Genomic DNA, 57,671 nt, shown 5'->3' on the forward strand with positions numbered 1-57,671 from the left:
TCCAATATCCGTAAACCCGATTCATAGACTCCCCGTCCTCTCCCATCCATTCTGTTCATTGTACCTTACGGGACGCCAGTATTCCATTCATTGGATTACGGGCTGCAAACAACAATGATATAATCGTGAGTAAATAGCAGCACAGACCGGCTGGCAATGAGCGCGGACCAGGAGGAACCATGGATAAAATCGAGTATTTGTCGCAATTTAATTTGCTGCGTTCGCTATCAACGGAAGATCTGACCGAAATGGACGAGCTCACTTCCATCACTACGGTTCCAAAACATACCTTTATTCAAACGCCCGAAACGTTTACCGAACGGTTATACTTCGTGAAAAAAGGGAAAGTCCGGTTGTACCGGCTGAGTCCCGACGGGAAGCAGTTCACGCTCGATCTATTAGGCGAAGGAAATGTATTTGGCGAAATGAAGGGCATCTCACTGGGAACTCGCGGGTTGTTCATTGAAACGGTCGAGGAAAGCGATATTTGTATGATGGATACGGAGCGTTTCGAGAGCTATTTGTTGCAGCGTCCGCGCTTTATGATGAACATGATCCAAGTGTTGAGCGATCGCCTGGCTCATTTGAGCAGCCTCGCTTTCAATCTGGCTCTCGGCAATCTGCACCAGAAAATTTTGCATACGGTCGTAAAGCTGTCCGAGCAGTTCGGTTATCAAAGCGAAGGAGAGTATTGCAGGATCGATATCCCCTTGTCCCATCAGGACCTTGCGAATAGGGTAGGTGCGAGCCGGGAAGCGGTGACGGTAGCTTTGCGCGAGCTGTCGGAACAAAAGGTGATCAAGACCGGCTTCAAAACAATCTCCATCCAACGTGAGAAGTTGTTTGCTTTGAACAAACACAAGGAGTTGTAACCTGCCTTACATCTTTCCTTGCGAAAATGAGTTATCGTAGGTACAGCTGCACGATGAGATAGGGAGAATAAGAAGGTGCCGCGTGATCATGAAGAACAGGAGACTGGCCGGTTTGAACAATGCAGATACTAAGCTTGAAAGCGCAACGCTTCTGGAGCGTAAAGGAGCCCGTAAAGCCGGAGACATTCCGGAGCAGGTGATCGAGCTGCTGAATCGGGGCCGGCTGGAGACGGTAAACTTGACCGAATGGCTCGCCGTCAACCATGTGGTCCTGCTTCAACATGTTCTTGCCGAGCTCGGATTAGAGCGCTATCTGGATATGATGAGGAATGGGCTGAAACAAGTCGCGGACAGGAAGATTATGAAGCTTATTCCTGCACTTGCGAAGGAATGGCTTGGTTTGTTGGAGCGTCTGCCGGAGGAGGAAGCCGGCCGAATCTTCGGTCTACTGTCTACGCATCGCTCGGATAGTGTACGATGCTGGGCTGCGTATATGATCGGACTAGATCGGAAGCTTTCGCTCGAACATCAATTGTCCGGTATTCGCCCGTTTGCCGCCGATCATCACTTTGGCGTACGCGAGATCGCCTGGATGGCCGTCAGGGAGCCGATTACCAGGGATTTATCGCAGGCGCTTTACCTATTAACCGGCTGGGTGCATGACGAGAATGCCCATATCCGGCGATTCGCAATCGAAGCGACCCGTCCTCAAGGCGTTTGGGCCAAACATATTTCCGAGTTGAAGGTCAATCCCGGGATCGCGCTGCCGCTGCTGGAAGCGGTCCAATCCGATCCGGTCAAGTATGTGCAGGATTCCGTAAGCAATTGGCTGAATGACGCCGGTAAATCGAATCCGGATTGGGTCATCGGCATCTGCCGTAACTGGCTGGAAGCTTCGGATACGAAAGCAACGAAACGAATCGTGGCTCGGGCGCAAAGAAGTTTTGCGGGCAACCAGAAGAAAAGGTCCGAGTGAGGATGGCGATGGCGGTTTCCGATTATTAGAATGCATCGCTGCGACTTCGGCCGGACGAATAAGCACTTTGTCGAGCTCCCAATGGCACTATTAGAGCCCTTGCTCGATCGCCTTTAGAAGGAAGAAAAAAAGCTGGCGACCGTTCCTGTACGGTGTCAGCTTTTTCCTGTAACATGCACAATTTTCAAATTATCACCTGCAAAGACTCGAAGTCCGGTATATTAACGCGCGTCCCCTACTTCCGGGCACGATCCACATACTCATACCAGATCTCGCTCTCCTCGTCCGTCATATTTCCGCTCATCGAGGAGAAATCGATCATTCGGTCAAAACGGTCCTTCAGCAGGGCAAATTGTTGAAAAGAGGCCATAATCTTTTTCAATGACTTGGATCGGGCAACCTCCTCCAGCTTCCCGACGTCGGGACATCCGCTCATCTTTAAGGTGTGGAGGCTTTTCAGTTCAGCCACATCCGACATATCCCCGACCGCCGTATGATTCAATACGAGCTCCTGCAGCTTGCCGCAGCCTCGCACGAATTCCAGATTCGACAGTGTAACGCCATCCAGCTCCAGCTTCCGCAAATGAACAAGCTGCCCGATTGCGGCCAAATCCTCCTCCGTAACGTGTCCCAGCCCGGAAATCGCCAGCTCGCGCAGCTGACTCAGCTCCGACAAACAACGAAGCATCTCCGCATCCGGCTCGGAGATTTTCAGAGTACGCAAGCTTTTGATCGGTTTTAATGGAGACAGATCGCGAACCGGCGTTTGCTGGACATCCAATTCCTTTAGTTTAGGAAGCGCGCTGAGCGGCGATAGATCGGCAACGGACGTACCGGTAAGGATCAGCTCCTGCAAAAACTCGAGATGCTGCAGCGGACGAAGGTCCGTAATCGGATTTTTCCCGAGATACAGCTGTTTCACTTGCTTGCAGCCGCTCAGAGCTTCTATGGAACGAATCTCGTTCACGCTCAGAACGAGCTCGCGCACGTCTTCGCAGCGTCCCAGCGGGGTTATGTCCGTCAGTCCCTCACGAATAAAGCGAAGCTGCTTCGCCCGGAATAATTGTTCTGGTGAACCGGCGGCCGACCGGACCCGCTCTTGCCATTCGTGATCCAGCCCCTCAAACCAAGCATGCACATCCGCCACAGCCGGGTGCGGTTTGACCGGCTGAAGCACAGGGAGTTCTATAGTACGAATGGCATCGAGGAAGTGAACGGCCCCTTCGCGGCCATAGCTCCATGAACGGTAATCCTCTTCTTGAACGATGGTGTAGTTGCCGGCCTTCACCGTATCCCGGATAAATTGCAGGAAATGACGGACTTGCCGGGCGATCACATACTTGACCTCCTCGTCTCGGCCGAAATTGATCACCTGTCCCACCAGACCGTACTCGTCCGGGTCCAGATCGACGCCGATGTTGTTGCCGCCCCAATCTTTGCTGATCGGCAGCCAGCGCCGGTTGATGTATCTCTCTTTAATCCATCCGGGAGGAACGGAATGATGCCCGCCCTCCAACGCAAACTCCTCTTCCAGTTCCGCCCAGACTCTCCATTCGGATAACATCCCGTCCAGCGATAGAAACGGCAGACCGAAAAACAAGCCTGTCCCCTCTTCCTTCTCACCGTTATGGATCTGGTACAGCTCGCGCATCTCCGGCGGCAGAGGGAAACCAATCTCCTCCTCCGCTTGACGCAGCTCCGCTTCGGTTGCAGGTGGGTTAAGCGATTCGGCCAGCCCGGGAAGTTCCTCCCGGAGCAGCTCTATGATTTCTAGAATCGATTCTCTCATTCTCTATCCGTCCTCCTTGCAGCTCTGTTACTGCAAATCTGTATATACGTATGAAAGTAACTAACTTGTCCGACCAGCCCGTTGCTTGATCAGCTGCTGAGCGAGGTTCATTTCCGTATCCAGCATATCGTCGTCTGGCTGCACCATTTCGTACCGATCCAGGGCCCGTTTCAGCCAGTGCACTGCTTCTCCGGCCCGTTCCGTCTGCGCCAACAGATTGCCGTAACAGACAGCCGCTTTTATGTACGTTGTAAAATCCTCCTTCGCTTCGGCCGTCTCGATGGCCCGGCTCAGGCATGGTTCTCCATGCTCCAGCTTGCCGTAGTCCAAATAGTAGCAGGTTTTCATCAATTCCTTCTGTGCTTGATGCATAGAAACCTCCTTGACCGCAGCAGCCAGCCTCAATGAACAGGCGCCACAAGTACTTTTTATTATAAATTCTGAAGTCCGTGCGGGCAGCGGTCTTTATACCCATTTCCTCCGGGTACATATCCGGATTGAACTTGGTCAAGGTTACTACGCAAGGCGGATCATCGTACCATTCGACCTGAATGAACAGGTTACGGATGCGCGGCTGCCCGAATTGGGGGATGCCCCGTGTAATGGGCAGTATTGCTGTGAGCCGAACATGCTCCGTTACACGGAAATCGTCATACGTGCGTGCTAGCTTGGCCGGCTATCGATACGATAAGAGCGATTTATACCCTCTATTAGGCGCCGCTGGTTCTACTTATGCAACTTAAGAGCGGTTCGCACCTTTTATTTCCCCCGTTTCTGCCGCTCACGTAGCCTTTCGCGCCAAGTAGCAGCTTCAGACCGGACTTATTTCCTCTCAAAGCTGGTTTTGAACAAAACAAGGGGTGCAAACCCGCTCTTATTCAGCTTCCACTCGCTTTTCCCTGCTCATGAGCAAACGATGCATAACGGTTTTCCCGGGTGAGCTGCTGTGCGAGTCCTCCCGCCATGGACGCCCCTTGGCGGTTAAGAGAAGTTCACCGATGCTGGATACAATCGCGAAAAAGACACGGCCATATCGCCGTGTCCCAAGAAACGTTTCTGATAAATCGTGCCGATGGATGAAACCATCGTACCGAATGTTTACTTCAAATGAAGCTCGATTACCGTATCCCGCTCATCCGGCAGCTTGGCTCCCGCCAGCGTGATGAAAGCGCCGCTGTCGATGTCCGAATACTCCTCGGCCATCCAAGGCGTCTCCACTTTCAGCTCGGTACCGTCGCGAAGCAATCTCGCTTTCGCGATTTTGCCTTTTAAGCCTTCGAAATAAATCGGCCCGATGCCGCGATCATAAACGTGAGCGTACAGCTTGTTGCCATTTTGGGTATAACGCCCCCACTCCGGCTTCGGCTTGTCGGCCGTGCCGCAACCGTAGATGCTGTCGCCGTTCAGATGCAGCCATTCTCCGACTTCGCGCAGCACGTCCAGCGATTCCTTGTTGATTTCGCCTTTGGCGTCCGGTCCGACATTCAACAGCAGATTGCCGTTTTTGCTTACGCATTCTACCAGCGTCCGGATAACCTGCTGGGCCGACTTGTAGTTTTTGTCCGTAGACACGTAACCCCAATGATCGTTCAGCGTAATGCACGCTTCCCAGGGGACGGACTTGCCGTTCACGTCGACGATGCCTCCGGGCGGAATGATCTGCTCGGGCGAGAAGAAGTCTCCCGCATATTCCTCCGGCTCCGCCGCCCGGATATTGCCGCCCAGTCGGTTATCGATAATAATATCCGGCTGGATGGAGCGGATCATGCGGACAAGCTCCGTCGCTTTCCACTTCTCGCCGGTCATGTTGTCGTAAGAGAAATCGAACCACATGATGTCGATCTTTCCGTAGTTCGTCAGCAGCTCTTTCACCTGACCGTGCATGTAGGTCAAGTAACGGTCGAAATCGATCGGCTTGTCCTTCGCCGCCACGTTGTCCCGGTCCGGATGAGCCTTGTCCCCGTAACCCGGATAATCGTCATGATGCCAGTCGATGATCGAATAATACAGCCCAACCGCGATCCCTTCCTCACGGAAGGCGTCGACAAATTCACGGACAAGATCGCGGCCGGCCGGCGTGTTGGTCGCCTTGAAGTCGGTCAGCTTGCTGTCGAACAGGCAGAAGCCGTCATGATGCTTCGTCGTCAGCACCGCATATTTTTGTCCGGCGGCTTTGGCCGCTTTCGCCCATTCCTTCGGATTATAACGCGATGCGTCGAATTCGTCGAAATACGTTTTGTACAACTCGTAGCTCATCCGCTCGTTGCCCCGAATCCATTCCCCTCTGGCGGGAATCGAATACAGTCCCCAATGGATGAACATGCCGAACCGTTCCTGCAAAAACCAGCGGGTTCTCTGCTCCCTCGTACTCATGCGGCCATCCTCCGTTTCCGTAGTTACCTACGCCGTTACGCCCGATGAAACAAGGCGGCTGCGCCGATCAGTCCGACATCGTCCTGAAGATCAGCCGGCACAATGTCATAGGTGCCGAGATACGGCTTCATAATATGTTTCTCCGTCTGGGCCCGTAGCGCCGGGAAAAGCATATCTCCCGCCTTGCTGACGCCGCCCCCGATGACGATCCGGTCGGGATTGAACGTATGCACCGCGTTCGCAAGGCCGATCGCCATATAGAATACCGCCCGCTCCACCACTTCGGCGGCGACCGGATCGCCCTGTCTGCTCGCCTCGAACACATGTTTGGCGGACACCGCTTCACCCCGTGCCGCAGCCAGCTCCGCAATCGCGGACGTTCTGCCGCGCATCAGCTCCACCGCCGAATCCCGGATCGCCGTGCCCGATGCGTACATTTCCCAGCAGCCTTTGTTGCCGCATATGCACTCCGGTCCGTGCGGCTCGATGATATTATGGCCCAGCTCGCCGGCGAAGGAAGTCGTCCCGAGCAGCAGCTTGCCGTCCAGTACGATCCCCGCTCCGATCCCCGTGCTGAATGTCACATAGACCATATTCTCGGACTGTTTACCCGCACCGTGCACATATTCGCCCCACGCCGCCGCATTCGCGTCGTTAACGACCTGCACATCGACGCCGAGCGCTTCGCCCATCCATTTCTTAAGGGGAACGTTTTCCCACTCCGGCAAATTCGTACCGTGGAGCACGATCCCTTCCTTGCTGTTCACCGCACCCGGAGAAGCGAGCCCTACACCGGACAACGGGTATCCTTCGGAGACGGAACGGATCATATCGATCATCCGCTGCACGACCTCCTCCGCCGTACGCGCATTTGCCGTCTCCATTCGTTCGCGGCTCAGAATCTCGCCCCTAGAATCGAACAAAGCGGCGGCAATTTTCGTACCGCCCAGATCGATCCCGACTACGTATTGTTCGTTGTTATGCAAATGATTCACCTTTTTTCAAATCTATGATCAGCCGAATCTAAGAAGGCTGTCGGATAAAGCCCTCAGCTGTACAGGATCGATCGGTGATAACGAAGAGCGGCCATAACGCACCGCCGACCCGAAATGCACCTCGCTCACCCCGGTTTGTTCAATAAACGTTTCAATTCCTTCCACCGTCAGTCCGCTGCCGGCCAGGATGCACAGTGTCGATCCTTCAGCCGCCCCGACCAGCTCGCAAATCGCCGGCACCGCTTCCGGAGCGGGCTTCGGTCCGCCCGACGTAAGTACGCGGGTAATCGCCGGATAACGAAGCAGCGTCTGCAATCCGGCCAACTGATCCTCCAGCTCGTCGAATGCCCGGTGAAAGGTGACCTGCATCCCGGCGGCCCATGGAAGTAACGCCTCAAGCGCCGCTTCGTCGATCACGCCTTCGGACGTCAAGGCGCCGACTACGATACCGGCCGCTCCCGCGGCGGCAATCGCCTGAATCTCTGCGATCATCGTATCCAGATCGTGCTTGCTGTATACAAAAGAGCGGCTGTGCGGCCGGACCATCACATGAACCGGTATGCCTACCCCGCGGACTACCTGCTGCACGAGACCGATGCCGGGTGTCAATCCGCCTTCGGTAACGGCCGTAATCAATTCCAGCCGGTCGGCGCCGTTCTGTTCGGCTGTAAGCGCATCTTCCATACAAGTGGCGATCACTTCTAATTTCATGACGAAATCTCCCGATTGTCCGATTTATGTTGACGGGCATAGTGAACGGCATAATCCGCAAGCAGTCTGGCCCCGTAACCGGTAGCTCCGGCTTCGGCATACCCGACGTCCTGCTTGTACTGCACCGTGCCGGCCATATCGATATGGACCCAGCTCATCGGCTCGGCGACGAACCGGCGGATGAACAGCGCTGCGACAATCGCTCCGGCGAGCGTGGAAGTGCCTACGTTGCGCAGATCGGCATAATGGCTTTTCAGCTCCGATTCATAGTCGTCCATCAAAGGCATCGGCCACAGCCGCTCGCCGTTGCGTTCGCCGATCTCGACCAACATCCGCGTCATCGCGGTATCGCCCCAGATCCCGGCGATCCCGAGACCGAGCGCGTCTCCAACGTTGCCGGTCAGCGTAGCGATGTCGATCGCCTGCGCCGCACCAAGTCCGGCTGCATGGATTAAGGCGTCGGCCAGCACGAGGCGGCCTTCTCCGTCGGTGTTCGCCACCTGAACGGTCAAGCCGTTCGGATACGTAATGACGGAAGAAGGCAGCGTAGAGCGGGCGTCCGGCAAATTGTCCGCTACGGCGATAAGAGCCGTGACGCGAGTCCCGGCGCGCTGCCGGACCAGGATGTCCATCGCTCCGATGACGGCCGCCGCTCCGCCCATATCCATCCGGGCGTCGCTAATATCGCGACCCGTCTTCGCATTCATGCCGCCCATGTCGAAGGTGATCGCTTTACCGACCAGCGCAAGCGTCGGCGCTTCGGTGGAGCCGGGCAGTCCATCGTACGTAAGCTCGATCAGCGCCGGCGCATACAAGCTTCCGGCTCCGACGGTCAGCAAGCCGTTCATGCCGCGATCGGCCAACTCTTGCCCCCGGTAGATGCGGATGCCGACCGGCTTGTCCCTGAACAGCTCCTCGGTCCATTGAACGAACGTATCCGGATTTAATGCCCCGGGCGTCTCGTTCACCCAATCCCGTGTCAGGTTGGCGCCTTCCGCGCGATGGGCGGCGATCCGGATCACCTCATCCAGTTCCGCCTGCGTAAGCCCGCTCCAATCTTCCGACCGGAGGTTGAGGCGGACTTCCCCGGCGAGTTTCGTAACGCCCCGGTACTTGTCGAACCGGTATAAGCCAAGCAGCCAGCCTTCGATCCACGCTTGCAGCCATTCCGCCGCCACTTCCTTGCTGCGGACGATCTCCCGCTCTGCGAGGGGCTCCAGGCTTCCAACAAGCGTTCCGGCATTGCGTCCTTCCAGCAGCAAAGAGCGGGCCGAGGCTCCGCCTGCACGGCGTACCCGCTCCAGCGTCGATCGGCTCCGCTCCCCCATTCCTGCGGAGAGCATATCCGCTTCGCCTTCCGTCCGCTTGTACAGCCACGTCATCGTTCCCGGCCGCTTCCGCGCTTCGCTGAGCGGATACGGGAATGTTTCTCCGGCATACGCCGGATACAGGAGGACGTCCGACGATCCGGCTTTATCGATTGTAATCAACATGGCAATCCCTTCTTCAACAGTGATGGTGGAATACCGGCTGTATCGGCAGCCTTACTTGGCCGTTCTCATGACCTCTTCGTCGTACAAATGACAAGCAACCTGATGACCCGGCTCCGCTTCCTTGAATACCGGCTCCTTCACCTTGCAGATCTCCATGCAGGACGGACATCGGGTGTGGAACCTGCAGCCGGACGGCGGATCTACCGGGCTTGGCAGATCGCCCTTCAGAATAATCCGTTCCTTCTTCAGGCTCGGATCGGGTACCGGCACGGATGAGAGCAGCGCCTGCGTATACGGATGAAGCGGACGATCGTACAGCACGTCCTTCTCGGCCGTCTCCACCAGCGTACCCAGATACATAACGCCGATCCGGTCGCTAATATGCTCGACTACGCTCAGATCGTGGGAGATGAACAAATACGTCAGTCCGTACTCTTCCTGAAGATCCTGCAGCAGATTCAGCACCTGCGACTGGATGGACACGTCGAGCGCCGATACGGGTTCATCCGCCACGATCAGGCTCGGACGGACGGACAGCGCCCGCGCGATGCCGATCCGCTGCCGCTGGCCCCCGCTGAACTCATGGGCGTAGCGCTCGGCGTGAAAGCTGCTAAGACCTACCGTCTCCAGCAGCTCATGCGCCAGCTTGTCCCGTTCTTTCGTGCCAAGCTTCGTATGAATAAGCAGTGGCTCGGCGACAAGCTCTTTCACTTTCATCCGGGGATTCAGCGAAGCGTACGGGTCCTGGAATACCATCTGCATATCTTTGCGCAGCGGCCGCATCTGATTATCGGTGTAATCGCTGATGTTGTGCCCGTTAAACCATACTTCGCCGCCGTTAGGCTTCAGCAGACGCGTGATCAGCCGGCCCGTCGTCGACTTGCCGCAGCCGCTCTCGCCGACCAGACTGAACGTCTCTCCTTTGCGGATCGCGAATGTGATGCCGTCCACCGCTTTCAGATGTTTGGTAACACCGAACCAGCCTTTTTTGATCGTAAACGACTTTTGCAGCCCTTTGACTTCGATAAGTGGCGTCTCTTTCATTCGCTTCTCCCTCCTTCCTGAACCGGCTCCGTCAGCCAGCAGCGGCTTTTGCGGTCCGCCGCTTCTGCGAGGGGCAGTAGCTGCGGCTCCTCCGTTAGGCAGTGATCCATTACATGCGGACAACGCGGTGCGAATTTGCAGCCTTTCGGCATCGCGCTCAGATCCGGGACGTTGCCCGGGATGGACTCGAGCCTCCGGACTTTTTGCCGCAGCTTCGGCACGGAATGAATCAAGCCTTTCGTATACGGGTGCTGAGGCCGCTCGAACAGGTCGGTCACCGACGCTTCTTCGACGACCCGCCCGGCGTACATGACGACGACGCGGTCGCACATCTCCGCAACGACGCCCAGGTCGTGCGTGATCAGCAGCATGCCCATCTCCTGCTCTTCCTTCAGCCGTTTCATCAGATCGAGAATTTGCGCCTGAATCGTCACATCGAGCGCCGTCGTCGGTTCGTCGGCGATCAGCAGCTTCGGACCGCACGCCATCGCCATTGCGATCATCACCCGCTGTCTCATTCCTCCGGACAACTGGTGCGGATAATCGTTCATCACCTCGTCGGCGCGCGGAATCCCGACCAGCTTTAACGTATGGATCGCATGCTCCCTCGCGCGCTTCCGGCTGTATCCGAGATGCAGCATAATCGGCTCTTCCAGTTGAAGGCCGATGCGCAACACCGGGTTCAGCGAAGTCATCGGCTCCTGGAAAATCATCGCGAGTTCGTTCCCGCGAAACCGCCGCATCTCCTTCTCGTTCAGCTGGGTCAGATCGGTGCCTTGAAAGCGGACTGCGCCTCCGGCGATCCGTCCCGGCGTATCCTTGAGCAGCCGCATGATCGATAAGGAGGTTACGCTTTTGCCGCAGCCGGATTCGCCGACCAGGCCCAATACTTCGCCTTTATTTATGTGAAAGTCAACGCCGGACACCGCCATTACGCTGCCGCCATCGCGTCTGAACTCCGTTTTCAATCCTTGCACTTCAAGCAATCTAGGCGTCACGGTCTGGCCCTCCCCTTATTTTTTCGCTTTGGGATCTAGAGCATCACGCAGTCCGTCCCCAACCAGGTTAAAAGCAAGTACGGTCAAAAAGATCGCCGCTCCGGGAATGTACACAATATGCGGAGCTATACTCAAGTAGTCCCGCCCCATGCTCAGCATGGCTCCCCAGTCCGGCTCGGTCGGCTTGGCGCCCATACCGAGAAAGCTGAGCGAAGATGCGGCCAATATCGCACCGCCGATTTTCATCGTCACATTCACAATAATGCTCGGGACAGTCTCCGGAAAAATATGCTTCCATATAATACGTCCGTTTTTGGCGCCCATCGACCGCGCCGCTTCCACGAACAACGTTTCTTTGGCCGATAACGTAACACTGCGAATGATTCTTGCAAAAGACGGCGTGCCGAACACCGCCACGGCAATTACCACGTTGGACAAGCCCGGACCCAGTATCGCGACGATTCCAATCGCGAGCAGCAGATCGGGAAACGAGAACAGCACGTCGCTGCCCCGCATAATGAGCCGGTCCAGCCATCCCCCGTAATAACCGCTAAGCAGCCCGAGCACAGTACCGAACACCGCCGCGATAAACACCGCGCTTAAGCTGACCGCAAGCGTCAACTGCGTCCCGTCGATAAGCCGGCTCATAATATCCCGGCCGTACTCATCCGTTCCCGCCCAATGAGCGGCCGACGGAGGAGTCATCAGCGCGTCGTAATCCGGTTCGTTCGGGTCGTAGGGAGTCAGATAAGGACCGAATAACGCGATGATCACCAGCAGTAGGATGAATACACCTGCCGCCAGCGATATTTTTTGTTTGCTGAAATTGCGAAAAAACTGGGCCAGCCGGCCTTTCGGTCGCTTTATCTGGATTGTTGCTCCAGACTCGGAGGAACCGGCCCCCACACTCGTCGAATTGTTGTTCATTCAGATCTCCTCCTAGTTCGACGCATACCGGATTTTCGGATTGAGTACCCCGTACAGCAAATCGACGATAAGATTAATTAAAATAAACTGGGTGGCAAACAATAACAGGAGAGCTTGAATAACGGTGTAATCGCGGAAAGCGATCGAGTCGACCAGCAGTCTGCCGAGACCCGGAATACTGAACACCGTCTCCACCATAACCGAACCGCCCAGCAAAAATCCGAACTGCAAACCGGCCACGGTTACGACCTGAATCAGCGAGTTGCGAAGCGCATGGCGTCCGACGACGACGAACTCCCGAAGTCCCTTCGCGCGCCCGGTCCGGATATAGTCCTCTCTCATCGTTTCCAGCATCGACGATCTCGAGAATCGGGCCAGCATGGACATAATGCCCGCTCCAAGCGTAAGCGACGGCAATACGTACGATTTCCACGAATCCACGCCGCCTGTCGGGAACCAGCCGAGCTGTACCGAGAAGATCTGGATCAGAACGAGACCCAGCCAGAAGCCCGGCACGGAAATGCCGGATATCGCCGTCAGCATCCCGGTATAATCAGGCCAGCGGTTGCGGTATACGGCCGAGATCGTTCCGATCAGCAAGCCGATCACCAGTGCCCAGCCGAGGCTTGTAAATGTAAGAATGACGGTCGGGGTCAATCTGCTTATCAGCATGTCCGATACCGGCAAGCCGGAGCGCAGCGAACTGCCCAGATCGCCCGACAACAGTTTCCCCATATAGTTCAAATATTGCTGCCACAGCGGCAAGTTCAGCCCAAGCTGCTCGCGTATGCCGTTAATTTCTTCCAGCGTAGCATCTTTCCCCGCTACGAGCCGCGCCGGGTCGCCGGGGATCAAATGGATGAACAAAAAGACGAGCACCGATACGACAAACAGCAGAGGAATGACTCCAAGAAGTCTTTGTAACGCGTATCTCCCCAACACGAGAGCCTCCCTTCAGTATGCTAAGTACATAACAGAGGCCGCTTCCGCAGCAACATATACAGAAACGGCCCCGTTATCCAATCCAACGTTAATTACTTCACTTCGGCATCGCGAACGCTGATAGAGCCGTCCGGGTATACTTTGACGCCGCTCAGGTAAGCGCGCTTGCCCGAGATGACCTGGTCAACACCCATGAACGCCCATGGCGCATCTTCCCAAATTTGCTTCTGGATGTCAGCGTAGATCGAACCGGCTTGCTTCGGATCGATTGCTTTGTTCGCGTCTGCAATCCATTTGTCGACGTTCGCGTTTTTGTAATAAGCGGTGTTCGCTCCGGCCGGAGGGAACATCTCGCTGCTGAACAAACCTCTTGTCGCGCCGTCGGCATCGCCGGACGACGGGGACCAGCTTACATACCACATTTGAATCTTCGCTTCTTCCGGCGTTTTGGCCGAGTTGATCTGCTGCGACAGCGTGCCGCCTTCCATCGATTTCACTTCCAGCTTGATGCCCACAAGCGCGAGCTGCTGCTGAATGAACTGCATGCCTTTCATCGTTTCGGAATCGTTCTCGCCCCAGATTTCGGCGGTGAATCCGTCTGCATAGCCGGCTTCGGCCAACAGCTTTTTCGCTTTCTCTACATCGTACTCGTAGCCGGATTGCTTGGAGTAGTACTGGGTTTTGGAAGACATCGTGGAATTCAGCTTCGCTCCCAGACCGGATTTAACGACTTTGATATACGCATCTTTGTTGATCGCGTAGTTGATCGCTTGACGCACTTTCACGTCGTTAAACGGCTTTTTCATCGTATTCAGTGTCACGTAACGGACAATGGTCGAATCGATTTTGTCTACGACGATATCTTTCTGTCCTTCCACTTCGGAAACTTGCTCGGTCGGCATCGGATAGATGAAGTCCGCTTCGCCGGTTTTCAGCATCGCGATCCGCGAGCCGTTCTCCGGTACCGGCTTGAACGTAATGCTATCGACTTTCGGAAGCTCTTTTTGACGGTAATCGGTGTTTTTCACGACTACGAGACGGTCGCCCTGCACCCATTCCTTGAATTTGAACGGACCGGTTCCTACCGGATTTTTACCGATATTCTCGCCTTGCTCTTTCAAAGCTTTCGGGCTGATCATCAGAGCCATCGCCATTTTGTTCAAGAAGGCGTTATACGGCTCGCTCAGCGTAATGACAACCGTTTTGGCGTCTTTAGCTTCTACATTTGTAACTTTTGCAAAGCTTTTGCGAAGTCTCAAGTTGTTTTTCTCGTCGCGAAGACGATCCAGATTGATCTTGACCGCTTCGGCGTTGAAATCAGTGCCGTCATGGAACTTGACGTTATCCTTCAGCGTAAACGTATATACGAGACCGTCTTCGCTGATTTTGTGCGATTCGGCCAATACCGGCACGACGTTCATGTTCTCGTCGAAGCCCATCAAACCTTCGTACATGGTTCTAGCGCCTGTAATCGAATGGGTATCGCTGGTATTGTGGGGATCAAGCGTAATAAAGTTGGCATTGATGGCAACTACGATGTCCTTGTTGTTTTTGGAAACCGTTTTGCTGCCTTCGCCTTGACCGGCGTTAGCGCCTTCTGTGCTTTTGTTGCCGGCTTTGCCACCACAACCTGCGGCCACTACCGCTACGATCAGCAGCAGCATCAGCATCGACCATGTTTTTCTTCCCATAGCCTTCATTTTTGTTTCACTCCCCAAGGTGTTTGTTTGTATAGAATCGCTCCTGCCCTGCGCCGCACGCGGAAGTTGGATCAGGCCCGTATGTGAATCGATCCGGACTGTCCCGCCCCCCGCCTTGGCGCAGATCAGGAAGTTATTCTCGATTAAGCTTGAGTTCGAATACCGCCCGGCGTTCGCCGACTTCCGTTCCCCCGTCGTTAACGATCGTATTGGGAACCAGCTTGTACAGCCGCTCGATCGTCTCCGGATTGTCATACCCGATCCGCTCCAGAATCGAGGCGATGATGCACGGCCATACTAACTCGGAGCCGTCGGATACTTTCAGGGAGATGCCCAGCCGTTCCTTCCGGAGACCGATGCCGTATACCCCCTTCGCCCCGCCCTTGGCCGTCAAATTCGGGTCCTTGAGCAGCTCGGAGCATACGAACCGTGTATCCGCTATCATGTCGGGATATTCATTCATGAGCTTGGCCATCCTTGCAGCGGCATCGCGCGTCTCTTCATCTTCGATCAGATCCGGGCAAGCGAGCTTCAAGAAAGAGTAGCCGATTTTGTGCAGCGGAAGCGCGAAGATCGGCAAGCCGCAGCCGTCGACACCGTGCGGAATCGACTCTTCCGGCACTTCGGCGAAATAAGCTAGTGTCCGAACGATTTCCTTCTGAACCGGATGTTCCGGATCGTAGTACGTCCGCTCGTCCCAGCCCATATGTTTGCACAGGGCGATAAGACCGGTATGCTTGCCCGAGCAGTTGTGGAAAATTCTCCGCTTCGGCTCATGGGTCTGATGCCGGAGCGCCTTCGCGTCTTCGTTCAGCGGGTACGTCGCGCAGCAGTGAAGCGCGTCTTCCGAAATGCCGGTTTTGCGAAGCATCGATTCGAGCGCGTCGATATGGAACGCTTCACCCCGGTGGGATGCCGCAAACAGTGCGGCTTCACGGCCTTCAAGGCCATATACGGTTTCGACCCGCCGCTTCATCGCGGGAATCGCCTGAAACGGCTTGGCCGCCGATCTCAAAAACGTAAGATGCTCCGGATTGCCCGCCGAGTACAGGACCTTGCCTTTCTCGTCGACAACGGCAACGGCTCCATAGTTTACATTCTCCAGCACGCCGCCCCGGTATTCTTCTACTAAAGGTATGAACCTCATCTTGTTCCCTCCCAAATTCAACCATTTGCGGTCCCGTCTACTCCAAGGCAAAAAAACAATTTTGCGACATCAATCCGGAACCGATGACGACGCCTTGCTCGCTTAGCTCCGAACGCAGAATCGTGAACGTTCCGCGCAGCGGCTCCCAGACGAATCTGGTGATACACAGCTCCACAACTTCCTGGTAAATTTCCGGGAACTTGTCCGCCAGCTCTCCGCTTAATATAACGCTGTCCGGGTTATACATGCATACGACGTTATTAATCGTAATCGCCATGTACATAAGCGCCCGGTCGATCAAATAAACGGCCCAGCGTTCCCCCGCCCGCCTCGCTTCAAACAACTCTTCAATCGTGCGGACCGGATGCGTCTTGTTCGCTTCGACCAGCAGCGAGTGAATGTTGATATACGTTTGCAGGCAGCCCGCTTTCCCGCAGTCGCACATCATCCCGTTCGGGTCGATCGTCGTATGGCCGATTTCACCGGCACTGTTCGTTTTACCGCGGTAAATCTCCCCTTCGACGATAAGCGCAGAACCTACGCCGTTGCCGAAGCCGAGCAGCGCGGTACGGTTCGAGCCGATGGCGGCGCCCTTCAAATGTTCAGCAAGCGCTTTCACTTTGAGCTCATTGTCCACCGCCACGTCGTATCCGGTAATTTCCTTCAACCTTTCGGCGAGACGGACATTTTTCCAGCCAAGCTGGACGGAGAAAATGACGACTCCGTTGTCGTTGTCTACGATCCCGGGAAGGCCGATACCGATTCCGATCAGGCGGGCGCAGTCGATCTCATTTTCATGGGTCAGGCGATTGATCTCGGCTCCGATCCTCTCCAGCGTAATCTCAGCGCTTTCATCCGCCGCACGCGGATACGTGCCGCTGGCTACCACCTTACCCTGAATGTCCACGATGCCGATATGGATGCGATGACGGTCCAGCTCGACGCCGACAGACAACACGGCAGCATCGACCATCGCTAGCAGCGTCGATTTGCGGCCCAAGCCGGCGGATACTTGTTCGGTTTCGAGCAGGTACCCTTCTTCCGTCAGCTCGCCGACGATGCGGCTTACCGTAGTGGGACTCATGCCGGTCTGCTTGGCGATGGAAGCACGGGAGATCGGCTGCTGGTTTTTGATGATTTCAAAAACAGTGAGCCGGTTTTGCCTTTTCATAAAATCCTGATCGTGCTTTTTCACTATCCATCTCTCCATTATTTTCACCAGTGAACAAATTAATGAAAATTATAACGTTTTCACAGTGAAAAAACTGATGTTTTTTAAGATTTTATGTTTTTTTCGATTTATATTCTCCAGTGGTATTAATATTAAAGGATGAATTCGACCGCTGTCAATATCAAATAAACCTATTCTTTAAGGAAAAAAATAGCATTGCTTCGTTTGAGCGGGAATAACGGTCTGACATGAGAAAGCGGCTAAACCATTTGGCATCGCCCATGGTCTAACCGCACCAGAAGTAATATTCGTATCGTTGTCACTCTTGCTTGATTTTAGATATTCCGCCGCTCAGGATGCTCGCTTTTACTTCGATTGAAACGAGCGAGTCCGGCTCCAGAGGCAGTTTGCCGTTTCGGGCGAGCTCGTGCCATTGCTTCGGCTTGGAGCGAAATAAGGCTTCGGATAAACCCAGAAGATCCGAATCAAGTCGCAGCCCTTCCATATAGGTTTGTTCGATTTCAGCTTTAATCTTTGCGGCTGCAAGTTTTTCCAGTTTTTGCTGTGACAATGGCTGCAGCAACTGCGGAATGTTCCCTTTGGTCCTAACCTCGATCTTGAATTCGGCTTTTCCGTTTTGGACTTCAGCTTTGATTTTAGGTTTTACATTTTCCATAACGAGCGTCGACTCATCAGCGCTTTTACCGTTCTCTTTAACATAGAGCGGAGTTCGGTCCGTTTTTTTGGTTAACCATCGGAGTCCATGAAGTCGAATGCGCGGTATATACCCTTTGTATTTCCCGTTTTGAAATACACCTATTCCGTTGATTTGGAGCTTCGGCAACATTTTTCCATTCTCTTTCCAGTTCTCATCAATGGTTAAATACGGAATTTTCAACGATTGACTTTTCTCATACCATGTACGCATAAAGTCGTACAAATAGATCGGTGTCACGACCGAGCTTTGCGAATATACATTCGTCGGATCGTTTAATTGGGAATAAACGACAGAAATATTTTGAGCCGGCTTTGCTTCGAGCACTTTTTCAATCGGTTCCTTCGTAGCGAAAATCCAGATGGTATAGCGGTTTTCGTAATAGCGGTCCCATACGTCAAATACTTGCTCGATAATATTCTTCTTCAATGCCTGCTCGGTAAATACCAAAGCTTTGACATGGCTCCATGCAACACGTTGCTGAGTGGTTGTATACATGTTGAATACCGCCTTGTCAAACGTATCGCCTTCCGCCTTCATGGTCGAGATGATCTGTTTTTGTCCCGGATCCCCGCCCTCTTTTTTGGCGACGTTAAAATAGCTTATAATTTGCCCGTAAAATACAATTTTCCCATCACGATAATCTATGCCAACCGAGTTGAGGTAGTTCATATGCTCGATTTCCCGCATTCCCCAACAGCCTGACAACGTAACGGAGAACAGGACAACAATTATGAAGGAGCGAAACACTCTCATCGCCGCTTACCTCCCCCCGATCGTTTCATTCCTTGCAGAATACCCGGTACCTTGAATTGCCTCCCCCATGGAATACGGAACCAAACTTTCCACACATCCTTCAAGCTCGGCGGCGCAAGCGGTTCCATGTAATAAATGCCGAACGACTTCAGGTTAACCAGGTATAACGCAATGGCCAGCAGGCTAAAAAGGAACCCGAACATGCCCAAAAAACCGCTGATCAGCAATACTCCCACTCTCAAGAGGCTGACGATGCCGACCATATGCTGATTCACCAGCGTAAAGGTCGCGAGCACCGATATCGCTACAATGACCAGAATACCTGGCGCTGTAATTCCCGCACTAATTGCGGCTTGGCCGATGATCAATCCGCCGACAACCGACAAGGTCTGTCCGAATGCGGAAGGCAGACGCATCCCCGCTTCGCGGAACAGTTCGAACAAGAGAAGCATAACAAACGCCTCCAAAGGTACGGGCAATGGAACTCCTTGTCTGGATATGACCAATGTGGCGAGCAGCGAGAACGGAATCTGGTCCTGGTGATAAGCAAGCAGCGCGATCCAAAAACCCGGCAAGAAGAGAGAGAGCAGCAGTCCGACCAGGCGCATCATCCGGGTAAACATAACGAATATATTCAGGGTGTGTGCGTCCTCCGACGTGTTAAGCAAAAAGCTTAAAGTGACGGGGGCGATCGAGGCCGTGGGCGAGCCATTCACGAGGAGGATAAACCGCCCATGCATCAAGGAATTAACGGCAAAATCGGGCCGACCCGTATAAGCAAACAGCGGAAACAGGGAAAAGCCGGCTAAAGTCTCCTCCAGCTGCGTAGAGCTTATCAGTTCCGTCCGCTTCACCTTCGCCAGCCTGCAACGGATTTCACTTGCTATCTCCGGCAAGATCTTGTTATTCATATACAATAGATAGACCTTTGTCTCGGTTTCATTTCCGAAAGTAAATGACTCGACCGCCAGTTGATTCGATTTCAGCCGCTTTCGGATTAAAGCTAGGTTAACACTGACTTCCTCGGTAAAACCGTCTTTCGGCCCCCTGACGGAAACTTCGGTGTTCGGCTCCTCCGTCGTTCGTTTAGGCGGATCCGCCAAGTCGATCGCGAAAAGCTTCCCGAGCGGTTCGAACCTAAGAAGCAACTGGCCGCTAAATATGTCCCGTACCATATTCTCGGAATGTAAATGATCGTCGACCGGCCTGGTCCTGAGCTTCAGATGTTCCTCCAGCTGCATGCTGCTCGATATCGTATGTTTCCGGTACAGCTCCAGAATGCCCGGCAAGACGTAACGATCGATATCCGCATTATTGCACATGCCGCTGCAGTAAATAAGCAGTACGGAAGCGGGGGCGCTGTCGTTAGAGCCCGAAAGTTCATACTTTTCGAAATTGACATCCGCGCACAGCGTAAATAAATCGCGAAGATTTGCCTCATCCCACTTATAATCAGCCATGACTCTCCCCCCTTCTTCTCTTGGCATGGATTAGCGCGATAAGCATTAACGTGTAAACCGTAATAACCGCTACTACGGCCGGAAGCACATAATCGCGCAGTATATCAAGGAACTGGTCGTCTCCGATCGCATAAACAGTAAAAAGGACGGAAACCAGCAAGACGAGGGTGAATACGGTTTTCTTACTCCGGGGTTTTCGGATACTCAGCATATCGGCGAATAGAAACATCGAAAGTGAGATCCGGATAAATGCGCCGGAGAACCATTGATAGATGCTAAGAAAATCCACATGTTCAATATAACGCCCTATCGTGACCAGCCTCCATTCTTCGAACGCCGGATATCTTAACATCGCCAGTTTCTCCGGGCCAAACTCCGCGATCCCTCCCATGACGGGACCGATCGTCAAGCCGGTCAATATGAATGCTAAAACGAGCACATGCCACAAAGAATACGTCGAACGGATGTGCTGCTGCAGAAACAGCAGCAACACGATCTCGATCAGCCCTGCCGCCACATAAATCGTCCCGCTCCAGACCGGCTTCATGCCCGACTCTAGAATTGGCTGCAGCAGTGCATAACGTTTATTCGGAATATTGGCCGTCATTACAAAAAATCCGAACACCACGACAAACGGCAGCAATAATCCGGACATACTCGCGATCGAGCGGATCCCGGCGTAGGCGTTAAACAAGCATAAGACTCCGAAACACAAGGCCAAAACGAATATAGGAACTTTAGGCAAAAAGGTCAGATGAATCCAGGTCGAGGTATCGCGCAGGGTGATGGCGCACAGAAGCAGCATATACAGACAGGCTACCCCCGCGAGCATTTTCGCAAGTACCGGGGAATAAGCTTTCCCCAGCCATTCAAATACATGAATATGGCGTGTTTTAGATAAAGCCGTATACAGCAATGCCACCCATGCTATATTGATGACGCCGGCCAATATAACGCTTACCCATGCATCTCGTTTTGCTACCTCCATTAAAACCGGTATCACGATAACGTGATTCATAAGACCGGTTCCCAGCATCATGATCATAATCGTTTGCGCAAATGTGATCGAACCGTTTTTCACCAATTTCCTCACCGCCTTTTCGGAATCATCGCCGATTAGTCAGGAAACGATCTCCATCCCTTAAGTTTGCAGAAAACACCTTTATTTATTCTTGCAGTTTAACGGGGGCAACAGTTTGACGGGTTGCACGGTTCAACTTAACCCAAAAAGGATGTCTCAATCCGAAAGCGAATAGTCAGATTCGCTTTCGGATCGAGGCATCCCTAAGTGGCAGCCATCCGAACACACACTCCCTTCAGGGAAGGCGACGTTTCTTGTCCGTGAATGACAGGATGGAGGCTAATAACGGCGCAAGCTCTCCTTTTTCTTTGCGGACTCGCGCCTGCAGCTTGTCTGCGCCGCCCCAGACGATATCTACGAGATGCTCGGCCTCATACGGCTCCATACCTTGAATGACAGCAGCCAAAGCTTGCAGGACCGCTTCGTTTTCGAACAAAGCCCGCTCCTTGGCGAGCTGCTTGGCGAATCGGCCTTCCGTACACTTCAGAAGACAGGCCGCTACGGTCGAGATCGTCGACTCGTCGATTCCGTACTGTTTGACGAAGGTCAGGGTGAAAGCCGTCTGCACCGACTGATGCTCTTCGTCCACACAACGCATATACGATTCGATCAACGGGAAATACCGCCGGTCCGCAAGCCCCAGTCCGAATACGGCATACGTACCGGGCATGCAGCACGCCTCTCCTTCGGTATCGTCATACCATTCATACTCGGCGATCGCGAGCTTCGCGTACGTTTCCAGCTTCGGATACAGTTCGGCATATTGCAACGCGTTGGCGAAAAACCGGTGCGTTTGCGATTTGTCCAGTCCCGGTACGGGGAGGACGTGCTTGGCTTGAGACTTCAGCTTGATCCGGTAGCTTTTGGAAAACCCCTTTTCGAGCAAATTGCATATAAAATCGATCGCTTTGGCGTAACTGTCGGCACACTCCTTCTTGATCTGCATCGTCACGGTCGAAAATACGTCGTTGGCCCGGCATTCCAGAAGATCGTCCCGATATCCGACAACCGCCGCATCCATCGTGCCGCTGCCTTCCTTCATGATCCGTTCCGCCTTGTCGCTGCCGAGTTCCTTCAGCCGCTCGAGCAAGTCCAGTCCCGTTTGTCTGCTGTAATTCGGCTCGTGTTTGATAATGAGTATCGCCGTGTGCAGCGCAAGCTCCATCTGCTCCGGATCTACGGGCGGCTGCTCGCCGATTGCTTTCATCGTGTAAACCGGGAGGCCCCATTGTTCCTTCCTGCAATCGAAGTGCCGCGGGAGGAAGACGGTTTCCGTCCACTGGCTCAACGCGCGGATAAATGTAGCCCGATGCTCGGCCAGCTTCTCCTTGCTGCTTTTGTTCAGCTCGATGACCCGCTCGTACAGGCTCATGATGCCGGCCGCGTCAACGTTCGGATACAAGCCCGGATCTACCAAATGATTCGATAGAAAAAAGGTTTCCAGCGGTTTCGTAGGATACTGTCCGCTGCGCAGCTTGTTCTGTATGTATTGGTCGAGCCTTAGCAGCAGCTGTGCTTTTTTCCCCTCATCGACATAGTCCACGACCGGGACGACGAGTTTGCCGTCCGCCAGCGTGAATTCGCCGATTACGGTAAACTTGTAGTTCAGCAGCGGATTCGATGGGTAACGCGTGATCCGTAGCAGCAGATGCTCTTGCAACTGCGGCAGCAGCCCGATTCCGATCGCCTCCTTCGTCAAAGGTTCCGTCCAGCGGCTGCCCTGCTCCTCCACTTCCGGCGAGCCGAAATCATCGTCATACGAATAAAGACGGATGCGGCCGTCCTTGTATTCGAAGCGCAAATAATCGTGGATGCCGATTTGCAGCGTCGTGCGTCTTACAATCTCCCCGGCATCCTTCTTCTCGATCTGATCGAACCACCTGTTGACCGCATCCGCGATCTCCTCCGCAATCGTTGTGATTTTCGTCTGTTGTTCCACTGTTGCTTCACCGCCATAACCAAATGATGTAGTATGATTCGCATTCCCTTGAAAACGATTATAAATTTTCAACAACGAAAGGTCTGCGGGTCCTTGTACCTAATTGCCCGGGACGCCTGCCGCTTGATTCGGTAAAACGTACCGCCGCCCCTCCAATGTATGCCGCACGCTCCCCCCGTTATCGATGACCGGACAGCATGCTGCTTGTCGGACCGCAGGGGCAAACTTGTTACTTGATGGCAAGCGCGGGAGGAGACGCCGCTGTCGTCAACCAGACGATCACCTTTGACGACAGCGCGGCTGCCAAAATCCCAGACGCCGGTCCGCTCGTCTCCGGAACGTACCAGCCGAGCGTGTATCCGCCGACGATCACGTCCCGCTTCCCGCTCCGACACCTCCTTACGGAGAATTGCTTAACGTATTCAACGGCCAGTCGCCGAATGGAACGTGGCAGCTTTTTATCGTCGACGATGTGGATCAAATTTCGGACGGTTCGATTGCCGGCGGCTGGACGCTGTCGATTACGACGGCATAAGTTCGAAAGCGACTGCATGGTTGGAAATAGCGAACCCCCGCCGGCCGGTGCCAGCGGGGGTTCGTTTCGTTTTGAGATAGCGTCATAGCGGATGCGGTTGAAGACTTGGCAAAAGGAGCGCCTATCGTTACACCGGTTCTCTCGTCCCGATCCGCCAATCGCCCGACTCGTGCTGCCGTCTCCACATGCGGGCGTACAGGCCGTTAACGGCCATCAGCTCGTCATGACGTCCTTGCTCGACGACTTGCCCTCGCTCCAGCACGACAATGCAGTCGGCGCTTTGGACCGTCTTCAGCCGATGAGCGACAACGACCACCGTCCGGCCTGACACGAGCCGGTCGATCGCCTGCTGGATATCCGCCTCGTTCTCGGGATCGAGCGAAGCCGTCGCTTCGTCCAGCAGGGCGACCGGCGCCTGCTTCAGCATCGCCCTCGCGATCGAGATCCGCTGTTTCTCGCCGCCCGACAGCGTGCTGCCGCCTTCGCCGACCATCGTATCGTAACCGTGCGGGAGCTTGCTTATAAATTCGTGGCAGCAGGCAAGCCGCGCCGCTTCTTCGATCTCTTCGCGCGTCGCGCCGCTCCGGCCAAACCCGATATTATTCGCTATCGTATCCTGAAACAGATAGACGTCCTGAAACACCATCGAGACTTTGCTCAGCAGCGCCTCGGGATCGATCGTCCGGATCTTTTGCCCGCCCATCGTCACTTCCCCCTGGTCCGGATCGTAGAAACGGGCAATCAGCCGGAGCACGGTGCTTTTCCCGCTTCCCGACGGGCCGACGAGCGCTGTAAAGGAGCCGGACGGCATGCGCAGGCTCACGTCTCTCAGCACTGGCTTGTCGAGATAGCCGAACGTGACTTGCCTGAATTCGATATCGTGTCCTTCCGGCGGCGGCTGATCCCCTTGCATGACAGGCTCCTGCATCAGTTGTACGATCCGCTCCCCCGCCTGCTCGTAGTACCGGAATTCCGCATAACTGGTAAGCGCAGTCGTCAAAGGATCAAACAACCGGGTACCGACGAGAAGAAAGGCGACGAATACGACAAGATCCAGACTTCCGCCGAGCAGCATGTATACCCCCGTGATGACCATCAGGGTAAGCCCCGCCCGGATGAAAACGATCGCGCTAAGCACGACCGGTCCGAGCGTCCCCTCAAGCCGGATGCTCTCGCGCATAAGGTCCAGAAACGAACGTTCCAGCCGGGCAAACCGGTCTCCGGTCATATTGTACGCTTTGATGACACGGATGCCGCTCAAATACTCCTGGAACCGGTTCGCCGCGCCGATCTTGGCCCGCATATGCCGGGAGCCGAGCTTCCGCTGGAGTCCGGAGGTCGCCAGGACGAGCAGGACGGCAACCGGAAGCGCGGCGAACAGCGAGAGCGCCATCCGCCAGTCGAGCAGCGCCAGACCGGCGAGCGCGACAACCGGCATGACGACCGCGCCGATCATTTGCGGGACAAGATGGGAGATGCCGTGCTCCAGCATCGTAAAGTCGCCCATCATCATACCCGCCAGATCGCCGGGATCGCGCTTGTTCAAGTAGCCGAGCGGCAGCTTGCGCAGATGTTCGGCCAGCCGCGCTCTCCCTTCCGCCGCCGCGCTGTATGCACTGCGGAATTGCGCCTTGTACGCCGGTATTTCGCACAGGTACAGCACCACCAGCGAAGCCGCCATCGCTCCGCACACCCACCAAAGCCGTACCGTATCGAACGCCGCTCCGGGAGATGCAAACGGTTCGAACAGAAGCCTGGCCGCTTCCGCCAGCAGCGCAAAAGGCACGATTCCCGCCAGATTGGCGAGCGACGTTAACAAGACGGGCTTGAGTAAAGCACGGGGATTACCCGCGGTTATGTTGCGCAGCATGTTCATGTCCGGGCACAGCCTCCTTGTCCTTGCTCATCTGCCACTCTCCGGCGTTTCGGTACGCCCGCCACATCCGGTTGTACAAGCCGCCCGCAGCGAGCAGCTCGCCATGCGTCCCTTTCTCCGCGATGCGTCCTCCGTCCAGAACGAGAATTTGTCTGGCATCACGGATCGTAGACAGTCGGTGGGCGATGACCAGAACCGTCTTCCCTTTCACCAGCTCCTGAAGCGCCAGCTGCATCTCGTATTCGTTCTCCGGATCGGCGAAAGCGGTCGCTTCGTCCAGGACAAGTACAGGGGCGTTTTTCAAAATCGCCCGGGCTACGGCAATCCGCTGCTCCTCGCCGCCTGACAAATATACGCCGCCTTCCCCGATCAACGTATCGAACTGGTGCGGGAGGTTCTCGATAAAGTCCAGGCATTGAGCCGCTTTCGCCGCAGCGTATACGTCCTCCGGCTTCGCATCCGGGCGCCCGATCGCGATATTGGCATAGACGGTATCGTAAAAAAGGAATGACTCCTGAAAGACGAAGGCGACGGTATTCATCAAATCGGGAGTCGCCATATCCCGCACATCGATGCCGCCGATCCTTACCGCTCCCGTCCCCACGTCCCAAAATCTCGGCACGAGCGCCGCCACCGTCGACTTGCCCGCACCCGACGGTCCTACGAGCGCCGTGGTCTCCCCCTGCTTCGCCGTAAACGTAATGTTCGTCAGCGCATCGCCGCCACCCGAATTCCCGCCATACGAAAAGGAGACCTGATCGAAGATGACGTCATAGGAGTCCGGCCGTATCGGCTTGCCCGTCTCCGGCACGGGCTGCTCCGCCAAAATCCGGTCGATCCGCTCGACCCCCTCGTTAATATCCCGGAGCATAGAAGTCAGAAACAAAATTTTGAACATCGGGGCGGAAACGCCGGGCGCCATGATCAGGAAAAACAACAGCACGGAAGCGAACGCGACACTGCCCGGTTCCCGGCTCATCATAAAAACCCCGACAGGCAAAATAAACGCGGCGAATGAACCCAATATCACTTTGAACATCAAATATCCGTTCTGAAACGAATCGGTATGCTTCACGCAATGATCCCGGTACCGGACCATATCCGCGTAAAAGGCGCGAAACGAATGCACCGTCTGCCCGAACACTTTGACGGCCGGCATCCCCCGCACATACTGGACGGCGGAGCCGTTCATCCGGTCGAGCGAATCGTAATACAGTTTGACCTGCTCTTTCTTTTTCGGTCCGCTCATCATGAACGTCTGGACCGCGAACGCAAGCGCGATCGGGATAAGGCAGGCGACGGCGAGCGGGACGCTCAGCGTGAACATGACGGCGATCATCAGGATGGTCGTAACCGCCACCTGAACGAGATCGGGGAGCTGATGGGCGATGAACGTTTCCACCTTCTCCACGTTGTGCTCCAACGTTTTCTTGACCGTTCCCGTCGACGTGCCGGTCAGCCAGCCGAGCGGCAGTTTGCCGATATGGGACGCCAGCTTGACTCGTAAGCCGTACAAAATACGAAAAGCGGCAATATGCGAAGCCATCCCGCCGGCATACATCGTCGCCAGACCGCCGATCAGGCCGATCAAGGCGATAACGCCCCAGCGGATCATCCTTCCCCCGTCAGCGGAAACCGGGTCCGCGGCATGCTCCAGCACTTCTTTTAAAATAAAGTAAACCGACACATACGGCACAAGCATGCAAAGTGCGCTAACCGACGAAAGCAGACCGGAGACGATCAGCAGCCCGCGCCTTTCCCCGGCGATCTCGAACAGCCGGGCCAACCCCATCTTGGATGACATCGTACTCCTCCCCTCGTTCCTCCGTTTATTTTTTCGGCTTCGCGATATCCTCGGCCAGCTGATTCAGAAGCGCTTGTTTGCCTAGCGCGAAAAAAGCTTCGTTGTAGTTTTGCCGGCTCGTCATCCGGTACACGTTACTCGCCTTGACCGCCTTCAGTCCGTTCCATATGCTGCTCTTCTCCAGCACGTTCTCGGAGCTGTCCGTCAACAGCACCAGATGGTCCGGATTTAAAGTCGAAAGCCCCTCCAGACTGGTCACCTTGCCGCCCCACGGGTCCGGGTCCGGGATGCCCGGCGCCTTCGGCAGCTTCAAATCACTGTATACCAGATCGGCGATGCCGGTACGGGCGTAGATCCGGATCTCTTTCTGCGTCGCTTCAACAACTGCAAACGTCTCGTCCTTGGTCACCGCCGTAATCCGCTTCTGCTGCTGGAGCGCCTGCTGTTCATACTCCGCCAGCCATGTCTCCATCTCCTTGGTCTTGCCTAGCGTCCCGGCGACGAAGGCGAACCGTTCCCGGAAAGCGTTAAACCCGTGAGGCACCCGTACGGTTGGCGCGATTTTCGACAGCTGCTCCACGATTTTCTCCTGGGTGGGCCCGGCCAGGATGAGGTCAGGATTCGCCTCCATTATCGCTTCGATGTTCACATCCGTCTGAAACCAGCCGCCGACGGCTACTTTTCCTTTCAACTCCCTCTTCAGCAGCGGAGTAACCTCGGCCGGATTGCCCATATCGGTATTTCCCGTAAGTACGGGCTGAAAGCCAAGCACCAGCAGCTCCTCCGTAGAGCCGGAAACGTCCGCGATCCGTTTCGGGTTGGCGGGAATGACGACTTCGCCCTTCGCGTCCCGTACCGTGTGCGTCTGTTGTGCGGAGTCCGGAGCGGCAGCCGCTCCTCCCCCCTCGCCTGACGTGTCGTCCGCTTGGTTGCAGCCGAACAACAGGGTTGCGAGCATCAAGCTTATACAAACCACCTTCGTCTTCCGAAATATCTTCATACGAGTTAACATCCTCTCCAACTTTTAGAATCCACCGGGCCTTGTCCGCCGTGTATGGCGAGGCTTTGGACGAGACGGCCGCTGTTCTCCTGCCGCGGGCCAACAGACCGGTGACACCTAGCATGTAAATGAGATTCATTATCATCGAACGAACTAATGATACAATGGGCCCAAGCCCTTTCTCTACCTCTAGCCGGATTATTTTGACGGTTGGACGGATGCGATTTGGCCCTGTCCGCCTCCTTGCTGCCCTTTCCGTTATCCGCAGCAGCCGGTTCCATCTATTCCGGGTAAAGTTATCCTCTGCTGGCAGGAGCTCATGTTGCCGTACAGAGTTGCCGAACCGGCCGAGCGTGCAGACAAGAAAAAACGTCCGGTGAAGTCTCGGACGTTCCTTTGATGTGCACACCATCCACCTGCTCGTGGGAGTGAAATAAGTGCGGTCTTCGCAAACTTTTTTGGGAGGCGTACAAACCCATCCGCCAGCGCGTGGGAGGGAATGGGTACCTTCGCTCAGTCGCTCGTTGATGAGGGGATGCGAGAATAACCCGAATCCGAATGAAGCCAAGCCCGTAAGCCCGTTTCTTGCAAATGGATCGCGTTGGGCTTCGCTGAGACGACATGCCTACAGGCTGCTGCCTAACCAGATAAGAGTTTCTGGCGAGGCTGTCGATTCATTATGGACAACCAAGTGGAAAGGGAAAAGATTACCTTCTGGCGAGTTTTGTCTGGAATCCCCTACCTTACAAACCTTATTCAATCAAGGGATTCCGGACAACCTGTTTGAGTAGAAGAAGGTAACTTTTCACTTGGAACGGCCTGCGAACACTTCTACACAATGAATCGACAGCCTCTCTGGCATCCTCTATTTTCGGCATCTGGGGAGGAATGAGACCATTGGAGGCGATTTGTACCCCTTATTTCCGCCATCTGAAGGGGTCTGCGCCTTTTTCGCCGATATAGCAGCTTCAAACCGCTCTTATTCCGCCTCCACGCCGGTTTTCGGAACAATTAAAGGCTGCAAACCGCTCCTATTCGCTTCCCCTTCCCCTCCCTCAGCTAGCGGCGGGACAAAGCGCCGAACGGCTGCGATAAGCAACTTGGGCGGCACGTCCTGGCTTGACAAGCAAGGGGCACTTCCCCTGCTTTACCACAGTGAAGAATTTGTACATTCCGAGCTCTCAAAAAACTGCTCCAATGAGCAGTTTTCCGTCCTTCCGCCAAGCGGCTTAGGAGTTGCCAAAATCGGGTGACGCTGTGGAGCGCCGGACGAGACTCCCCGGAGGTACTCCGTATTTTACCCGGAACGCTTCGGCAAAGTAACTGGGGTTCGAATACCCTACCGTTAGCGACGTCTCGTACACGTTCATGCCGCCCTGCTGGAGGAGCAGCAGTGCTTGTTCCAGACGTTTTTCCCGCAAATAGCCGTATACCGTCGTGCCGTACATTTCCTTAAAACCTACTTTGAGCTTGTAATCGTTCAAGCCGACCATCCGCGACAGTCCGATCAGCGAAGGCGGATCGGCCATGCGGGCCATGATGATGTCACGCGCCCGCTCAATCTTCTCCCTGTCGCCGCCGGGCAGCGACGGCTGCTTGCGCTCGACCAGCAAAGACTGGACGGCGGAGGACAACAGCTCGAGCACGCGGCATTCCAGTTCAAGCTTGCTGGTGCCGCGCTCCTGAAGCGACAGCATCAGCCGGCTGAGTTTGACGGAAGACGCCGGATCGATCGACTCCTGGAAGTTGCGGTATACTGACGTCCCGAGCAGGGAGGAGAAGTCGAGCAGCCGGGTGCCGGCTGCATCCTCCATAAACCGGTGGAAGGTGGACACCGGAATTCCGATCGCCAGCATCAGATAAGGCTCTTCCCCGTTAAACTCGAAATGGACTCCGAGCTCCCGGACGAGCTGCAACATGCACATCCCCGGCGAGAACGCATACTGCTTCCCGCCGATCGTGATCGTTCTGCTGCCCTGCAGACAATAGCTCAGCTCCACCATCGCTGCATCGGTACGATGCGAGATCGTGTAGTCGCGGTTAAACGTCATATCCGACACGACCACATTCATCCCGCTACCGGGGATGACGCGTCTTAAGCAGCCCGCTCCGATCCGGGACCGGAGCTCCATCGGTTCCGTACCGTCCTCCGGATTCCGCTGCAGTTCGAGCCCTTCAAAAAATTGAATATAATTCCGATGAATACCGGTTTCCGTTTTCATGTGTACCTCGGTTTATTGATCACGTTGATCAAAATGTATTGATAATGATTATCAATTACAGTATACCGAATGGCACCCCATTTGGCTATCCCCGCTTCCGGTCCATCTAACCCTGCCGCCCTCCGCGGACATTGTTGATGCCGCAGCCTACATTCGGATATTCCGGCATAACCGTCTGCTGTCCTCTCCATGACCCGCCCCGGATGCAGCCGAAATGCGTCTGCACAAGTTTAATCGGGAAACACAGGGGGAATATTGGATTGATGAGTCAAGTTGAGCTTTCCCTTAGAGGTGACCCGCTGAGATTCAGGTGCAGTCCATACAACCTTTACAGATCATCGCCGCTTAGGAGGTTGGCTCAGAAGGCAGATCAATGATACAATTTTGTTGGACAACAATTTTCGCCCTTTCCAAATCCGGTTACGAGGAGTGAAGCAAGTGTCTGTCGATATTTACTTGAATTTTAACGGTAATTGCAGGGAGGCCGTACTGTTCTACGCTAAAGTGTTCGCTACGGAGCAGCCGCATATTATGACCTTTGGAGAAGCGCCGCCGCCCCCCGACTACACCCTCCCGGAGGAAGCCAAAGATCTGGTCATGCACTCCCGTCTCCAGATCAGCGGCAGCAACGTGATGTTCTCGGACGTCTTTCCGGGCATGCCGTTCGTCCAGGGAAACAACATAAGCCTCGCCGTCGTCAGCTCCAATCTCGACAATATCCTATCGTACTTCCATAGCCTGAAAGAAGGCGGCACGGTCCGGATGGAGCTTCAGGAAACGTTCTGGAGCAAATGCTACGGCAGTCTCGTCGATAAGTTCGGCCTCGAGTGGCAGTTCAGTCACGACAACGGAGAAATGACGAAATAATTTAAAAAACCTCCAAAACCCATTCGCATGGTTCTGGAGGTTTTTCGTTGCCGGCGGTTCGGCTCAGCCGATCCGGTACAGCGTAAATTCGTAGTCGCGGAAAGCGTCCTCGATCATCGGCCCGACGACATTCCAGTCCCCGTTGGCAAGACCGCAGCCGATCTGATACGGCAAGGCGACGGAGAGCCCATGTTCTTTCGCGTACAATTTGAGGGACAACAGGGCTTGCCGCAGCGACGGGTAGTCGGTGTAGATCGCGCTCGACCGGCCGTAATTCAGCTGCCCGAATAAGTTCGCCGCCCATTTGCCGTCCAGCTCGACGATTTGCAGCTGCCCGAGCAGTTCCTCCGGCTTTTTGCCGCTGCAATACTCCATATAGGCCGTATATATTTGAGGGTACCGGGATTTTAACGCTTTTGCGACACCGGAACCCATAACCGCCTGGCAGTTTACCTGATGGCCGATGATATGTTCCTGCGCTTCCAGCAAGTTTCCATCCACAACCCGAACCGTCATCCGATCTCCTCCTTCGCGGATCTCTGAAATCTACAAGTTACCCTATTCTCACATCGGATGTGAAAAACCTTCCGAAACGGAAAAATTTCGCCTTCCCGTTACGATTACGTTGGAAATTCATGTAACTCGACATGATATTAGGTGCGGATCTATAGTATAATAGAGATAACCCTGATTAGTAGAGAGAGAGGGATATTGGTGATTGAAGAGCTGGCCCCGACAAAGGCGGAATTGATTCAAGACCGCCGTCTGAACACCCTGCGCAAAAACCGAGCAATCTGCACCATCATCATTATGAACGGAGCCCGGATTAAAGGCACGATCGACGCCTTCGACAAATTCGTCGTGTTGATCCGCGAATCCAAAAGCAAGCAGTACTTAATCTACAAGCACGCCATATCGACCATCGTTACAGAGACCGCTGTTGAGTTCGACTCCTGAGCGCACAAGAAGAGGCACACCGGGAAGCTGCCGTACGGGCAAACTTCTCGGGGCCTCTTTTTCTTCGCGCTTTGGGCTTACAACGGTTCGACCGCGCTCCATTCTTCCGCCGGGGCTTTCGGGAACTCGTCGCGGAAACTTCGCCAATCGCGCGTCATCTCTTCCTCTGTCAGCAGACAGGAATCGAGCGCCGAAGCGATCGACGGAATATCCATCTCCATCCCGATCATCACCATCTTGCTTGCCCGGTCCCCATATGACGGATGCCAGCTGGCCCGCAGCTTGTCGTCCTCCAGCAAATACAGCCGACGCTCCTCCTCCGGCAGCGAAGCGATCCAGTAACCGGCGGGGCCGAATTGGATCGACGGACCAGCCTGGCTGATCGATTGGCCCATCTCATTGCGCGTAGCGAGCCAGACGATGCCTTTCGCACGGACGATTTCCGGCGGCCATTCGCTCATCCATTCCATCAGCCTGCCCGGGTGAAAGGGCCGTCTCCGTTCGTAAACGAACGACGATATGCCGTATTCTTCCGTTTCCGGCGTATGGGCCGGCTTCTCCATTTCTTGAATCCAACCTGCGGACACACTCGCCTCATCGAAGTTGAACAATCCGGTATTTAAAATTTGCCCGGGATCGACCTGCCCGTTCACCGCCCGAAGGAGTCTGGCTCTCGGCTGAAGCTTGCGCAGCGCCGCCTCCAGCTGTTGCAGGTCGTTTTCCTCCACCATATCGCACTTGCTCAGGATCAGCACATCGCAAAATTCGATCTGATCGACGAGCAGATCGACAACATCCCGGGTGTCCTCCTCGCCTACGGCCTGCCCCCGGTCAAGCAGCGTCTCCCCCGACGAATAATCGTGCCAGAACCGGTAGGCGTCCACGACCGTCACCATGCAATCAAGCCGGCAATACCGCGACAGATCGATCCCCTGCGCCTCATCGACATAGGTGAACGTCTGGGCGACCGGCACAGGCTCCCCGACCCCCGTCGATTCGATCAGCAAGTAATCGAACCGGTTCTCCTTCGCCAGCTTCTCCACCTCGTGCAGCAAATCTTCCCTGAGCGTACAGCAGATGCAGCCGTTCGACAGCTCGACGAGCTTCTCGTTCGTGCGCGACAAACCTCCGCCGTTTTTGATCAGATCCGCGTCTATATTCACCTCGCTCAAGTCGTTAACGATGACGGCCACCTTCAGCCCGTTGCGGTTATTCAGCACATGATTCAGCACCGTCGTTTTTCCCGCTCCCAAATAGCCGCTTAATACGGTAACCGGAATTTTGTTGTCGTTCAATGCAATCGCGCTCCCTTATATGTAATTTTTACGATAATAAAACACGAATACGTTATCGTGCAGCAACCTTGCGAAACCGGGCTAGACCGGATCGATCGATGCACAGCACCTCGCGATTAATCGTAATTTTTACTATTTAATCGTAACACAAACTCGCTGATTCCGTCAACAGGCTATATGTGGGCCCGCCGGTTCCGCCAACGGCCAAAAAGCCGCAAAAGCGGCTTGGGGAAAAAGCGCCAGACCCTTCCGCTCAGGAAAGTCCTCCGGCAAGTCCGTATCCGGTGCCGCCTCCGGCCGTTATTAACTTTGGCATTCCTCGCAAATCCCGTAAATTTCGAAGCGGTGGTTCATAATTTTATAGTTACCCGGCAGACGATTAAGCTGCTCCATCGGGCAAAAATCGAACGTTAACGTTTTCTCGCAATTGGTGCAAATTAAATGATGGTGATGGTGCGACGAACAGCTCGCCCTGAACTTCAAGCCGCCCTCCAGAAAATAAAACTGCTCCAATACGCCCATCTCGCTAAGCATCCGGAGATTACGGTATACCGTATCGAAGCTGACTCCGGGGTATTTGACCCGCATCTGGTCGTACACGTCCTTGGGAGACAAGTAACCGTCCGCGCCTGCGAAGATGGACGCCATCGTCTTTCGCTGGTCCGTAATTCTCCATCCGCTTCTCGCCATCTTATCCAGCATGTTCTGTATCGAGCCGGTCTCCGTCATCCTAATCTCCTCCGTGTCGTATACTCTCCATTGTGCCGCAAAAGCTGTCGTAAATCAAGGCTTACTCCCCGGTACGGCCGTTCGAGCGGACTTTGCGCGGTTTGCCCGATGGACAAAACAGCGCGATTGACATTGAATACCGGCAGCTTTTCCAGTACCATCGGAATGAACGTACGATTTTCGCACTCCTTTTTTATACGATCCGGTAACCTTTTCGTCAGCCTCCGGCACTTAGATATAGAACGCTAGTTAGAAAGGATGGCATCGCATGGATTCGGTAAAAGCGGCGCAGCAGGGAGACCGCGATGCATTCGCTCATCTGGTCCGCCAATTCGGCGATATGGCCTATGCCGTCGCCTGCAATCAACTGAACGACCCTTATCTGGCTGAGGATGCGGTGCAGGAATCGTTTGCCGAAGCGTTCGTTCATTTATCCCGTCTGCGCGACCCGAATGCTTTTCCCGGCTGGTTCAAGACGATTGTTACCCGCCAATGCAGCCGGATTGTGCGCCGGAACCGGGAATCGTCCTTGCCGTACGAATTCGTGTCACAGCTCGCCTCCGACCAGCCCTCGCCGCACGAGCTGGCGGAGAAAAGGGAATTCCGCCGGATGATTCACCGGTCCGTCTCCGTCCTGCCGTACCGGCTGAGGGCCGCGGTCCAGCTGTTCTATATTCACGGGTATTCCCTCACCGAAATTTCGGCCTTTCTCGGAACGCCGGTCCCCGCCTTGAAGAAACGGTTGTTTGACGCCAGACGCAAATTGAGAAGCGTGATACCGGTTGCGGATTTCGTATCCGTATTCCGGGAGCTGAATGAAGGAGGAAGTAAAGTGCTGCACATTGTTAACGGCGATTCGGTAGCGGAAACTTTAAAGCAAGGGGTCGTTCAGGGGGACATTTTGGTATGGCGGGAAATTTATTCGGAAGGTCCGGTATTTGCCGAGCAGTCGAATCCGGACGCCCTCGCTTTCCGGGCTTCCCGCTTGGAGCAGACGCTCGGGATTCCGCGCGATCTGTTTTTATCCGGCTGTGAGGCGCAGGAGCGGCAGCTGGCCGGATTTCGCGACTATGACGAGATCGTGTTATGGTTCGAGTACGACTTGTTCGACCAGACGATGCTTTGTTACTTGCTCGACTGGTTTTCGAGACAATCGCTGGGACGGACGAAGCTGCATTTGTTATGCATCGGGTCGTTTCCCGGAATCGAGAACTTTCGGGGGTTGGGCCAATTATCGGCCGGGCAATTGACATCGTTATCCGGAACGTGGAATCCGGTCAACCACTCGGAGCTGGAACTGGGCAGCCGCGCCTGGCAAGCGTTCACTTCCCCGGACCCGCGCCCGCTGGCCGCGCTGCTTCAGGAAGACTGCTCCGCTCTGCCCTATCTCAAGGAAGCGTTTCGGTTCCACCTGTCGCGGTACCCTTCGGTGCACAACGGTCTCGGAATCGTGGAGCAGCTGCTGCTGGAGCAGCTTGCCGGCGGCATCGACCGGCCGTTTGAACTGTTCAGCCGGGTCGGAGCGAAGGTGAACTGGTTCGGCATGGGCGATATCCAGTTCTGGTCCATTCTGCGTTCGCTGGCGCAGGGACGGGAAGCTCTTCTTCGTCTGGAAGGCGTGTCCGATTTCCGCGGTTTCTCAGGCCCCCCGCCGGAATTCGGCAGCAGCCGCCTTGTCCTGACCGAGACCGGACGTAACGTGCTTGAAGGTGCGCTGGACCGGATCGCAGTGCAAGGAATCGACTGCTGGCTGGGCGGAGTTCATCTGCATGGCGGTTCTCCCGACTGGCGGTGGGTCCCGGAGCGACAAACGATTGTACGGATGGAACCCGGTCCGGAGTAAGGAGACACATGCAACACCAAAGGACTTAAAAACTGCAATTCGCCAACTGCCCGTTATCGTGCTGGCACGACATGTGCATCCGGCCCGAGGCGGGGCGGTTGGCCCTGCTTCTTCCGGCGTATGGAACGTATCGCCGCTTTGGGCCCGCCGCGATAGGAAGACATCCGCCCCGACCTGTTGCCTGACGCGTCTATTCGAACCGTTCGCCCCCCGCCGCCAGCCCGCACTCAAAGCGCGTGAATCCAGTTCACATCCAGCTCCTGCATGATCTCTCTCCACTCTTCCGGCATGTCTACGTCGCATATGATGGTATCCACCTGCTCCAGATCGGCCATTTTATAAAAACGGGCTTCCCCCAGCTTGGAATGGTCGGTCAGGACGACCGTCCGTCTGGAGTGTCCGATAATTTTGCGGGCGAGCTGCCCCCGCTCGGCATCGAACCCGGTAATGCCCCGCTCCGGCGTTACCCCGTCAACCGAGATGAAGGCGATGTCCGCATAAAATTGTTCGACCGCCTGTTCCGCGATCGAGCCGGATACCCGGGCGTGAGCCGCATTCACTTTGCCTCCGAGAAAATACGCTTGTCCGCTGAACAACCCTCTGTTCATATAGTCGATCAGCAGATGGAGCGCAGGCACGGCAAATGTCAGCACGGTCACGTTGCGTTTGTCCGACAAATAATGGATCACCTGCTGCGTCGTCGTGCCGTCGTCGATAAAAACGACGTCGTTGTCCTCCACCAGCGTAACGCCCGCTCGGCCGATGCGTCTCTTCTCTTCGGCAAACAACACTTCGCGGTTCAAATACGGCGGCTCCTCCCGCGACGGGTTGAGCTTGACCGCTCCGCCGTACACCCGCTTCAGCTTGCGTTTGGCTTCCAGCTCCTCCAGATATCTTCGGATCGACTCGGAGGATACGCCGAACTGCTCCACCAGCTCCTGTGTCGTCACTTTCCCCTCGCTCTCAAGCCTGTCCAGTATCCATTGTTTTCTCTCCTCGCCTGCAAGCGACATCCGATCAGCTCCCGGAAACATATTCGTATTTTGCCATTATACCACGTTTGTCTCCACAATCTGTATACAACCGTCCCCCTGGTGGTCCGCCGGCAGACGGCAGCGATAAGAAACCGCTTTTCAAATCGGACGGGAAGCGTCACAATAGAGAGGGAGGTGGAACTTGGATGACGACACCGGGCAATCAACACCCTTCAACGCCAAAAAGGCTCGGATACGCCCTGCAAACCTTAATCTTGCTGTCCAGACATCAGGACGGCGTATGTCCCAGCTGCAATATGGCGGAGAGTATCGAATCCCAGGCGGCGCTGCTGCGCCGTATTTTGGCGCGGCTGGCCAGCCACGGGCTGGTCGAGGCCAAGGAAGGCCGGGACGGCGGATACCGGCTCGCCAAGCCGCCTGAGGCGATTACGATCGCGGACGTCTACGCCGCTATGCAGGTCGAAGAACCGCTTACCCGCGGCTTGATCGATTCCACCTCAAGCGGAATGTTCGGACAAGAGATGCAGGCCGTCTTCGCCGGATTGACGGAAGATTTGGAGAGACGGCTGCTGGACGGGCTTCGCCGGCAAACGGTCGCAGATCTGATCCGCTCGCTCGAATGCCATACCCGGGCCGCCAGATGAAGACCGAATCGGGGGCTGCCCCCGTACCTCATCCCCTATAAGGAAACAGCTTCGCATGATTTCCTGAGCCTGAATGAAGAAAAGCTTCTGCACAGGCGGCAGCTTTTCTCGTTGTTTAGGTCATGACGAGCCCCTACAACTACCAATAAGGACTCCCTACAAAAAAGAATCCCTCCCGGACATCGCATCAAGGATGCGTCCGGAACGGATTCTTTTTTTGCTGGCGTTCATTAGGGATTGGCCGGAACAGCCAGCCCCAGCTTGTCGACGAGCTGCCGGCTTTGTTCGTTAAGCCCGACGAGTTGTACCTGTTTACCCGCTTGCGCATATTTGGCTTGTACTTTGGCTATCGCCTTAACCGCCGACTGGTCCCACACATGCGAATGCGCAAAGTCGATCCGCACGATATCGGGGTCTTCCGTTACTGCAAACAAATCGGCGAACGGATACACCGTTCCGAAGAACAGCTGCCCGTACACCGTATAGGTGCGGACGCCTTGATGCTCGGAGGCGGTCGTCCGGATCGATGCCATTTTCCACGCAAATATAATCGCGCTTAGTACCACCCCGGCAATAACTCCTTTGGACAAATCATGAGTGACGACGACAATCGCCACGGTTGCGATCATAACGACCGCATCGCCAAGCGGAACTTTACGAAGCTCCGTTAAGGAACGCCAGTCAAACGTGCCGATCGAGACCATAAACATGACGCCGACGAGAGCGGCCATCGGAATTTGCTTCACTACATTCCCGAGCACGAGGATGAGAAAAAGCAGGAACATACCGGCCACGAACGTGGACAGCCTCGTTCGCCCTCCCGATTTGACGTTGATAACCGACTGTCCGATCATCGCGCAGCCCGCCATGCCGCCGAAGAAGCCGGTCACCACGTTGGCAATGCCCTGGCCTTTGACTTCCCGGTTTTTATCGCTTGGCGTATTCGTCATCTCGTCCACAATCGTTGCCGTAAGCAGCGATTCCATAATGCCGACTAGCGCCAGCGAGAACGAATACGGCAGCACGATCCACAATGTGTCCAGCGTGACCGGAACTTGCGGAAGATGAAATACCGGCAGCGAACTGGAAATAGTCCCCATATCACCGACCGTTTTCACATCGATTCCCGTTCCGATCACAATCGCCGATATGACGATAATCGCTGCTAATGCCGAAGGGAACGCCTTCGTTAATCGGGGAAGAAGATAGATGATGGCCAGCGTCGCGGCGACGAGCACATACATCAGCCAGCCCTCTCCTGCAAAATGCGTCAGTTGCGCCATAAAGATCAAAATCGCCAAAGCGTTGACAAATCCGGTCAAAACCGAATGGGGTACGAACGTAATCAGCTTGCCGATTCGCAGAACGCCCATCAACACCTGCAATATCCCGGTGACTACCGTAGCCGCGAACAAATACTCGACTCCATGCTGCTTCACCAATGTAACCATCACAAGCGCCATCGCTCCGGTCGCCGCCGAGATCATCGCGGGCCTGCCTCCTACAAATGCGATAATGACGGCGATGCAAAACGAGGCATACAACCCGACCATCGGGTCCACGCCCGCAATGAGCGAGAACGCGATCGCCTCCGGAATGAGCGCCAAAGCAACCGTAATGCCGGACAACACGTCGGCTCTCACGGTCGATACGTTCCAACTATTCAATTTTCCGCCAAACACAGATAAAACTCCCCCTCTTATCGTTGTATCGTTGACTTTCCACTCTCAGAAAAGTCGGGTCCGATGTTCGCCAGTAGCCATTATACATAAAACGTTCGGATGGGACGAGTCCGGCAGTATCGAATGAAAGCGCTTGTATAATCGTTATTCTAACTAATCCTCTTGCTTACGAATTATTTCCGACTGATTCGTCTGCACGCGTAGGCCGAGCCAAGCCAAACACCAATAGACGCTCCCTGAACCACTTCTGAAGTGGATAGGAAGCGTCTCCCGCAGCAGTATGGACTCCAGTCGAACTTGGAGCAACTTGACCTCAGCTCCCGGCGCCTTGTTTCCGGTCCGCCCGGGGCCTTCTCCTGCGCGCCGTAAGAAACACCGCCGAAGCGGTTATGAATCCGATCACCGCTCCCGTTACCGAAGCGACGGATACAATCATCAATCCATACCTGCGATACCCGGTATCGTACAGCAGCAGGCCCAGCGCCGTAGCGCCGAACAAAAACAACAGAACGACCGACCAATAACCGGTCTTCGCCGGTCCGGATATAAATTCCGGTATACGGATCTTATCACGTCTGCGATATAAAAAAGCAACAAACACCAGCAGCTCAATCGCCACGCAGACGACAGACAATCCGAACTGGAGCAGCAGGCTGGTGGACCCGAATCCGGGCAGCAGCCAATGAACGAACACCGTCGTATACGGATACATCAAGCCCCCTTTATGGGTAAACCCGTCCAGAAACAGATGGCTGATCATGCCGACAACGATGGAAACGACCAGAATCGTCCAGGCTCTCGCCCCCGCAATGCGCCATCCCCGTTCCACGTAAGGATACAGAATCCGATCAAGCGGCCGCGGCAGATGAATAACCAGCCCCGGAAATACTAGCTTGTGAAAGAGATAACACATCAGGATGGAAACCGGCAACCCGATCGTCAGCATCCCCAGCGGAGAATGACCGAAACCGGTATCGGCCGGCCGGAGCACGACGAAATTCATCAAATCCGGCGCCAGCGTTCCCGCTACGAGACCGGTTCTATTGAACTTGTTCGGAAAAAGCTTGTCGATCGCGATAGCCGTTATCGGATGAGCGGGCGTGTAAGGCATCAAGCACCTCCGGCAGCAAAATCGGGGACGGCATTATCAGGATAAGGCGCCGATACAAATCGTATCAAATCCTGTTTTATCTGTCAAATCCGATCCGCTTCCTTATCATTACGTCTTTAACCGCTAATCGCGCTTATCCCTAGCGGTCAGACGGTCAGCACTACAGGCCCCTCGCTGGTCACCACAACCGTATGCTCGAATTGCGCGACGAGACTGCCGTCCGGCGTCCGGATCGTCCAGCCGTCCTGTTCCTCCAAGACGTATTCCGCACCTGTGGACAAAAACGTTTCGATGGCGACCACGACACCGTTCTGAAGCAGCCGTCCATCCTTTTTATTCTCAAAATTCACGATATCGCCCGGCTCCTCGTGAAGCTTTCTCCCTACACCGTGCCCGGCCAGATTGCGAATGACCGTAAACCCGCTTCGGCGGGCTTCGCGTTCGATCGCTTTGCCGATCCGGTTCAGCTTCGCCCCCGGCTTCGCTTCCGCGATCGCCAGATCCAGCGCAGTCCGCGAGCTGTCGACCAGCCGCCGCTTCAGCTCCGTATTCGAACCGTCCCCTTCAACGACGATCGTAGCTCCGGTATCGGCGTAATACCCGTCCAGCTCGGCCGACACGTCTACGTTGACCATATCGCCCGTGCGGATTTTTCTGCGCCCCGGGATGCCGTGTGCGGCGACGTCGTTCAGGCTGATGCACGTCACACCCGGAAAATTATAGGTTTTGCGCGGAGCGGAGACGGCTCCGTGCTCCTTCAACACCGATTCGCCGATCGCATCCAGCTCGGCCGTCGTCATACCGGGACGAACCGAACACAGCATCGTGTCGCGCGCCATCGCCACAATCCGGCCGATTCGTCTAAGTCCCGCCCAGTCTTTCTCATTCTCAACTGTCATCGCACTACCTCCCACTGCCTATGTTTCGGATCAGGAGCTGCCTCTTTTGCGGATAATCCGGTACCCCTTGCGCAGCATATTCAGCAGCGGATGCGGGATCGGAACCGTCACGCGCAGCAGAAGCGGCTTATAAAACAAATTATACATCCTTTTGAAATCGTCCCACATCGCACAGTGCTCGTCTTTCAGAAAATCCGATACGTCCAGAACCGCTCCGCGTCCGTCGATCATCATCACATTTTTGCCGTGAACGTCGTGCGGATTAAGCCCTTGCTTCCGCGCATAATCGAGCGCCTTATCGATATCGGTAATAACCCGCTCCGGAATCCGGATTCCTCTTCGCAAACATTCGTACAACGTCACTCCGGTAAGCCGCTTTAGAACGAGAAACGTATCGTCTGCATAATAACATTCCGAATAGGCCGGATGACGCCCCAGTTTCCGATATACCTGGATCTCATCGGGCAGTCCGGGACGGCCTTCGGCATAAATTTTGACGACTTTGTCCGGCTCAGCCGGATGGAGCAGTACCGCCGCATAATTGCCGGCGCCAACTACCCTCCACGGCTTGGGTACGAAGACTACTTCAACCGGTTCGTACGGATCCAAACTGCGGATACTCAGCTGCGGCAACAGCTCGTCTTTCACCTGTTTCACATACAGTATCATCAGCAACACACTCTCCCGGACATCACACGGCCGCCGCATGCCGGACATCCTAATCAGCTACCGGTTTCCCGGTACTAGAATTATCCGGCAAATTCGCGCTTCCGTCAATTCTCCTCCGGATAAAATGAGCGCTTGTACGGTTACGGCGCAGTCAAACCGCCCGAGTCTAACGGGATCGATACGGCCACTCTCGTACCGGCGCCAAGCCGGCTTCGCACTGCAATCGTGCCCCCGTGGCGGCTCACAATATTTTTGGCGATCGACAGACCGAGCCCGAAGCCGCCGGTATGCCGTTCCCGGGCATGGTCGACCCGGTAAAACCGGTCGAAGATGTAGGGAAGCTCCTTCTCCTCAAATCCGATCCCCCGGTCCTCCACCTCGAACCGGACCGTCTGCTCATGGGAAGCGACCCGGATTCGTACCGGCTTGGAGCTGTACTTCACGGCGTTATCCAGCAAGATGATCAGCAGCTGTCTAAGCTTCTCCGGATCGCCGGTCATCGGGATGGACTTCGCTTCGCATTCCACCTCGATCCGCCGCTGAAACCCGATCTCCATCGCCGCCGCCGCCGCACGGATGACCGCCAGCATGTCCATCGGCTGCGGCTTCAGCCGGTCCTCCCTTTCCGTATCCGCAAGCTGCATCAGCGCCTCTACCAAACCTTTAAGCCGGTTCGCCTCGTCTTGAATCGCTTCCACCGCTTCGTCCCGCAGCGCGGGATCTTTGCCGCCCCATCTTCGGAGCATGTCGGCATAACTTGCGATAATGGTCAGCGGCGTTCTCAGCTCGTGTGAAGCGTCGACGACGAATCTTTTCTGCTTCAGCACCTGCTCCTCCAGACGGGCGATCATCTCGTTGAACGTAGTGCCGATTTTGCCAAGCTCATCGGTTTTGTTCGTAAACCCGTCGTCGAGTTTACGGAACGTGCCGCTTTGCTGAATCATGTGCATCGTATTGTACAGCTGCCGGAGCGGTAAAAATATAAACCGGGAATAAAAAAAGCTGCCGATCACCGAGATCATAACCGCCCCGACCGAGGCGAGGACGATGGCAGACAACAACACATCCATATAATCGTTCCACCGGTGAAGCAGCCGCCCAATCTCCAGCACGCCGATTTGTTCATTTTGGGTCTGGATCGGCACGAGCACATACATATACCGGAGCCGGTCGATCCGCTTGATCAGAAACAGCCTGCGATCGACAACTTGAGGCGGCTTAAGCGCGATCGCCTCGTTGTTCAGCAACTGCACCTTCACCTTGCCGTCCATGCCGACGATCCGGATCATCTCGTCGCTGACATGAAACTCGGCGAACAGCTTATTCGGACTGCGCCAGTTTTTCGGATCGAGCACCTGCTTGTTTTCGAGAATCGACTTCGCCTTGGTCAGCATCAGCTCTTTCTCGCTTTTCGTCGTAATGTTGATGACGAACCAATACAGGAACCCGCCGAACAGCACGAGGATGAACACGAGCCAGGCCGAGGATAACACCATTAACCGGACGCGGAGACTCATGTCGTCTTCTCGCCCTCAGACGGGTCTTTCATGTAATAGCCGACCCCCCGGCTCGTCTGGATCAGCTTCGTTTTATGGCCTTCGTCCACCTTCTGCCTCAAATAACGTACGTACACGTCGACCAGATTCGTATCCCCGGCGAACTCGAATCCCCAAACGTCCGCCAGTATCTGTTCCCTGGACAGAACCGTTCCCGCATGCTTCATAAAATAAAGCAGCAGCTCGAACTCCCGGGGAGTCAGTTCAATGTTCGCACCGCTCCGGACTACCGTTCTCGTCAGGGCATCGAGAGTCAGATCGTCGACCCGGTACGTCTGCTCCTTTCCTTCGGCCTTCAGCCTCGACGAGCGGATCAGTCCGCGCACCCGCGCCATCAGCTCTTCGATAGCAAACGGCTTCGTCACATAATCGTTGGCGCCGAGGTCCAGACCGCTGACCTTGTCCGGAACCGAATCCCGGGCGGTGAGCATGATGACGGGGACCGTCTTGTTCGTCTTGCGCAAGTTCTCAAGCACTTCCAGCCCGTCCATACCCGGCAGCATAATATCCAGCAGGATCATATCCCAGGCGCCTGTCTGCGCCAGCTTGAGCCCTTCCGGCCCCGTCTTGGCCAGCGTGACCTCATATTGCTCGTGCCGCAGCTCCAGCTCCAGCACCCGGGCAATTTTCTTCTCGTCTTCCACCAGCAATACTTTACCGCTCATAGCTCCTCCGCGATCCGTCACATGTCCTAAGAATCCCTTCCGCTTCCACTTGCAGGGTCTTATTCCCATTGTTCCCGACCGGGACGGTTGTAATTCCTGATTAGGACCGTCTGGACACGGCTCCGGCACATACAAGCATCCAGGCGCCGCCTATGGCAAATCCCGCGACGATATCACTCGGATAATGGACGCCCAGATAGATCCGGCTGATGCCGATCCCCAGGATGAGCAGGATGCCGGCCACGACGGTCGTATAAGCGGCTGCCTTGTTGCGCCTTCTCCATTGCCGGTACAGCAAATAAACGATCAGGCCGTAGAACGACGCCGACATGAGCGCATTCCCGCTCGGAAAGCTGTAGCCCGCCGCTTCGATCAAAGCGTCGGCAGTTGGACGCGGCCGCTCGAATACACTCTTCAGCCCTTTGTACAAGCCGAAGGCGACAGCCAGGTTCATGACGAGTATAAGCGGTTCGAGCCGTTTCCTGAACGTAAAGACGAACAAGGCGGCAAACACAACCAGCAAAAGCGAGAATACCGTCGTGGACACCAGCGGGGAAAAAGCTTTGAACACTATGGTCAGACCGTCTGACCTCCAGCCTCTAATCCAGTTTCCGACCGCCTCGTCGAAGGCGGTCGGACCGTCCTTGCGCATCGTAGCCGCAATAACCGCAAACAAAACGAGCAACGCTACAGAACCGATCCAGTAGTTCCGTCCTTTCATTCCTAACCCTTCTTTCTTAGTTATCCGTAAAAATTTCAACTCCATGCTATCACAGATCGGCGTCTGTGAACAGAACGGAAAAGGAGAGTGGATATCGGCTTCCTTCATGATGTAGAATAGAGTGGAACCTTAAGATGAAAGAAGGATTGTGCCGCATGTTTTACGCAAACGATTGGAAAGATTACGAATTGCTGGACACCGGAGACGGGGACAAGCTTGAACGTTGGGGCGATGTCGTATTAAGACGACCGGACCCGCAAATCATATGGCCAATCCGCAAAGAGACGGGCGCCTGGAAAAACGCGGACGCTCATTACCACCGCAGCAGCTCCGGCGGAGGACAATGGGAGACGAAGCGCGAGCTGCCGGAGCGTTGGGTGATCGGGTATGACAAGTTATCCTTTTACATAAAACCGACCGGTTTCAAGCACACGGGACTATTTCCGGAGCAGGCGGTAAACTGGCGGTGGATGATGGACAAAATCGCTTCGGCCGGCAGACCGGTCAAAGTCCTCAACCTGTTCGCCTATACGGGCGGGGCGACCGTTGCCTGCGCGTCCGCAGGCGCCGAAGTGTGTCATGTCGACGCGTCCAAGGGTGTCGTCCAGTGGGCGAAGGAGAACGTACAGCTGTCCGGACTCAGTCAGAAGCCGGTCCGGTTTATTACCGACGACGTGTTCAAATTCGTACAGCGCGAAGAACGCCGGGGCAACCGGTATGACGCCATCATTATGGACCCGCCATCCTATGGACGAGGCCCCGGCGGCGAAACGTGGAAGCTGGAGACGAATTTGTATCCGTTCGTCGAGTTTTGCGCCGGGATCTTGTCGGACAACCCGTTGTTCTTCCTGATTAATTCCTACACGACCGGGCTGTCTCCAACCGTCATGCATAACATCTTGTCGATGACCGTCGCCCGCAAATACGGAGGGACGATCACATGCGGAGAGATCGGGCTGCCGATCACCTCGTCGAAGCTGTTCCTGCCGGCCGGCATCCTCAGCCGATGGGAAAGCAAGTAATCGCATACACAAGGAAAGAAGCGTACAGGGCCTCTCCGCTGTGCGCTTCTTTCGTTTCCCTGATATGGAAATTCCAGACCGTCTGCTTCCTTGAACATGATTTCCGGGCTAGACCGGAATAGAATGGATTAATTAGCTACCTTGCCGAGCAAATACACGAGGAGCTGCTGATTATGAGACGAGATCCGGTCCAGCTGCGAGTGAATGAACTCATTGCGGAGCTCTACGCCGCGCGCGCACTCCGACTTTCCTTTCTCGGTCGGAATAATCCAGACGATCCGGCGGTCCTTCTCGTCGCGCTGACGCACGATCAGTTCGTTTTTCTCCATCCGGTCAAGCAGTGTCGTTACTGCAGCCGGGGTCGTATTCAGATGCTCCAGCAGATCGGACGGCTTCATCTGATCCTGGGCAAGCAGCACTTCAAGCACGTTTAACTGGCCTTCCGTAAGCGTCGGAGCAAGCTGCGTCTCCATGTATGTTCTCAAGTCTCTGCTGATTTTACTCCACAGCTTTACAAATTGGTTGGAATACAAATCATTCACCTCTCTTCAGCTTTGCGCGGGCAAAGCCGGCATGGGAAGCGCGGGGACGATCAACGATATCCGTTATGTTGCTACCTGTCTCTATTATAGCACCCGAGATTGTCGGATTAAAGGTTAATACTATTAATATTTTGCAACAGAAACCGGGGAAAGCTTTAACATTTTGATAGGTTTCAACATATGCTGAAGGATATGGCTCGCGGAACTTGGCGACTGGGAGCGATGAAGGAGGAAAACCCGAGATGGATCAGGCGCAAAAAGCGGAGATTGTCAAAAAAGCGTTAACCGAGGGCATAATAAACGACCCACAGTGGCTTCATAAGCTGGATGAGCCTATGCCCGCGTGGGCCGTTATCGAATTAATCGTCAAGCTGCTGGAAAAGCTCGATCCTCCGTACGATACGTACGATTAAAGCGGGACGGACCGTTTGATGACGGCAATGACCCGGTCCCCTTTGGCAACGGGAATCACCGGCTTGCCGGGCGATTTGCGATCCTCGATCGACGCCTCCTCGGTCGAGAAGGAGTGCTGGACGCCGCTTTGAAGAATCGCCGTCAGATGAAGCGCATGCTTGACAAAAAACACTTCCTGCAAAGTCGAACCGTTCGGTTTGACCCGTTTGCCTTCCTTGAATTCGAACGTGATGATCCCTTTGCCGCCCCGCCCTTGCACCGGGTAATCGAGCAGGAGCGAGCTTTTGGCGTATCCCAGATCAGTGACGACCCAGATTTCGCCTTCTTCGCCTTCCACCCACTGCGCCGCGATCACTTCGTCGTCATCCTTAAGCTGTATGCCCCTGACGCCCGCGGCCGCCCGGCCCATCGGATTCACTTCCATTTCCTTGAACCGGATGCTCATCCCGAGCCGGGTTACGATTAATATTTCTTTCGAGTTGTCGCTTAGCACGACATCGATCACTTCATCCGAATCGCTGAGCTTAATCGCAACGATTCCTCCGGAGCGGTTCGTGTAATACTCTTTCAGCTCCGTCCGTTTCACTTGCCCTTTTTTGGTAAGAAAGACGAACGATTTGCCGGGATCGTCAAACGACTTGATCGGAATGACGGAGATGATCCGGTCTTCTTTGGCGATCGGAATCACGTTCACGATCGCGGTCCCGTTCTCTTTCCATTTGTATTCCGGAATCTGATGGACCGGGAGCAGATAAGACAACCCTTTTTGCGTAAAAATAAGCAGGCTGTCGATCGTATTCACTTCCAGCAGATGGCGGATGAAGTCGCCTTCCTTGACGCCGGTGCTTTCGATCTCCCCGCCCGAGCGGGTAAACGACAGCATGCTCGTCCGCTTCAGGTAGCCGTCCTGCGACAATGTAACGAGCACGTCCTCCGGCGTCACCATCACTTCCAGGTTCACCTTCAGCTCCTCGATCTCTTCCTGGATATCCGATCTCCGGTTGATGCCGTACTTGTCGCGAATCTCCGTCATCTCTTCCTTGATGACAGCCATCAGCTTCTTCTCACTCGACAGCAGGCCGCGCAAATATTGAATCGTCTTCTGGATTTCCTTAAGCTCTTTCTCGAGCGACGTAATCTCCAGATTGGTCAACCGGTATAATTGCAGCGTTAGAATCGCATCGGCTTGCCGTTCGGTAAAGGCAAACTTCTCGATCAAGTTTTTTTGCGCGTCCTGGCGGTTTTTCGAGGAACGGATCGTTTCGATGACAGCGTCGAGAATGTTCAGCGCCTTGACGAGCCCTTCCAAAATATGCGCCCGATCCTCCGCCTTCTCCAGCTCGAACTGCGAGCGCCGGGTCAGCACTTCCTTCTGATGGGCGATGTATGCTTCCAGCATCTCTTTGACGCCAAGCTGCCTCGGCGTTTTGTTGACGATCGCCACCATGTTGAAGTTGTAGGCTACTTGCAGATCCGTCTTTTTCAGCAAATACGTCAAGATCCCTTGGGCATCCGCTTCCTTCTTCAGCTCGATGACGATGCGCAGACCGTTCCGCCCGCTCTCGTCGCGCACTTCGGCGATACCCTCGATCTTTTTCTCGATCCGGATATTCTCGATCGCCGTGACGAGCTTCGACTTCACGACCTGGTACGGAATCTCGGTAACCACAATCTGCTGACGGCCGCCCTTCATATCTTCAATCGCGGTTTTCGCGCGGATATAGATACGGCCTTTACCGGTCTGATACGCTTCCTTGATCCCTTCCGAGCCCATAATGATGCCGCCCGTCGGGAAATCCGGACCTTTCATGATCTGCATCAGCTGCTCAAGCGTCATGCTGGAATCATCGATCAGAGCGACGCAAGCGTTGATGACTTCGCGAAGGTTATGGGTCGGAATTTCCGTAGCGAAACCGGAGCTGATGCCGCTGACGCCGTTCACGAGCAAGTTCGGATAACGCGACGGGAGCACGGCAGGCTCCTTGGTCGTATTGTCGAAATTGTCCTTGAACAACACAGTCCGCTTGTCGATATCCCGCAGAAGCTCCATCGCGATCTGCGACAGTCTCGCTTCGGTATACCGCATCGCCGCCGCCGGATCATCGTCAAGCGAGCCCCAGTTGCCGTGCCCGTCGATCAGCGTATGCCCCATCTTCCACGGCTGTGCCATCCGGACCATACCTTCATAGATGGAGGAGTCTCCATGCGGGTGATAATTGCCCATGACGTCCCCGACCGTCTTGGCGGACTTGCGGTAAGGCTTGTCCGGTGTATTGCCGGCATCGTACATCGCATACAGGATGCGGCGCTGTACCGGCTTCAGACCGTCGCGGACGTCGGGAATCGCCCGGTCTTGAATAATATATTTGGAGTAGCGGCCAAACCTGTCGCCGACTACTTCTTCGAGGAATGCAGGCAAATGCTGTTCGGATGCGCTCAAGCTCGGATCACCTTCCTATCGATAATTAACAAACGCAAATTGGGATGCGAAAAGGGCGGAACGTTCCGGCTGATGCCGGCAGAAACGCGGAATAACTGTAAATTCGACGAATTTACAGCAAAAGCGCGACATCCGCGACCGATCTTCAAGGAGGTCGAGAAGCCGGTCGGATGCGGGCCTCCTACTCCTCGTATTCCGTAAAATCTACATTTTCGATAATCCACCGTTTGCGCGGGTCCACTTTATCGCCCATCAGTGTCGATACGCGGCGTTCGGCTTTGGCCGCATCTTCGATCTGCACTTGCAGCAGCGTCCGCTGCTCGGGGTCCATCGTCGTCTCCCACAGCTGATCCGGATTCATCTCGCCGAGTCCTTTGTAACGCTGCAGCTCGACGTTTTTCCCCATTTCCTTTACAATCGCCGCAAGCTGTTCGTCGGAGTATGCGTACTTGACGACCGTCTGCTTCCCGGCCTTCTTGGACACCTTGAACAGCGGCGGCTGGGCGATGTACACCCGTCCGGCATCGAGCAGCGGCTTCATATACCGGTAGAAAAACGTCAGCAGCAGCACCTGGATGTGCGCGCCGTCCGTATCGGCATCGGTCATAATAATGACTTTGCCGTAATTGATTTCTTCGAGTTCGAAGTCGGACCCGACTCCCGCGCCGATCGCCGCGATGATCGCCTTGTACTCGTCGTTCTTCAGCACGTCGGCCAGCTTCGCCTTCTCCGGATTCATCGGTTTGCCCTTCAGCGGCAGCAGCGCCTGATGGCGCGAATCGCGTCCCTGCTTGGCCGAGCCGCCGGCGGAATCGCCCTCCACGATGAACAGCTCGTTGCGCATATGGTCTTTGGATTGCGCCGGCGTAAGCTTACCGCCCAGATTGGAGCTTTCACTTTTTCCTTTTTTGCCGTTGCGCACTTCTTCCCTAGCTTTTCGCGCCGCTTCCCTCGCCTTGGCGGACTGCACCGCCTTGCGGAGCAGCAATTGGGCGACTTGCGGATTTTCCTCGAGAAAAACCGCCATCTTCTCCATCACGACGGCATCGACCGCACTGCGCGCCGATGCGCTGCCGAGCTGGTCTTTCGTCTGGCCGACGAATTCGACCTCGCCCATCTTGATGTTGATGACGATCATCATGCCTTCGCGGAGATCGACGCCTTCCAGGTTTTTATCTTTTTCTTTCAGCAGCCCCGCTTTTCTCGCATATTCGTTCATGATCCGGGTGAAAGCGGTTTTAAAGCCCGTCTCGTGCGTACCGCCCCCGCGTGTCGGAATCGAGTTGACGAACGAAGCGATCGTTTCGGTATACCCGTCGTTATACTGGAACGCCACCTCGACCTCGATCTCGTCCTTCTCCGCCACAAAATGGATCACATCGTGCAGAACCGTCTTGTCCTCGTTCAAAAATTGGACGAACTGTTTCGCTCCGCCCGCATATTCGAACGTCTCCTCGTTGCCCGAACGTTCGTCCTTCAAATGGACTTTCAGTCCGGAGTTCAGGAAAGCGATCTCCTGCAGCCGCTCCGATAACGTATCGTAATTAATCGTCGTCCCGCTCTGAAACACCCGTTTGTCCGGCTTGAACGTAATCTGCGTGCCGGAGCGGTTCGTATTGCCGAGCATCTGCAGGCCGGTTACCGGCTCTCCCACATGCTCCTTGCCCGATTCGTCCACCCAATACTCGAACCGCTGCCGGTGCGTCTTGCCGTCACGCCATATTTCCACTTCCAGCCATTCGGACAACGCGTTCGTAACCGAAGCGCCGACGCCGTGAAGCCCCCCGGATTTCTTATATCCGCTGCCGCCGAACTTGCCGCCCGCATGCAGAATCGTAAATACGACCTGCGGAGTCGGTATCCCGGTCTTATGCATGCCTGTAGGAATTCCGCGGCCGTTATCGCGAACGGTTACGGACTGATCTTTATGTATAATGACATCGATCTTCGAGCAAAACTTCGCGAGATGCTCGTCAACCGCGTTGTCGACGATTTCCCAGATCAAATGGTGAAGCCCGGAAGCGCTTGTGCTCCCGATATACATGCCCGGCCTTTTGCGGACAGCCGTTAGCCCCTCGAGTACCTGAATATCGTCCGCATCGTAACCGGAAGAAAGCACGTCCGATGACGCGCCTGCGGCCGGCTGTTTATTCGTGGCAGCCTTAGCGCTTCCCGCTTGTTTCTCTGCGGAAGCTTTGCCGCCGTTACCCGATTTGCCGCCCGGCGAAGCAGGCGCCGTTTTTTTACCGTCCGATGACGCCGGTGCCGAAAACAAGTCCAACTGCTGCTCTGACAATCCGCGTGCCCCCTATTCTTTCGTTTCTTTTGTGTCAGCTATTATGCATTATACTCAAAGCGGGCCGCTTTTACCATGCCCGCCTGAAAAGCGGCTCCGCCTGCAACTCCTAGTTCAAAATATCTTTTTTGGTGAATACCCAAAACGACACGATCAGCGACGCGATTCCCCATACCGCTAGAACGGTCATCGAGAAGGCGAGATCCATCCCCTCGATCGGCGGCAGCCTGCCGGACAAGTAGTCGGTCAGGGTCAGATTGACCATAAACAAATATTTGGCCGTCTCCCAGGACGATACCATGTTCGTCAAAATGTTGCCGGCGATCAGCACCGCCAGCATAATCCCCATCCCCGCCGCAGTGCTTCGCACGAGAACCGATACCATCAGCGACATGAATCCGACGATCAGCGCCGCGAACCAGACGAGTCCCATCTCCATGATGAGATAGAGCCATTGCGGCACGGGATGCACGTTCGACGCGTCGACCTCGGAACCGACGATCTTGAAGCCGGTAAACGACGGGAGCTGCCAGCCTCCGTAGCCGAATACGAGACCGGATATGAGATACGCCAGCAAAGCCGTCGCCAGAACGGTCAGCGATATGTAAAAGATGAGCGCGATATATTTGCTCGCCAGCACTTTCCATCTCTGGACCGGCCTCGTCAGCAGCAGCTTGATCGTCCCGGCGGAATGCTCCGAGGAGACGAGATCGGACGCGATCACCATCACCATCAGCGGGATGAACAGCCCGATCGCATTGGCAACGAACGTAGTCGTGAAGGTAACTCCGTTCGGTGCCTTCGGATCGACGTTTTTGTCCAAATAATATTGCAGCACCTTCACCTGGACGCGGATGTACTTTTTCCATTCCTCCGGCACCCGGTTGCTGGCCAGCCGGTTCGTATAGTCCTGAATTTGCTGCTGAGTAACGAGTCTCCAGTCTTGGGAGCCGAACTGCTTCTGGTTGTTTTGAGCCACTTTCATCTGTGCATACGTAAACATCGGAATAAGAGCAGCCAGCAGAAGCAATATGACGAGAAACCGTTTTTTCTTCCATATCTTGATCGTTTCGTTCTGAACCAATGGCAAGAGTCCGATGCTATTCAATGTTCTCCCCCTCCGTCAAACGCAAGAACAGCTCCTCCAGCGTCGGATGATGGATGCCGATCGAATAGACGCGAACGCGCGCCGCCACAAGTTTCTCGTTCCACTCGGGTATCCGCTCCTGCTCCATCCGCACGGTCAGCTTGCGTCCTCCCGCCGAATCCTCTCCGTCAAGTTCCGGATCAAGCCGGGCGGAATCGAGCACTTGAACGGACGGATCGGAAGCCAGAATCTCTCTGGCGCGTTCATACGGCTCGACATGCCAAACGATCGTGCTTCCCGACTGCTGAAGCAGCTCGTCCACTTCGCCGACGGCGATCACTTCACCGTGGCTGATGATCGCCACCCGATCGCACATTTGCTGGATCTCGCTTAACAGATGGCTGGATACGAACAAGCTTAGCCCTTCCGAGGCAAGCCTGCGGATAAACTCGCGCATTTCTTTGATTCCTTGCGGATCGAGGCCGTTGGTCGGTTCATCGAGAATGAGGAGGCTGGGCTGGCCCAGCAGAGCTTGCGCGATGCCGAGCCGCTGGCGCATGCCCAGCGAATACGTCTTGACCTTATCGTGGATGCGCTGGCCGAGTCCGACGATATCGGTAACCTCGCGAATCCGCTGTGCTCCGACGCCGGGAAGCATCCGGGCAAAATGCTCAAGATTCTCCCAGCCGGTCATATACGAATACAACTCGGGATTTTCGACGATACAGCCTACGTGTCTCAATGCGTCCGTTGGCTGCCTGGCTACATCGTAGCCGCCAAGCGTGATGCTCCCTTCGGTCGGTTTGATCAGCCCGACCAGCATCCGGATCGTAGTCGTTTTGCCGGAACCGTTCGGCCCAAGAAATCCGAATATTTCGCCGCGCCTGACATCGAACGATATCCCTTTAATAATGAGCCGGTTTTTAATCTTTTTCTTCAATTGATGGACGGACAGTACGACAGACGAATCCTGGCTCATGACCGGACCTCCCTATTCAAGCGCCTGCACGACGCGGTCTGCGATTCGCACATACCCTTCCTGGTTCGGGTGGAAGTGGTCGGTGTACATATACTTGTCGAATTGAAGCTGAAACAGGTCCATCGTCGGTACAAACACCATATTGGGGTACTTGTTCGCTACCCGGAACGCCGCATCGTTCCACTCCTGAATATGGACGGAAGCCGGGCGCATCTCCGGCAGATCATAAAACGGGTTGTACACGCCGACATACACGATCGTCGCCTTCGGATTCAGCTCCGCCAGCCGGGTTAAAATTTGCTCCAGCCGTTTTTGCGGCTCCGGCATCCGCTCCCGGATCTTGACCGGATCGAGCTCGTCCGTCTGCGAATTCATCACATCCCGGCCGATCGCGAACAGATCGTTGCCGCCCATCGTCAGCAGGACGATATCGGCCCGTTCGATGCCGTAAGGCACGCCTTTTGCGTTTTGCAGATCGTTAAGCAGCTGCCCGGTTGTGTACCCGTTAACGGCGTAATTGCCGATTACATTTACCTGTTTCTTCGTAGCGGCCGCCAGCTTGTCCTTCACGTTCTGGACATACCCTTTCCCGCTGACGTCACCGGTCCCGACCGTAAGCGAATCGCCGAGCGCCACGATATCCACTGTCGTCTTCGCCTCCGCCGCCGGCTGCTGCTGCGGCTGCTGTACGAAGTCGGCCGGCTTCGGGTTCATAATATCGTTCATCGCATACACGAGACCGCCGGCCATCAGAAGAGTGGATATCGCCGCCGTCGTGCCGATCGTTCTCCATAACGTTCGCGTCGATTTCAAGACGACCCCTCCCAAATAGTACGCGCGAAAATGGCGCTAACTTTAGAGTAAAGGTTCCGACTTTATTTTGCAAATCAAGCCTTTGAAAAAAAACCTTCCCGGATAAGGTCCGGAAAGGCTTTGCGCGAATACGGGTTATGAACTAGCGTCGTTGCCCGGAATTACTTAAGCGACTTGATCGTAAAATTCGCTTCGAGCAGCGCCCAATTTTGCGGGAAGCTTTGGCCGAGCACCCAATAGCTGATCCCGCGCAGCCCGTATTCCTTGATCAGGTCGAACTTCGCCTGCATGCTGCGCGCGTCCTCGAACCAGACGATATGCTCCTTCGCATCGTTGTCATAATACGAGAAGTGAGGAGCTTGAGCGGTATAATCGTACTGGATATAGGCGCCGACATCCCGGGCCAGCTCGACGGCCGCCTTCGGACTTAAGGTCGGGGCGAACTTGCCTCCTTTGACATACGGAAGCGTCCAATTGTAACCGTACAGAGGCGCTCCCATCATGATCTTGCCCGCCGGTATAACTGAGAGGGCGTATTCGAGCACGCTGCGTACTTGCGGGATCGGGGCTACAGCCATAGGCGGTCCGCCGGACCAGCCCCATTCGTAAGTCATAATGATGACAAAATCAACGATTTCGCCGTGCGCCGGATAATCGTGAGCTTCGTACCATTGCCCGGCCTGTTCCGCGCTGGTCTTCGGGGCAAGCGCCGTGGAGACGAGTTTTCCTTCCGCGTGAACGCGAGTCGTTATTTCTCTCAGGAAGGCGTTATACTTCTCCCGGTCGGCCGGATACATATGCTCGAAGTCGATATTCAGCGCATAAAACGACTTTCGTTTCATCGTCGCTATTACGTTGTCGATCAGGTTTTGCCGCGCTTCCGCATTATCGAATATCGCCCGCGCGGTGTCGGGGGTGAACGTCCCGCCTTCGAAGTTGGTGATGACCATCATCGGCACCGATGGGGTCGGCCGGATCGCAGCGAGCGCCGCTTCGTCGTTCGGAGCTTGGAGCGTCCCGTCCTTCTGGACGATATATTGGAAGATGCTGAAGTATGTAAGATAGTTTGCCGTCTCCGCTACGATACCCCGGTCCTTCTCCGCATTCGACGGCTGCAAGTAACCGTTCGTCTCGATTACCGGTCTGACCGGCTCCCCCGGGACGCGAAGACGCTGGCCGATATATAATCGGGACGGGTCGGTTATTTGGTTCGCTCTCATCAACTGATCGACGGAAGTGCCGTACTTGCCGGCAATCGTCCACAACGACTCTCCGGGCGCTACGACATGGACCCGATCTTTCGTAGGAATGACGAGCGCCTGACCGGCGACCAGTCTCGTCGGATCGTCGATTCCGTTTATTCGGGCGACTTCATCCGCCGTCACTCCATAACGTTTCGCAATCGCCCATAACGAATCGCCCGGCTTGACCACCTCGATTAACATAGATCTCCTCCCTCTTGTTCCGCGCTTTCAACTGCCGCAGTTTCCGCTCTAAGGCAAGCGTATTCGAAAGAGGCTCCGATATTGCCAGTCCTAATAAAAATAAATCGGGCGAAAGATAAGAAAGCTTGCAAACGAAGCCTTTTCCACGATGCTAACGCTAGCTGGCGCTAACTAGCCTTGATAGCGACGCTTGCTAACACTTACCAATCCTCGCTAACCTTTACCAACCTTTACTAGCACTTGCTAACACTTGCTAACACTTGCTAACCCAATAAGAGTCTTTGGCACCTATTTTCGGCAAATGGAGAAAACAGGGACGAATAGAGGCGGTTTGCACCCCTTATTTCAACCGACTGATGGGATGCGCACCCCTTTTGCGGATTTTAACAGTTTCAAACCGCTCTTATTCCGTCGCCAGGCCGGGTTTCGGATGAAATAGAGGGTACAAACCACTCCTATTTGTTTCCCTCTAGCCCATAGGCGGACACATAAAGTCCAAGCTGCCATGATCGACAGCCACGGCGCTTGCTGGCACAATCAGAAAAACATTTAAACGATGCTTTGCCGCGATGCGATGTATGATGAGGCCTTCGTTAGTTGTACGACCTGCGTTGGTCGTAGCTTGTCTTGCGAACAGCAAGTATCCGCTTCTCCGAAAACGTATACTTGCTCTTAAAAATAATCGGCCGCCGCTTCTCGGAGGAAGCGGCGGCCGATTGGCCTGACGGAAGCTTAGACAGCTTCGCTTAAAAATTTGTATTGGGCTTGCACGAGTCCGTGATAAATGCCTTCCAGCCGCATCAGCTCGTCGTGACTGCCTTCTTCCATTATATTACCGTGATCCAGCACGACGATTTTGTCGGCCCCCCTGATCGTGGACAACCGGTGAGCGATAATAAACGAGGTACGGCCGATCAGCAGCGTCTTCAGCGCTTCCTGGATTTTCAGCTCGGTTTCCGTATCGATGCTCGCTGTCGCCTCGTCGAGAATTAATACCCGCGGGTTGGCCAGCAACGCCCGGGCGAACGAGAGCAGCTGGCGCTGTCCCATCGACAGCATATTGCCCCGCTCCTCCACCTGAGTGTCGTAGCCGTCAGGCAGCTTGCTGATGAAATCGTGGGCGTGCACGGCTTTGGCCGCCGCCTGGATCTCATCGTCGGTCGCGTCCAGCCGTCCGAAGCGGATATTATCCCGGATCGAACCAGAGAAAATAAACGTATCCTGCAGGACGATTCCGACTTGCGAACGCAAGCTTTGCAGCGACACGTCGCGGATATCGTGGCCGTCCACCAGCACGCGCCCTTCGACCGGATCGTAGAACCGGCACAGCAGGTTCATAATTGTACTTTTGCCCGATCCCGTATGCCCGACCAGCGCCACCGATTCGCCCGCCTTCGCTTCCAGGCTGATTCCTTTCAACGCCGGACGACCGCGCTCGTATTCGAATACGATATTTTCGAACCGGACATCGCCC

General features: G+C 55.1%; 51 protein-coding genes (2 of these 51 cut by a window edge). 9 read left to right on the plus strand and 42 right to left on the minus strand.

Annotated elements, in window-relative coordinates; genetic code table 11:
• Positions 1-25, minus strand: the beginning of a protein-coding gene (locus AC3Y2E_RS10855) for a purple acid phosphatase family protein (protein ID WP_379210025.1). The gene continues 1,274 nt to the left of window position 1, outside the view; only the first 25 of its 1,299 coding nucleotides appear in the window; it begins with the start codon at positions 23-25; the stop codon falls past the left edge of the window.
• A gap of 154 nt (positions 26-179) precedes the next feature.
• Between AC3Y2E_RS10855 and AC3Y2E_RS10860 the strand changes: the two genes are divergently transcribed.
• Positions 180-872 carry a Crp/Fnr family transcriptional regulator gene (locus tag AC3Y2E_RS10860; protein ID WP_379210027.1) on the plus strand — a complete coding sequence of 231 codons (693 nt, stop codon included), beginning with the start codon at positions 180-182 and terminating at the stop codon, positions 870-872.
• A gap of 88 nt (positions 873-960) precedes the next feature.
• On the plus strand, positions 961-1,848 hold the full coding sequence (locus tag AC3Y2E_RS10865; RefSeq protein WP_379210029.1) for a DNA alkylation repair protein: 888 nt from the start codon (positions 961-963) through the stop codon (positions 1,846-1,848).
• Positions 1,849-2,083: 235 nt separating this feature from the next.
• On the opposite strand, the gene AC3Y2E_RS10870 is transcribed toward AC3Y2E_RS10865, so the two are convergent.
• The 18 genes from AC3Y2E_RS10870 to AC3Y2E_RS10955 form a co-directional block, all read right to left on the minus strand.
• Complete coding sequence (locus AC3Y2E_RS10870) at positions 2,084-3,637, minus strand: leucine-rich repeat domain-containing protein (protein WP_379210031.1); 1,554 nt, start codon at positions 3,635-3,637, stop codon at positions 2,084-2,086.
• Positions 3,638-3,697: 60 nt separating this feature from the next.
• Positions 3,698-4,009: a hypothetical protein gene (locus tag AC3Y2E_RS10875; protein WP_379210033.1), complete on the minus strand. Its 312-nt coding sequence runs from the start codon at positions 4,007-4,009 to the stop codon at positions 3,698-3,700.
• A 726-nt stretch (positions 4,010-4,735) separates the two neighbouring features.
• Entirely contained in the window at positions 4,736-6,010 is a 1,275-nt protein-coding gene (locus AC3Y2E_RS10880; RefSeq protein ID WP_379210035.1) for an alpha-L-fucosidase, read from the minus strand.
• Between the two features lie 35 nt (positions 6,011-6,045).
• Entirely contained in the window at positions 6,046-6,996 is a 951-nt protein-coding gene (locus AC3Y2E_RS10885; protein ID WP_379210038.1) for an ROK family protein, read from the minus strand.
• Positions 6,997-7,023: 27 nt separating this feature from the next.
• Positions 7,024-7,716, minus strand: coding sequence for a copper homeostasis protein CutC (locus AC3Y2E_RS10890; RefSeq protein ID WP_379210040.1), 693 nt, complete (start codon positions 7,714-7,716; stop codon positions 7,024-7,026).
• The gene (locus tag AC3Y2E_RS10895) at positions 7,713-9,209 is read right to left on the minus strand and encodes a M17 family metallopeptidase (protein ID WP_379210042.1); all 1,497 of its coding nucleotides are present in this window, start codon (positions 9,207-9,209) and stop codon (positions 7,713-7,715) included. The genes AC3Y2E_RS10890 and AC3Y2E_RS10895 overlap by 4 nt, the downstream gene beginning before the upstream one ends.
• Before the next feature lie 51 nt (positions 9,210-9,260).
• Positions 9,261-10,253, minus strand: a complete 993-nt coding sequence (locus tag AC3Y2E_RS10900; RefSeq protein WP_332070962.1) for an ABC transporter ATP-binding protein — start codon at positions 10,251-10,253, stop codon at positions 9,261-9,263.
• The gene (locus AC3Y2E_RS10905) at positions 10,250-11,251 is read right to left on the minus strand and encodes an ABC transporter ATP-binding protein (RefSeq protein ID WP_379210045.1); all 1,002 of its coding nucleotides are present in this window, start codon (positions 11,249-11,251) and stop codon (positions 10,250-10,252) included. Before AC3Y2E_RS10905 ends, AC3Y2E_RS10900 begins: the two co-directional genes overlap by 4 nt.
• Positions 11,252-11,266: 15 nt before the next feature.
• The gene (locus tag AC3Y2E_RS10910; RefSeq protein ID WP_379210047.1) at positions 11,267-12,178 is read right to left on the minus strand and encodes an ABC transporter permease; all 912 of its coding nucleotides are present in this window, start codon (positions 12,176-12,178) and stop codon (positions 11,267-11,269) included.
• 12 nt (positions 12,179-12,190) lie between these two features.
• Complete coding sequence (locus AC3Y2E_RS10915; RefSeq protein ID WP_379210049.1) at positions 12,191-13,117, minus strand: ABC transporter permease subunit; 927 nt, start codon at positions 13,115-13,117, stop codon at positions 12,191-12,193.
• 95 nt (positions 13,118-13,212) lie between these two features.
• Complete coding sequence (locus tag AC3Y2E_RS10920) at positions 13,213-14,820, minus strand: glutathione ABC transporter substrate-binding protein (RefSeq protein WP_379210051.1); 1,608 nt, start codon at positions 14,818-14,820, stop codon at positions 13,213-13,215.
• A 133-nt stretch (positions 14,821-14,953) separates the two neighbouring features.
• Positions 14,954-15,967, minus strand: a complete 1,014-nt coding sequence (locus tag AC3Y2E_RS10925; RefSeq protein ID WP_379210053.1) for an asparaginase — start codon at positions 15,965-15,967, stop codon at positions 14,954-14,956.
• A 37-nt stretch (positions 15,968-16,004) separates the two neighbouring features.
• Positions 16,005-17,162, minus strand: a complete 1,158-nt coding sequence (locus AC3Y2E_RS10930; RefSeq protein ID WP_379210055.1) for an ROK family transcriptional regulator — start codon at positions 17,160-17,162, stop codon at positions 16,005-16,007.
• 295 nt (positions 17,163-17,457) lie between these two features.
• Positions 17,458-18,609 carry a Ger(x)C family spore germination protein gene (locus tag AC3Y2E_RS10935; protein WP_379210057.1) on the minus strand — a complete coding sequence of 384 codons (1,152 nt, stop codon included), beginning with the start codon at positions 18,607-18,609 and terminating at the stop codon, positions 17,458-17,460.
• Entirely contained in the window at positions 18,606-20,069 is a 1,464-nt protein-coding gene (locus AC3Y2E_RS10940) for a spore germination protein (protein WP_379210059.1), read from the minus strand. Before AC3Y2E_RS10940 ends, AC3Y2E_RS10935 begins: the two co-directional genes overlap by 4 nt.
• Complete coding sequence (locus tag AC3Y2E_RS10945) at positions 20,062-21,150, minus strand: GerAB/ArcD/ProY family transporter (RefSeq protein ID WP_379210324.1); 1,089 nt, start codon at positions 21,148-21,150, stop codon at positions 20,062-20,064. The genes AC3Y2E_RS10940 and AC3Y2E_RS10945 overlap by 8 nt, the downstream gene beginning before the upstream one ends.
• 235 nt (positions 21,151-21,385) lie before the next feature.
• Positions 21,386-23,089, minus strand: coding sequence for a DUF6138 family protein (locus AC3Y2E_RS10950; protein WP_379210061.1), 1,704 nt, complete (start codon positions 23,087-23,089; stop codon positions 21,386-21,388).
• Between the two features lie 229 nt (positions 23,090-23,318).
• On the minus strand, positions 23,319-23,462 hold the full coding sequence (locus AC3Y2E_RS10955) for a hypothetical protein (RefSeq protein ID WP_379210063.1): 144 nt from the start codon (positions 23,460-23,462) through the stop codon (positions 23,319-23,321).
• 36 nt (positions 23,463-23,498) lie between these two features.
• Here AC3Y2E_RS10955 and AC3Y2E_RS10960 point away from each other — a divergent pair, with 36 nt between their 5' ends.
• Positions 23,499-23,624 carry a hypothetical protein gene (locus AC3Y2E_RS10960; RefSeq protein ID WP_379210065.1) on the plus strand — a complete coding sequence of 42 codons (126 nt, stop codon included), beginning with the start codon at positions 23,499-23,501 and terminating at the stop codon, positions 23,622-23,624.
• Between the two features lie 127 nt (positions 23,625-23,751).
• Here the strand turns inward: AC3Y2E_RS10960 and AC3Y2E_RS10965 are convergent, their stop codons facing one another.
• The 4 genes from AC3Y2E_RS10965 to AC3Y2E_RS10980 form a co-directional block, all read right to left on the minus strand.
• Positions 23,752-25,500, minus strand: coding sequence for an ABC transporter ATP-binding protein (locus AC3Y2E_RS10965; RefSeq protein ID WP_379210067.1), 1,749 nt, complete (start codon positions 25,498-25,500; stop codon positions 23,752-23,754).
• Positions 25,469-27,304 carry an ABC transporter ATP-binding protein gene (locus tag AC3Y2E_RS10970; RefSeq protein WP_379210069.1) on the minus strand — a complete coding sequence of 612 codons (1,836 nt, stop codon included), beginning with the start codon at positions 27,302-27,304 and terminating at the stop codon, positions 25,469-25,471. Before AC3Y2E_RS10970 ends, AC3Y2E_RS10965 begins: the two co-directional genes overlap by 32 nt.
• Positions 27,305-27,329: 25 nt before the next feature.
• The gene (locus tag AC3Y2E_RS10975; RefSeq protein WP_379210072.1) at positions 27,330-28,304 is read right to left on the minus strand and encodes an ABC transporter substrate-binding protein; all 975 of its coding nucleotides are present in this window, start codon (positions 28,302-28,304) and stop codon (positions 27,330-27,332) included.
• 1,229 nt (positions 28,305-29,533) lie between these two features.
• Positions 29,534-30,526, minus strand: a complete 993-nt coding sequence (locus tag AC3Y2E_RS10980; protein ID WP_379210074.1) for a helix-turn-helix domain-containing protein — start codon at positions 30,524-30,526, stop codon at positions 29,534-29,536.
• Positions 30,527-30,964: 438 nt separating this feature from the next.
• Between AC3Y2E_RS10980 and AC3Y2E_RS10985 the strand changes: the two genes are divergently transcribed.
• On the plus strand, positions 30,965-31,393 hold the full coding sequence (locus tag AC3Y2E_RS10985) for a VOC family protein (protein WP_379210076.1): 429 nt from the start codon (positions 30,965-30,967) through the stop codon (positions 31,391-31,393).
• Positions 31,394-31,456: 63 nt separating this feature from the next.
• Here AC3Y2E_RS10985 and AC3Y2E_RS10990 read toward each other — a convergent pair whose 3' ends face one another.
• On the minus strand, positions 31,457-31,909 hold the full coding sequence (locus AC3Y2E_RS10990) for a macro domain-containing protein (protein ID WP_379210078.1): 453 nt from the start codon (positions 31,907-31,909) through the stop codon (positions 31,457-31,459).
• Positions 31,910-32,107: 198 nt separating this feature from the next.
• Between AC3Y2E_RS10990 and hfq the strand changes: the two genes are divergently transcribed.
• A complete protein-coding gene (gene hfq, locus AC3Y2E_RS10995; RefSeq protein WP_379210080.1) occupies positions 32,108-32,350 on the plus strand; it encodes an RNA chaperone Hfq in 243 nt (80 codons plus the stop codon).
• A 77-nt stretch (positions 32,351-32,427) separates the two neighbouring features.
• On the opposite strand, the gene AC3Y2E_RS11000 is transcribed toward hfq, so the two are convergent.
• Both AC3Y2E_RS11000 and AC3Y2E_RS11005 read right to left on the minus strand, forming a co-directional pair.
• On the minus strand, positions 32,428-33,651 hold the full coding sequence (locus AC3Y2E_RS11000) for a GTP-binding protein (protein WP_379210326.1): 1,224 nt from the start codon (positions 33,649-33,651) through the stop codon (positions 32,428-32,430).
• Positions 33,652-33,948: 297 nt separating this feature from the next.
• Positions 33,949-34,374: a Fur family transcriptional regulator gene (locus AC3Y2E_RS11005; RefSeq protein ID WP_190924966.1), complete on the minus strand. Its 426-nt coding sequence runs from the start codon at positions 34,372-34,374 to the stop codon at positions 33,949-33,951.
• Between the two features lie 268 nt (positions 34,375-34,642).
• Here AC3Y2E_RS11005 and AC3Y2E_RS11010 point away from each other — a divergent pair, with 268 nt between their 5' ends.
• Positions 34,643-36,217, plus strand: coding sequence for a sigma-70 family RNA polymerase sigma factor (locus tag AC3Y2E_RS11010; RefSeq protein ID WP_379210083.1), 1,575 nt, complete (start codon positions 34,643-34,645; stop codon positions 36,215-36,217).
• A 227-nt stretch (positions 36,218-36,444) separates the two neighbouring features.
• On the opposite strand, the gene AC3Y2E_RS11015 is transcribed toward AC3Y2E_RS11010, so the two are convergent.
• Complete coding sequence (locus AC3Y2E_RS11015; RefSeq protein ID WP_379210085.1) at positions 36,445-37,230, minus strand: DeoR/GlpR family DNA-binding transcription regulator; 786 nt, start codon at positions 37,228-37,230, stop codon at positions 36,445-36,447.
• A gap of 167 nt (positions 37,231-37,397) precedes the next feature.
• On the opposite strand from AC3Y2E_RS11015, the gene AC3Y2E_RS11020 reads away from it, so the two are divergent.
• On the plus strand, positions 37,398-37,856 hold the full coding sequence (locus AC3Y2E_RS11020) for an RrF2 family transcriptional regulator (RefSeq protein ID WP_332070979.1): 459 nt from the start codon (positions 37,398-37,400) through the stop codon (positions 37,854-37,856).
• Between the two features lie 230 nt (positions 37,857-38,086).
• On the opposite strand, the gene AC3Y2E_RS11025 is transcribed toward AC3Y2E_RS11020, so the two are convergent.
• From AC3Y2E_RS11025 to AC3Y2E_RS11055, 7 genes are all read right to left on the minus strand, one after another.
• Positions 38,087-39,538, minus strand: coding sequence for a SulP family inorganic anion transporter (locus AC3Y2E_RS11025; RefSeq protein WP_379210088.1), 1,452 nt, complete (start codon positions 39,536-39,538; stop codon positions 38,087-38,089).
• Between the two features lie 313 nt (positions 39,539-39,851).
• A complete protein-coding gene (locus AC3Y2E_RS11030) occupies positions 39,852-40,649 on the minus strand; it encodes a DUF4184 family protein (RefSeq protein WP_379210090.1) in 798 nt (265 codons plus the stop codon).
• A gap of 146 nt (positions 40,650-40,795) precedes the next feature.
• Positions 40,796-41,548 carry a type I methionyl aminopeptidase gene (gene map / locus AC3Y2E_RS11035; protein WP_379210092.1) on the minus strand — a complete coding sequence of 251 codons (753 nt, stop codon included), beginning with the start codon at positions 41,546-41,548 and terminating at the stop codon, positions 40,796-40,798.
• A 30-nt stretch (positions 41,549-41,578) separates the two neighbouring features.
• Positions 41,579-42,217: a serine/threonine-protein kinase gene (locus AC3Y2E_RS11040; RefSeq protein WP_379210094.1), complete on the minus strand. Its 639-nt coding sequence runs from the start codon at positions 42,215-42,217 to the stop codon at positions 41,579-41,581.
• A 140-nt stretch (positions 42,218-42,357) separates the two neighbouring features.
• The gene (locus tag AC3Y2E_RS11045; protein WP_379210096.1) at positions 42,358-43,734 is read right to left on the minus strand and encodes a sensor histidine kinase; all 1,377 of its coding nucleotides are present in this window, start codon (positions 43,732-43,734) and stop codon (positions 42,358-42,360) included.
• A complete protein-coding gene (locus tag AC3Y2E_RS11050) occupies positions 43,731-44,438 on the minus strand; it encodes a response regulator transcription factor (protein ID WP_379210098.1) in 708 nt (235 codons plus the stop codon). The genes AC3Y2E_RS11045 and AC3Y2E_RS11050 overlap by 4 nt, the downstream gene beginning before the upstream one ends.
• Positions 44,439-44,538: 100 nt before the next feature.
• On the minus strand, positions 44,539-45,159 hold the full coding sequence (locus AC3Y2E_RS11055) for a phosphatase PAP2 family protein (RefSeq protein WP_379210100.1): 621 nt from the start codon (positions 45,157-45,159) through the stop codon (positions 44,539-44,541).
• Between the two features lie 155 nt (positions 45,160-45,314).
• Here AC3Y2E_RS11055 and AC3Y2E_RS11060 point away from each other — a divergent pair, with 155 nt between their 5' ends.
• Positions 45,315-46,181: a class I SAM-dependent methyltransferase gene (locus AC3Y2E_RS11060; RefSeq protein ID WP_379210102.1), complete on the plus strand. Its 867-nt coding sequence runs from the start codon at positions 45,315-45,317 to the stop codon at positions 46,179-46,181.
• A 128-nt stretch (positions 46,182-46,309) separates the two neighbouring features.
• On the opposite strand, the gene AC3Y2E_RS11065 is transcribed toward AC3Y2E_RS11060, so the two are convergent.
• Positions 46,310-46,714 (minus strand): MarR family winged helix-turn-helix transcriptional regulator, encoded by a 405-nt coding sequence (locus AC3Y2E_RS11065; protein WP_190924989.1) that lies wholly within the window; start codon positions 46,712-46,714, stop codon positions 46,310-46,312.
• 251 nt (positions 46,715-46,965) lie between these two features.
• On the opposite strand from AC3Y2E_RS11065, the gene AC3Y2E_RS11070 reads away from it, so the two are divergent.
• Complete coding sequence (locus AC3Y2E_RS11070) at positions 46,966-47,136, plus strand: hypothetical protein (RefSeq protein WP_190924991.1); 171 nt, start codon at positions 46,966-46,968, stop codon at positions 47,134-47,136.
• On the opposite strand, the gene gyrA is transcribed toward AC3Y2E_RS11070, so the two are convergent.
• The 7 genes from gyrA to AC3Y2E_RS11105 all read right to left on the minus strand — a co-directional run.
• Positions 47,133-49,577, minus strand: coding sequence for a DNA gyrase subunit A (gyrA, locus tag AC3Y2E_RS11075; protein WP_379210105.1), 2,445 nt, complete (start codon positions 49,575-49,577; stop codon positions 47,133-47,135). The genes AC3Y2E_RS11070 and gyrA overlap by 4 nt on opposite strands.
• A gap of 181 nt (positions 49,578-49,758) precedes the next feature.
• A complete protein-coding gene (parE, locus tag AC3Y2E_RS11080) occupies positions 49,759-51,696 on the minus strand; it encodes a DNA topoisomerase IV subunit B (protein ID WP_332071187.1) in 1,938 nt (645 codons plus the stop codon).
• Between the two features lie 286 nt (positions 51,697-51,982).
• The gene (locus tag AC3Y2E_RS11085) at positions 51,983-52,981 is read right to left on the minus strand and encodes an ABC transporter permease (RefSeq protein WP_223836370.1); all 999 of its coding nucleotides are present in this window, start codon (positions 52,979-52,981) and stop codon (positions 51,983-51,985) included.
• The gene (locus AC3Y2E_RS11090) at positions 52,974-53,939 is read right to left on the minus strand and encodes an ABC transporter ATP-binding protein (protein WP_379210108.1); all 966 of its coding nucleotides are present in this window, start codon (positions 53,937-53,939) and stop codon (positions 52,974-52,976) included. Before AC3Y2E_RS11090 ends, AC3Y2E_RS11085 begins: the two co-directional genes overlap by 8 nt.
• 12 nt (positions 53,940-53,951) lie before the next feature.
• On the minus strand, positions 53,952-54,752 hold the full coding sequence (locus AC3Y2E_RS11095; RefSeq protein ID WP_379210110.1) for a GDSL-type esterase/lipase family protein: 801 nt from the start codon (positions 54,750-54,752) through the stop codon (positions 53,952-53,954).
• 161 nt (positions 54,753-54,913) lie between these two features.
• A complete protein-coding gene (locus AC3Y2E_RS11100) occupies positions 54,914-56,197 on the minus strand; it encodes a glycoside hydrolase family 18 protein (RefSeq protein WP_379210112.1) in 1,284 nt (427 codons plus the stop codon).
• A 732-nt stretch (positions 56,198-56,929) separates the two neighbouring features.
• Positions 56,930-57,671, minus strand: the 3' portion of a protein-coding gene (locus AC3Y2E_RS11105) for an ABC transporter ATP-binding protein (protein WP_379210329.1). Its footprint extends 1,037 nt past the window's final position; only the last 742 of its 1,779 coding nucleotides appear in the window; its start codon lies beyond the right edge, outside the window; its stop codon occupies positions 56,930-56,932.

Source organism: Paenibacillus sp. MAH-35 (genome assembly GCF_058135425.1).

Coding starts and splice junctions, on each gene's coding strand:
- AC3Y2E_RS10860 (WP_379210027.1), top strand. CDS start 180: ATGGATAAAATCGAGTATTTGTCGCAATTTAATTTGCTGCGTTCGCTA.
- AC3Y2E_RS10865 (WP_379210029.1), top strand. CDS start 961: ATGAAGAACAGGAGACTGGCCGGTTTGAACAATGCAGATACTAAGCTT.
- AC3Y2E_RS10870 (WP_379210031.1), bottom strand. CDS start 3,637: ATGAGAGAATCGATTCTAGAAATCATAGAGCTGCTCCGGGAGGAACTT.
- AC3Y2E_RS10875 (WP_379210033.1), bottom strand. CDS start 4,009: ATGCATCAAGCACAGAAGGAATTGATGAAAACCTGCTACTATTTGGAC.
- AC3Y2E_RS10880 (WP_379210035.1), bottom strand. CDS start 6,010: ATGAGTACGAGGGAGCAGAGAACCCGCTGGTTTTTGCAGGAACGGTTC.
- AC3Y2E_RS10890 (WP_379210040.1), bottom strand. CDS start 7,716: ATGAAATTAGAAGTGATCGCCACTTGTATGGAAGATGCGCTTACAGCC.
- AC3Y2E_RS10895 (WP_379210042.1), bottom strand. CDS start 9,209: ATGTTGATTACAATCGATAAAGCCGGATCGTCGGACGTCCTCCTGTAT.
- AC3Y2E_RS10900 (WP_332070962.1), bottom strand. CDS start 10,253: ATGAAAGAGACGCCACTTATCGAAGTCAAAGGGCTGCAAAAGTCGTTT.
- AC3Y2E_RS10910 (WP_379210047.1), bottom strand. CDS start 12,178: ATGAACAACAATTCGACGAGTGTGGGGGCCGGTTCCTCCGAGTCTGGA.
- AC3Y2E_RS10920 (WP_379210051.1), bottom strand. CDS start 14,820: ATGAAGGCTATGGGAAGAAAAACATGGTCGATGCTGATGCTGCTGCTG.
- AC3Y2E_RS10925 (WP_379210053.1), bottom strand. CDS start 15,967: ATGAGGTTCATACCTTTAGTAGAAGAATACCGGGGCGGCGTGCTGGAG.
- AC3Y2E_RS10935 (WP_379210057.1), bottom strand. CDS start 18,609: ATGAGAGTGTTTCGCTCCTTCATAATTGTTGTCCTGTTCTCCGTTACG.
- AC3Y2E_RS10940 (WP_379210059.1), bottom strand. CDS start 20,069: ATGGCTGATTATAAGTGGGATGAGGCAAATCTTCGCGATTTATTTACG.
- AC3Y2E_RS10965 (WP_379210067.1), bottom strand. CDS start 25,500: ATGAACATGCTGCGCAACATAACCGCGGGTAATCCCCGTGCTTTACTC.
- AC3Y2E_RS10970 (WP_379210069.1), bottom strand. CDS start 27,304: ATGTCATCCAAGATGGGGTTGGCCCGGCTGTTCGAGATCGCCGGGGAA.
- AC3Y2E_RS10975 (WP_379210072.1), bottom strand. CDS start 28,304: ATGAAGATATTTCGGAAGACGAAGGTGGTTTGTATAAGCTTGATGCTC.
- AC3Y2E_RS10980 (WP_379210074.1), bottom strand. CDS start 30,526: ATGAAAACGGAAACCGGTATTCATCGGAATTATATTCAATTTTTTGAA.
- AC3Y2E_RS10990 (WP_379210078.1), bottom strand. CDS start 31,909: ATGACGGTTCGGGTTGTGGATGGAAACTTGCTGGAAGCGCAGGAACAT.
- AC3Y2E_RS11005 (WP_190924966.1), bottom strand. CDS start 34,374: ATGACGGAGACCGGCTCGATACAGAACATGCTGGATAAGATGGCGAGA.
- AC3Y2E_RS11010 (WP_379210083.1), top strand. CDS start 34,643: ATGGATTCGGTAAAAGCGGCGCAGCAGGGAGACCGCGATGCATTCGCT.
- AC3Y2E_RS11015 (WP_379210085.1), bottom strand. CDS start 37,230: ATGTCGCTTGCAGGCGAGGAGAGAAAACAATGGATACTGGACAGGCTT.
- AC3Y2E_RS11020 (WP_332070979.1), top strand. CDS start 37,398: ATGACGACACCGGGCAATCAACACCCTTCAACGCCAAAAAGGCTCGGA.
- AC3Y2E_RS11030 (WP_379210090.1), bottom strand. CDS start 40,649: ATGCCTTACACGCCCGCTCATCCGATAACGGCTATCGCGATCGACAAG.
- map (WP_379210092.1), bottom strand. CDS start 41,548: ATGACAGTTGAGAATGAGAAAGACTGGGCGGGACTTAGACGAATCGGC.
- AC3Y2E_RS11040 (WP_379210094.1), bottom strand. CDS start 42,217: ATGATACTGTATGTGAAACAGGTGAAAGACGAGCTGTTGCCGCAGCTG.
- AC3Y2E_RS11045 (WP_379210096.1), bottom strand. CDS start 43,734: ATGAGTCTCCGCGTCCGGTTAATGGTGTTATCCTCGGCCTGGCTCGTG.
- AC3Y2E_RS11050 (WP_379210098.1), bottom strand. CDS start 44,438: ATGAGCGGTAAAGTATTGCTGGTGGAAGACGAGAAGAAAATTGCCCGG.
- AC3Y2E_RS11055 (WP_379210100.1), bottom strand. CDS start 45,159: ATGAAAGGACGGAACTACTGGATCGGTTCTGTAGCGTTGCTCGTTTTG.
- AC3Y2E_RS11060 (WP_379210102.1), top strand. CDS start 45,315: ATGTTTTACGCAAACGATTGGAAAGATTACGAATTGCTGGACACCGGA.
- AC3Y2E_RS11070 (WP_190924991.1), top strand. CDS start 46,966: ATGGATCAGGCGCAAAAAGCGGAGATTGTCAAAAAAGCGTTAACCGAG.
- AC3Y2E_RS11090 (WP_379210108.1), bottom strand. CDS start 53,939: ATGAGCCAGGATTCGTCTGTCGTACTGTCCGTCCATCAATTGAAGAAA.
- AC3Y2E_RS11100 (WP_379210112.1), bottom strand. CDS start 56,197: ATGTTAATCGAGGTGGTCAAGCCGGGCGATTCGTTATGGGCGATTGCG.